General features: G+C 70.4%; 70 protein-coding genes, 1 tRNA gene and 1 riboswitch (2 of these 72 only partly in view). Of the genes, 19 read left to right on the top strand and 52 right to left on the bottom strand.

Annotated features, from left to right (window positions below):
* The 10 genes from OG251_RS15485 to OG251_RS15440 all read left to right on the top strand — a co-directional run.
* Positions 1 to 1,297 carry the 3' portion of a tetratricopeptide repeat protein gene (locus tag OG251_RS15485; RefSeq protein WP_326677730.1) on the top strand. 1,139 nt of this gene lie to the left of the window's left edge, so 1,297 of the gene's 2,436 nt are visible here — the last part of the coding sequence; its start codon lies off the left edge, out of view; its stop codon occupies positions 1,295 to 1,297.
* A complete protein-coding gene (locus tag OG251_RS15480) occupies positions 1,294 to 2,802 on the top strand; it encodes a cytochrome P450 family protein (protein WP_326677729.1) in 1,509 nt (502 codons plus the stop codon). The genes OG251_RS15485 and OG251_RS15480 overlap by 4 nt, the downstream gene beginning before the upstream one ends.
* Before the next feature lie 140 nt (positions 2,803 to 2,942).
* Positions 2,943 to 3,905, top strand: a complete 963-nt coding sequence (locus OG251_RS15475) for a transglycosylase family protein (protein WP_326677728.1) — start codon at positions 2,943 to 2,945, stop codon at positions 3,903 to 3,905.
* Between the two features lie 289 nt (positions 3,906 to 4,194).
* Positions 4,195 to 4,375: riboswitch (cyclic di-AMP (ydaO/yuaA leader) on the top strand.
* Positions 4,376 to 4,378: 3 nt separating this feature from the next.
* Entirely contained in the window at positions 4,379 to 5,110 is a 732-nt protein-coding gene (locus OG251_RS15470) for a transglycosylase family protein (protein WP_326677727.1), read from the top strand.
* Positions 5,111 to 5,428: 318 nt separating this feature from the next.
* Entirely contained in the window at positions 5,429 to 6,709 is a 1,281-nt protein-coding gene (gene eno / locus OG251_RS15465) for a phosphopyruvate hydratase (protein WP_266805980.1), read from the top strand.
* A 125-nt stretch (positions 6,710 to 6,834) separates the two neighbouring features.
* On the top strand, positions 6,835 to 7,305 hold the full coding sequence (locus OG251_RS15460; RefSeq protein ID WP_326677726.1) for an FtsB family cell division protein: 471 nt from the start codon (positions 6,835 to 6,837) through the stop codon (positions 7,303 to 7,305).
* A gap of 107 nt (positions 7,306 to 7,412) precedes the next feature.
* Positions 7,413 to 7,970 carry a DUF501 domain-containing protein gene (locus OG251_RS15455; RefSeq protein ID WP_326677725.1) on the top strand — a complete coding sequence of 186 codons (558 nt, stop codon included), beginning with the start codon at positions 7,413 to 7,415 and terminating at the stop codon, positions 7,968 to 7,970.
* The gene (locus tag OG251_RS15450; protein WP_326677724.1) at positions 7,967 to 8,920 is read left to right on the top strand and encodes a Ppx/GppA phosphatase family protein; all 954 of its coding nucleotides are present in this window, start codon (positions 7,967 to 7,969) and stop codon (positions 8,918 to 8,920) included. Before OG251_RS15455 ends, OG251_RS15450 begins: the two co-directional genes overlap by 4 nt.
* 449 nt (positions 8,921 to 9,369) lie before the next feature.
* Entirely contained in the window at positions 9,370 to 10,761 is a 1,392-nt protein-coding gene (locus OG251_RS15445; RefSeq protein ID WP_326677723.1) for an NAD(P)/FAD-dependent oxidoreductase, read from the top strand.
* Positions 10,762 to 11,219: 458 nt separating this feature from the next.
* The gene (locus OG251_RS15440; protein ID WP_326677722.1) at positions 11,220 to 12,524 is read left to right on the top strand and encodes a cyclopropane-fatty-acyl-phospholipid synthase family protein; all 1,305 of its coding nucleotides are present in this window, start codon (positions 11,220 to 11,222) and stop codon (positions 12,522 to 12,524) included.
* 96 nt (positions 12,525 to 12,620) lie between these two features.
* On the opposite strand, the gene OG251_RS15435 is transcribed toward OG251_RS15440, so the two are convergent.
* Both OG251_RS15435 and OG251_RS15430 read right to left on the bottom strand, forming a co-directional pair.
* Positions 12,621 to 15,149, bottom strand: coding sequence for an ABC transporter permease (locus OG251_RS15435; protein ID WP_326677721.1), 2,529 nt, complete (start codon positions 15,147 to 15,149; stop codon positions 12,621 to 12,623).
* 55 nt (positions 15,150 to 15,204) lie between these two features.
* Positions 15,205 to 15,975 carry an ABC transporter ATP-binding protein gene (locus OG251_RS15430; RefSeq protein ID WP_326677720.1) on the bottom strand — a complete coding sequence of 257 codons (771 nt, stop codon included), beginning with the start codon at positions 15,973 to 15,975 and terminating at the stop codon, positions 15,205 to 15,207.
* 501 nt (positions 15,976 to 16,476) lie between these two features.
* Here OG251_RS15430 and OG251_RS15425 point away from each other — a divergent pair.
* Both OG251_RS15425 and OG251_RS15420 read left to right on the top strand, forming a co-directional pair.
* Positions 16,477 to 16,559, top strand: a tRNA-Leu gene (locus tag OG251_RS15425).
* A gap of 101 nt (positions 16,560 to 16,660) precedes the next feature.
* On the top strand, positions 16,661 to 17,917 hold the full coding sequence (locus tag OG251_RS15420) for a tyrosine-type recombinase/integrase (protein WP_326677719.1): 1,257 nt from the start codon (positions 16,661 to 16,663) through the stop codon (positions 17,915 to 17,917).
* Here the strand turns inward: OG251_RS15420 and OG251_RS15415 are convergent, their stop codons facing one another.
* Together OG251_RS15415 and OG251_RS15410 are read right to left on the bottom strand one after the other, a co-directional pair.
* Positions 17,918 to 18,070, bottom strand: coding sequence for a hypothetical protein (locus OG251_RS15415; RefSeq protein WP_326677718.1), 153 nt, complete (start codon positions 18,068 to 18,070; stop codon positions 17,918 to 17,920).
* A 125-nt stretch (positions 18,071 to 18,195) separates the two neighbouring features.
* Positions 18,196 to 18,384, bottom strand: a complete 189-nt coding sequence (locus OG251_RS15410; RefSeq protein ID WP_326677717.1) for a hypothetical protein — start codon at positions 18,382 to 18,384, stop codon at positions 18,196 to 18,198.
* A gap of 154 nt (positions 18,385 to 18,538) precedes the next feature.
* Here OG251_RS15410 and OG251_RS15405 point away from each other — a divergent pair, with 154 nt between their 5' ends.
* Both OG251_RS15405 and OG251_RS15400 read left to right on the top strand, forming a co-directional pair.
* On the top strand, positions 18,539 to 19,489 hold the full coding sequence (locus OG251_RS15405) for a helix-turn-helix transcriptional regulator (protein ID WP_326677716.1): 951 nt from the start codon (positions 18,539 to 18,541) through the stop codon (positions 19,487 to 19,489).
* A 307-nt stretch (positions 19,490 to 19,796) separates the two neighbouring features.
* Complete coding sequence (locus OG251_RS15400; protein ID WP_326677715.1) at positions 19,797 to 20,036, top strand: helix-turn-helix domain-containing protein; 240 nt, start codon at positions 19,797 to 19,799, stop codon at positions 20,034 to 20,036.
* 137 nt (positions 20,037 to 20,173) lie between these two features.
* Here OG251_RS15400 and OG251_RS15395 read toward each other — a convergent pair whose 3' ends face one another.
* Both OG251_RS15395 and OG251_RS15390 read right to left on the bottom strand, forming a co-directional pair.
* Positions 20,174 to 20,467, bottom strand: a complete 294-nt coding sequence (locus OG251_RS15395; RefSeq protein WP_326677714.1) for a hypothetical protein — start codon at positions 20,465 to 20,467, stop codon at positions 20,174 to 20,176.
* A 315-nt stretch (positions 20,468 to 20,782) separates the two neighbouring features.
* Positions 20,783 to 21,037: a hypothetical protein gene (locus OG251_RS15390; protein WP_326677713.1), complete on the bottom strand. Its 255-nt coding sequence runs from the start codon at positions 21,035 to 21,037 to the stop codon at positions 20,783 to 20,785.
* A gap of 190 nt (positions 21,038 to 21,227) precedes the next feature.
* Between OG251_RS15390 and OG251_RS15385 the strand changes: the two genes are divergently transcribed.
* Positions 21,228 to 22,463 carry a helix-turn-helix domain-containing protein gene (locus OG251_RS15385; RefSeq protein WP_326677712.1) on the top strand — a complete coding sequence of 412 codons (1,236 nt, stop codon included), beginning with the start codon at positions 21,228 to 21,230 and terminating at the stop codon, positions 22,461 to 22,463.
* On the opposite strand, the gene OG251_RS15380 is transcribed toward OG251_RS15385, so the two are convergent.
* Positions 22,444 to 23,106: an HAD family hydrolase gene (locus tag OG251_RS15380; protein WP_326677711.1), complete on the bottom strand. Its 663-nt coding sequence runs from the start codon at positions 23,104 to 23,106 to the stop codon at positions 22,444 to 22,446. The genes OG251_RS15385 and OG251_RS15380 overlap by 20 nt on opposite strands.
* A gap of 94 nt (positions 23,107 to 23,200) precedes the next feature.
* Here OG251_RS15380 and OG251_RS15375 point away from each other — a divergent pair, with 94 nt between their 5' ends.
* Entirely contained in the window at positions 23,201 to 23,410 is a 210-nt protein-coding gene (locus OG251_RS15375) for a hypothetical protein (RefSeq protein WP_326677710.1), read from the top strand.
* 57 nt (positions 23,411 to 23,467) lie between these two features.
* On the opposite strand, the gene OG251_RS15370 is transcribed toward OG251_RS15375, so the two are convergent.
* Positions 23,468 to 23,785, bottom strand: a complete 318-nt coding sequence (locus OG251_RS15370; protein ID WP_442818336.1) for a hypothetical protein — start codon at positions 23,783 to 23,785, stop codon at positions 23,468 to 23,470.
* Between the two features lie 15 nt (positions 23,786 to 23,800).
* On the opposite strand from OG251_RS15370, the gene OG251_RS15365 reads away from it, so the two are divergent.
* Positions 23,801 to 24,109 (top strand): tetratricopeptide repeat protein, encoded by a 309-nt coding sequence (locus OG251_RS15365; RefSeq protein WP_326677709.1) that lies wholly within the window; start codon positions 23,801 to 23,803, stop codon positions 24,107 to 24,109.
* On the opposite strand, the gene cutA is transcribed toward OG251_RS15365, so the two are convergent.
* From cutA to OG251_RS15215, 30 genes are all read right to left on the bottom strand, one after another.
* The gene (gene cutA / locus OG251_RS15360) at positions 24,106 to 24,426 is read right to left on the bottom strand and encodes a divalent-cation tolerance protein CutA (RefSeq protein ID WP_326677708.1); all 321 of its coding nucleotides are present in this window, start codon (positions 24,424 to 24,426) and stop codon (positions 24,106 to 24,108) included. The genes OG251_RS15365 and cutA overlap by 4 nt on opposite strands.
* Positions 24,427 to 25,470: 1,044 nt before the next feature.
* Positions 25,471 to 25,764: a hypothetical protein gene (locus tag OG251_RS15355; protein ID WP_326677707.1), complete on the bottom strand. Its 294-nt coding sequence runs from the start codon at positions 25,762 to 25,764 to the stop codon at positions 25,471 to 25,473.
* Between the two features lie 19 nt (positions 25,765 to 25,783).
* The gene (locus OG251_RS15350) at positions 25,784 to 26,017 is read right to left on the bottom strand and encodes a hypothetical protein (protein ID WP_326677706.1); all 234 of its coding nucleotides are present in this window, start codon (positions 26,015 to 26,017) and stop codon (positions 25,784 to 25,786) included.
* Positions 26,018 to 26,050: 33 nt separating this feature from the next.
* Positions 26,051 to 26,932, bottom strand: coding sequence for a peptidoglycan-binding protein (locus OG251_RS15345; RefSeq protein WP_326677705.1), 882 nt, complete (start codon positions 26,930 to 26,932; stop codon positions 26,051 to 26,053).
* 93 nt (positions 26,933 to 27,025) lie between these two features.
* Positions 27,026 to 27,253: a hypothetical protein gene (locus OG251_RS15340; RefSeq protein WP_326677704.1), complete on the bottom strand. Its 228-nt coding sequence runs from the start codon at positions 27,251 to 27,253 to the stop codon at positions 27,026 to 27,028.
* Between the two features lie 93 nt (positions 27,254 to 27,346).
* Entirely contained in the window at positions 27,347 to 27,595 is a 249-nt protein-coding gene (locus OG251_RS15335; RefSeq protein ID WP_326677703.1) for a hypothetical protein, read from the bottom strand.
* A 13-nt stretch (positions 27,596 to 27,608) separates the two neighbouring features.
* Complete coding sequence (locus tag OG251_RS15330) at positions 27,609 to 28,049, bottom strand: hypothetical protein (protein WP_326677702.1); 441 nt, start codon at positions 28,047 to 28,049, stop codon at positions 27,609 to 27,611.
* 12 nt (positions 28,050 to 28,061) lie between these two features.
* Positions 28,062 to 30,794, bottom strand: coding sequence for a hypothetical protein (locus tag OG251_RS15325; protein WP_326677701.1), 2,733 nt, complete (start codon positions 30,792 to 30,794; stop codon positions 28,062 to 28,064).
* Positions 30,791 to 33,574: a phage tail protein gene (locus tag OG251_RS15320; protein WP_326677700.1), complete on the bottom strand. Its 2,784-nt coding sequence runs from the start codon at positions 33,572 to 33,574 to the stop codon at positions 30,791 to 30,793. Before OG251_RS15320 ends, OG251_RS15325 begins: the two co-directional genes overlap by 4 nt.
* A 154-nt stretch (positions 33,575 to 33,728) precedes the next feature.
* Entirely contained in the window at positions 33,729 to 34,139 is a 411-nt protein-coding gene (locus OG251_RS15315; protein WP_326677699.1) for a hypothetical protein, read from the bottom strand.
* A 9-nt stretch (positions 34,140 to 34,148) separates the two neighbouring features.
* A complete protein-coding gene (locus OG251_RS15310; RefSeq protein WP_326677698.1) occupies positions 34,149 to 34,658 on the bottom strand; it encodes a hypothetical protein in 510 nt (169 codons plus the stop codon).
* Positions 34,658 to 35,059: a hypothetical protein gene (locus OG251_RS15305; RefSeq protein WP_326681274.1), complete on the bottom strand. Its 402-nt coding sequence runs from the start codon at positions 35,057 to 35,059 to the stop codon at positions 34,658 to 34,660. Before OG251_RS15305 ends, OG251_RS15310 begins: the two co-directional genes overlap by 1 nt.
* 13 nt (positions 35,060 to 35,072) lie before the next feature.
* The gene (locus tag OG251_RS15300; protein ID WP_326677697.1) at positions 35,073 to 35,807 is read right to left on the bottom strand and encodes a hypothetical protein; all 735 of its coding nucleotides are present in this window, start codon (positions 35,805 to 35,807) and stop codon (positions 35,073 to 35,075) included.
* A gap of 3 nt (positions 35,808 to 35,810) precedes the next feature.
* Positions 35,811 to 36,254 (bottom strand): hypothetical protein, encoded by a 444-nt coding sequence (locus tag OG251_RS15295; protein WP_326677696.1) that lies wholly within the window; start codon positions 36,252 to 36,254, stop codon positions 35,811 to 35,813.
* 11 nt (positions 36,255 to 36,265) lie between these two features.
* Entirely contained in the window at positions 36,266 to 36,859 is a 594-nt protein-coding gene (locus tag OG251_RS15290) for a phage gp6-like head-tail connector protein (protein ID WP_326677695.1), read from the bottom strand.
* Positions 36,860 to 36,863: 4 nt separating this feature from the next.
* Positions 36,864 to 37,205, bottom strand: coding sequence for a hypothetical protein (locus OG251_RS15285; RefSeq protein WP_326677694.1), 342 nt, complete (start codon positions 37,203 to 37,205; stop codon positions 36,864 to 36,866).
* A 13-nt stretch (positions 37,206 to 37,218) separates the two neighbouring features.
* Positions 37,219 to 37,605 (bottom strand): hypothetical protein, encoded by a 387-nt coding sequence (locus tag OG251_RS15280; protein WP_326677693.1) that lies wholly within the window; start codon positions 37,603 to 37,605, stop codon positions 37,219 to 37,221.
* A gap of 79 nt (positions 37,606 to 37,684) precedes the next feature.
* Entirely contained in the window at positions 37,685 to 39,106 is a 1,422-nt protein-coding gene (locus tag OG251_RS15275) for a phage major capsid protein (RefSeq protein WP_326677692.1), read from the bottom strand.
* 138 nt (positions 39,107 to 39,244) lie between these two features.
* The gene (locus tag OG251_RS15270; protein WP_326677691.1) at positions 39,245 to 40,075 is read right to left on the bottom strand and encodes an HK97 family phage prohead protease; all 831 of its coding nucleotides are present in this window, start codon (positions 40,073 to 40,075) and stop codon (positions 39,245 to 39,247) included.
* Positions 40,072 to 41,253, bottom strand: a complete 1,182-nt coding sequence (locus OG251_RS15265) for a phage portal protein (protein ID WP_326677690.1) — start codon at positions 41,251 to 41,253, stop codon at positions 40,072 to 40,074. Before OG251_RS15265 ends, OG251_RS15270 begins: the two co-directional genes overlap by 4 nt.
* The gene (locus OG251_RS15260) at positions 41,250 to 41,441 is read right to left on the bottom strand and encodes a hypothetical protein (RefSeq protein WP_326677689.1); all 192 of its coding nucleotides are present in this window, start codon (positions 41,439 to 41,441) and stop codon (positions 41,250 to 41,252) included. The genes OG251_RS15265 and OG251_RS15260 overlap by 4 nt, the downstream gene beginning before the upstream one ends.
* Positions 41,442 to 41,455: 14 nt before the next feature.
* Positions 41,456 to 43,030 carry a terminase gene (locus tag OG251_RS15255; protein WP_326677688.1) on the bottom strand — a complete coding sequence of 525 codons (1,575 nt, stop codon included), beginning with the start codon at positions 43,028 to 43,030 and terminating at the stop codon, positions 41,456 to 41,458.
* Positions 42,987 to 43,562 carry a helix-turn-helix domain-containing protein gene (locus tag OG251_RS15250; protein ID WP_326677687.1) on the bottom strand — a complete coding sequence of 192 codons (576 nt, stop codon included), beginning with the start codon at positions 43,560 to 43,562 and terminating at the stop codon, positions 42,987 to 42,989. The genes OG251_RS15255 and OG251_RS15250 overlap by 44 nt, the downstream gene beginning before the upstream one ends.
* 167 nt (positions 43,563 to 43,729) lie before the next feature.
* Positions 43,730 to 44,134, bottom strand: a complete 405-nt coding sequence (locus tag OG251_RS15245) for a hypothetical protein (protein ID WP_326677686.1) — start codon at positions 44,132 to 44,134, stop codon at positions 43,730 to 43,732.
* Positions 44,135 to 44,163: 29 nt separating this feature from the next.
* Positions 44,164 to 44,643, bottom strand: coding sequence for a DUF6221 family protein (locus OG251_RS15240; RefSeq protein WP_326677685.1), 480 nt, complete (start codon positions 44,641 to 44,643; stop codon positions 44,164 to 44,166).
* A complete protein-coding gene (locus tag OG251_RS15235; protein WP_326677684.1) occupies positions 44,643 to 44,801 on the bottom strand; it encodes a hypothetical protein in 159 nt (52 codons plus the stop codon). The genes OG251_RS15240 and OG251_RS15235 overlap by 1 nt, the downstream gene beginning before the upstream one ends.
* Positions 44,802 to 44,820: 19 nt before the next feature.
* On the bottom strand, positions 44,821 to 45,105 hold the full coding sequence (locus OG251_RS15230) for an HNH endonuclease (protein WP_326677683.1): 285 nt from the start codon (positions 45,103 to 45,105) through the stop codon (positions 44,821 to 44,823).
* 1 nt (position 45,106) lies between these two features.
* Entirely contained in the window at positions 45,107 to 45,322 is a 216-nt protein-coding gene (locus OG251_RS15225) for a hypothetical protein (RefSeq protein ID WP_326677682.1), read from the bottom strand.
* The gene (locus OG251_RS15220) at positions 45,319 to 45,867 is read right to left on the bottom strand and encodes a hypothetical protein (RefSeq protein ID WP_326677681.1); all 549 of its coding nucleotides are present in this window, start codon (positions 45,865 to 45,867) and stop codon (positions 45,319 to 45,321) included. The genes OG251_RS15225 and OG251_RS15220 overlap by 4 nt, the downstream gene beginning before the upstream one ends.
* Positions 45,864 to 46,139: a MerR family transcriptional regulator gene (locus tag OG251_RS15215; RefSeq protein ID WP_326677680.1), complete on the bottom strand. Its 276-nt coding sequence runs from the start codon at positions 46,137 to 46,139 to the stop codon at positions 45,864 to 45,866. The genes OG251_RS15220 and OG251_RS15215 overlap by 4 nt, the downstream gene beginning before the upstream one ends.
* A 214-nt stretch (positions 46,140 to 46,353) precedes the next feature.
* On the opposite strand from OG251_RS15215, the gene OG251_RS15210 reads away from it, so the two are divergent.
* On the top strand, positions 46,354 to 46,890 hold the full coding sequence (locus tag OG251_RS15210; protein WP_326677679.1) for a PH domain-containing protein: 537 nt from the start codon (positions 46,354 to 46,356) through the stop codon (positions 46,888 to 46,890).
* Positions 46,891 to 46,972: 82 nt separating this feature from the next.
* Here OG251_RS15210 and OG251_RS15205 read toward each other — a convergent pair whose 3' ends face one another.
* The 5 genes from OG251_RS15205 to OG251_RS15185 form a co-directional block, all read right to left on the bottom strand.
* On the bottom strand, positions 46,973 to 47,458 hold the full coding sequence (locus OG251_RS15205; RefSeq protein WP_326677678.1) for a hypothetical protein: 486 nt from the start codon (positions 47,456 to 47,458) through the stop codon (positions 46,973 to 46,975).
* Positions 47,455 to 47,667: a hypothetical protein gene (locus OG251_RS15200; RefSeq protein ID WP_326677677.1), complete on the bottom strand. Its 213-nt coding sequence runs from the start codon at positions 47,665 to 47,667 to the stop codon at positions 47,455 to 47,457. Before OG251_RS15200 ends, OG251_RS15205 begins: the two co-directional genes overlap by 4 nt.
* A gap of 80 nt (positions 47,668 to 47,747) precedes the next feature.
* A complete protein-coding gene (locus tag OG251_RS15195) occupies positions 47,748 to 49,010 on the bottom strand; it encodes a DUF2637 domain-containing protein (protein ID WP_326677676.1) in 1,263 nt (420 codons plus the stop codon).
* A 55-nt stretch (positions 49,011 to 49,065) separates the two neighbouring features.
* The gene (locus OG251_RS15190) at positions 49,066 to 49,230 is read right to left on the bottom strand and encodes a hypothetical protein (RefSeq protein WP_326677675.1); all 165 of its coding nucleotides are present in this window, start codon (positions 49,228 to 49,230) and stop codon (positions 49,066 to 49,068) included.
* Complete coding sequence (locus OG251_RS15185) at positions 49,230 to 49,577, bottom strand: hypothetical protein (RefSeq protein WP_326677674.1); 348 nt, start codon at positions 49,575 to 49,577, stop codon at positions 49,230 to 49,232. Before OG251_RS15185 ends, OG251_RS15190 begins: the two co-directional genes overlap by 1 nt.
* 177 nt (positions 49,578 to 49,754) lie before the next feature.
* On the opposite strand from OG251_RS15185, the gene OG251_RS15180 reads away from it, so the two are divergent.
* Positions 49,755 to 49,973, top strand: a complete 219-nt coding sequence (locus OG251_RS15180) for a hypothetical protein (protein ID WP_326677673.1) — start codon at positions 49,755 to 49,757, stop codon at positions 49,971 to 49,973.
* Positions 49,974 to 50,046: 73 nt separating this feature from the next.
* On the opposite strand, the gene OG251_RS15175 is transcribed toward OG251_RS15180, so the two are convergent.
* The 9 genes from OG251_RS15175 to OG251_RS15140 form a co-directional block, all read right to left on the bottom strand.
* A complete protein-coding gene (locus tag OG251_RS15175; protein WP_326677672.1) occupies positions 50,047 to 50,760 on the bottom strand; it encodes a DNA-methyltransferase in 714 nt (237 codons plus the stop codon).
* Positions 50,761 to 50,890: 130 nt separating this feature from the next.
* Positions 50,891 to 51,634 (bottom strand): hypothetical protein, encoded by a 744-nt coding sequence (locus OG251_RS15170; RefSeq protein WP_326677671.1) that lies wholly within the window; start codon positions 51,632 to 51,634, stop codon positions 50,891 to 50,893.
* Positions 51,635 to 51,660: 26 nt separating this feature from the next.
* On the bottom strand, positions 51,661 to 51,825 hold the full coding sequence (locus OG251_RS44985; protein ID WP_442818422.1) for a DUF6011 domain-containing protein: 165 nt from the start codon (positions 51,823 to 51,825) through the stop codon (positions 51,661 to 51,663).
* A 16-nt stretch (positions 51,826 to 51,841) separates the two neighbouring features.
* Entirely contained in the window at positions 51,842 to 52,192 is a 351-nt protein-coding gene (locus OG251_RS15165) for a hypothetical protein (protein WP_326677670.1), read from the bottom strand.
* Between the two features lie 101 nt (positions 52,193 to 52,293).
* Positions 52,294 to 52,419 (bottom strand): hypothetical protein, encoded by a 126-nt coding sequence (locus tag OG251_RS15160; protein ID WP_326677669.1) that lies wholly within the window; start codon positions 52,417 to 52,419, stop codon positions 52,294 to 52,296.
* Positions 52,416 to 52,820 (bottom strand): hypothetical protein, encoded by a 405-nt coding sequence (locus OG251_RS15155; RefSeq protein ID WP_326677668.1) that lies wholly within the window; start codon positions 52,818 to 52,820, stop codon positions 52,416 to 52,418. Before OG251_RS15155 ends, OG251_RS15160 begins: the two co-directional genes overlap by 4 nt.
* Positions 52,817 to 53,074, bottom strand: a complete 258-nt coding sequence (locus OG251_RS15150; protein WP_326677667.1) for a hypothetical protein — start codon at positions 53,072 to 53,074, stop codon at positions 52,817 to 52,819. Before OG251_RS15150 ends, OG251_RS15155 begins: the two co-directional genes overlap by 4 nt.
* Positions 53,062 to 53,376: a hypothetical protein gene (locus OG251_RS15145; RefSeq protein ID WP_326677666.1), complete on the bottom strand. Its 315-nt coding sequence runs from the start codon at positions 53,374 to 53,376 to the stop codon at positions 53,062 to 53,064. The genes OG251_RS15150 and OG251_RS15145 overlap by 13 nt, the downstream gene beginning before the upstream one ends.
* Positions 53,373 to 53,380 carry the end of a hypothetical protein gene (locus tag OG251_RS15140; RefSeq protein WP_326677665.1) on the bottom strand. It continues 1,384 nt past the right edge of the window, so only the last 8 of its 1,392 coding nucleotides appear in the window; its start codon lies beyond the right edge, outside the window — the gene reads right to left on this strand; the stop codon is at positions 53,373 to 53,375. Before OG251_RS15140 ends, OG251_RS15145 begins: the two co-directional genes overlap by 4 nt.

Genomic DNA, 53,380 nt, shown 5'->3' with positions numbered 1-53,380 from the left:
GGCCATCGGCCCGGAGCTCGCGGACCAGTGGCGTCGCGCCGGCCGCCGGGCCGGCGCCCACCCGCGCGGGCACCTGCTGGTGCGCGCCGCGATCGACCTGGCGCGCTGCGGGGCCCGGGGCGAGCTGGCGCTCGATGTGCTGCGCGCGGCGCACCGGATGTACGGGCCCGATGACGTCCGGGCCGAGCAGGAGAGCTTCGAGGACGCCCTCGCCTGGGCGACCGGCATCCAGCACGGGGTGAGCGGAATGCTCGTACCGGGCCGGGGCGAGAACACCTGGCGGGCGTACGGCTCCCTGGTCGCGGACGCGGAGGACCAGGCTCCGGGCTTCACCTCTCCCGTGCCGCTGGGGATGTGGCTGCTCGCGCTGGAAGCGGTACGGGGCGTCGCCCGGTTCCGGGCCGCTGTCTACGAGCGGGCCCACGCGGTGCTGGAGCGCAGGGCGGCCGGCGACCCGGACGTCCTGATGACACTCGGCCGCATCGACCGGGAGTTCGGCGACGAGCCGGCCGCGGAGCGCTGGTTCCGCAGGGCGGCGGACGCGGGCAGTGCCGAGGCGGCCGGTGCGGTGGGGAAACTGCTCGCGGCCCGGGGCGACGGGGCGGCGGCGATTCCCTATCTGGAGATGGCGGCGCGGGCGGGCGACGTCGAGGCGCAGGGCACGCTCGGCGCCGCCCTGGCCGAGCGTTCGCTGCACTGGCTGACACGGGCGGCGGAGGCGGGCGACGGTGCGTCCGCGAACCGGCTGGGCGACCTGTCGGCGGGGGTCGGGGACAACCACGAGGCGCGCCGCTGGTACGTCAAGGCCGTGGAGATGGGGCACGAGGAGGCCGCGGGGAGCCTGGGCAGCCTGTTCCACGAGTGGAACGAACTGGAGGTGGCGGAGCACTGGTACCGCAGGGCCCTGGCCCACACGACCAGCGGGACCGTGTACTTCCGGGCGGCGAACAACCTCGCCCTGGTCCTGCGGGAACGGGACCCCGACGACCCCGAGATCGAATCGCTCTACCGGGCGGCTGCCGAAGCGGGCGGCACCAGCGCGGCCACCAACCTCGCCAACGACCTGCGTGACCGGGGTGATACCGAGGAGGCGCGGCGCTGGTTCGAGGTGGGGCACGCGCGGGGCAGCTACTACGCCGCCGCCGCGCTGGCGGTCATGCTGTGGGACCAGGGGGAAGAGGCCGAGGCCGAGGAGTGGTTCCGCAAGTCGGCCGAGGCCGGGCACCACGAGGCCGAGGACATCCTCGCCGAGCTGGCACGGAACCGTCCGGGCGCGCCGGATAACGTCGAGGGGTGAACGCCAGCCCCGCCGAGCCCCCCGCCGACGCCCCTTCCTCTTCTCCTTCCCCAGCCCCTTCCTCCGCGCCCGCCCCAGCCGACGCCCCTTCCTCCGCTTCCGAGCCCGCGCCCGCCGACGCCCGTCCCCGCGCCTCCGCGCCCGCCGACGCCCCCGTCTGCCCGCACGCCTCCGCCGCCTCCGCCGACGCGCCCGCGCAGACCGGCGCGGCTCCCGCTCCCGCCCCGCCCCCCGCCCCCGAACTCTTCACCTGGGAGTTCGCCACCGACCCGTACCCCGCCTACGCATGGCTCCGCGAGCACAGCCCCGTACACCGGACGACGCTGCCCAGCGGGGTCGACGCCTGGCTCGTGACGCGGTACGCGGACGCCAAGCAGGCCCTCGCCGACTCCCGGCTCTCCAAGAACCCGGCGCACCACGCCGGGCCGGCGCACGCCAAGGGGAAGACGGGTATCCCTGGGGAGCGCAAGGCGGAGCTGATGACACATCTGCTGAACATCGACCCGCCGGACCACACCCGGCTGCGCCGGCTCGTCTCCAAGGCGTTCACCCCGCGCCGGGTCGCGGAGTTCGCGCCGCGCGTGCAGGAGCTGACGGATCGCCTCATCGACGACTTCATCGAGGAGGGGAAGGCGGACCTCATCCACGACTTCGCCTTCCCGCTCCCCATCTACGCCATCTGCGATCTGCTGGGGGTCCCGCGCGAGGACCAGGACGACTTCCGGGACTGGGCGGGCATGATGATCCGCCATGGCGGCGGCCCGCGTGGCGGGGTCGCCCGGTCGGTCAAGAAGATGCGCGGCTATCTCGCGGAGCTGATCCACCGGAAGCGGGAGGGCCTGGGGGACGAGGGGGACGGCGACGATCTGATCTCGGGGCTGATCCGGGCCAGTGACCACGGCGAGCACCTCACCGAGAATGAGGCCGCGGCGATGGCCTTCATCCTTCTCTTCGCCGGATTCGAGACCACGGTCAACCTCATCGGCAACGGCACGTACGCCCTGCTGCGCCACCCCGAACAGCGCGCACTCCTTGAGCGTTCGCTCGACGCGGGGGAGAGCGGCCTGCTGGCCACCGGCATCGAGGAACTGCTGCGGTACGACGGACCGGTGGAGCTGGCCACCTGGCGCTACGCCACCGAGGCGCTGACGCTCGGCGGACAGGAGGTCGCCGAGGGCGACCCCGTGCTCGTCGTGCTCGCCGCGGCCGACCGGGACCCGGAACGGTTCGAGGACCCGGACCGTCTCGACCTCGCACGGAGTGACAATCAGCACCTCGGATACGGGCACGGCGTCCACTACTGCCTGGGAGCACCGCTCGCCAGGCTGGAGGGGCAGGCCGCTCTCGCTACGCTGCTGAGACGCCTTCCGGAGCTGCGACTTGCGGGAGAACCCACCGATTTGCGGTGGCGTGGCGGGCTCATCATGCGGGGATTGCGCACGCTCCCCGTGGAGTTCGAGCCGGGGCGGCGACTGGGCGAAGGTGACGCTGCGTCAACTCTGTGACTTTCACGTGATCTCCGCTGCATCGACTTGTGACACACGTTCGAGTCCCGCTAGGTTCACCGTTCGACGCATCAGTCGGGCGTCGGATGACTCGTCAACCACTCAGTACCCACTCGTCAGTCGCACGGAAGGCAAACCCCATGGGCTCCGCGAACGGCAGACACCGTCGCCCTCGCCAGGCACCCGCCATCGTCGTCGCCGCGGGCGTGACGGGATCGGCCATCGCGATTCCGCTGCTCGGCGCGACCGGCGCACACGCCGCCGACGCCTCGACCTGGGACCGGGTCGCGGAGTGCGAGAGCGGCGGCATGTGGAGTGCCGACCTCGGCAACGGTTTCTACGGCGGGCTCCAGTTCTCGCAGGACACCTGGTCGGCGTACGGCGGCACGGCGTTCGCGCCCCGGGCCGACCTCGCCAGTCGTTCGCAGCAGATCTCCGTCGCGGAGAAGGTCCTGGACGACCAGGGCCCGAAGGCGTGGCCCAGCTGTGCGGTGATCTCCGGACTCGCGGTGGACGGTGCCCTGCCGGGCGTCGACCCGGGCGGCACGCCGTCCGCCGACCCCTCGGACGCGGCGACCCCGCCGGCCGACGGCGGTGCGGACGATGGCAAGGAAGGCGCGGCGGGCGACACGCCCGGCGAGGCCGCCGACCCCTCGACCACCCCTTCCACCCCGGACGGGACCCCTTCCCCGACGAAGCCCAAGGGTTCCGCGAAGCCCGAGGACTCCTCGGCACCCGAGGACTCCGCGGCGCCTGACGCCTCGAAGGACACCGACCGCAGTGGTGGCAAGCACCGGGGCACACCCGCTCCCGAGGGGAGCCGGGCGGCGGACGGTGACGACGGGCGCGAGTCCGGCCGGCACGCCTCCCGCGGCGACGGCGAGGGGCGCGACGGCGGGGCGGAGCGGGCCGACGGCGACTACACCGTCCGGCCGGGCGACAGTCTCTGGGCGATTGCTGACGCACAGAAACTCTCCGGCGGATGGACCGCGCTGTACGAGGCGAACAAGGACGCACTCGGCTCGGACCCGGACCTGATCCTGCCCGGCCAGAACCTGGATCTGGACCTCGGCAAGCACTCCGAGGACGCCGCTGCCAACTGATCGCATGCGGAAAACACCCCGAAAACCGGGGTAGTTCAGGGGCCTATGTCCACTTATGCGTAAGTGAGACATGGGTCTCTTTGCTTCAACTGGCGTGTCTCGTCCGCCGGATCCGTCCGCATTGCCCCCGACCTGCGGAAACGTCACTTCAGTGAGGTCAAGTAAGGGGCGATTGACCGGTATGTCCATCTTTGAATGTAGGGGTTGCCTGTGTTTACGGTCGGAACCGCTCGCACCGCGGGCCCCGTCGACCGTCACGCCGAATCCTGCCGTCGGTCGAAGGGAACAGACGCGTAAAGCGCCGTAGGCAGGAGCGGGGGACCCAGGTAAGTGCCGGGCCCGGTCGTCTCGTCCCGTACGAGAGTGATCAGGACCGGCTTGGGGTGAAGTCGCGTGCTAGGACGTGCGACCGGGCAACTCACTTGGCCCGAACCCGACAGCTCACCTCGTAGGCGTCGGTGAGGAGAAGTTCCATGCTGCTTCACAGCAAGGGCAAGCACCGCCGCCCGTCCAAGGTCGTCCGTGTCGCCACGCTCGCCGGTGTCGCCGGTGCCGCTGTCGCCGTCCCGCTGATGGGTGCGACCGGCGCCTCCGCCGCCTCCGTCTCCACGTGGGACGCCGTCGCCCAGTGCGAGTCCGGTGGCAACTGGTCCATCAACACCGGCAACGGCTACTACGGCGGTCTGCAGTTCTCGCAGTCCAGCTGGGCCGCCGCCGGCGGTACGCAGTACGCCGCCCGTGCCGACCTGGCCTCCAAGTCCCAGCAGATCGCCACCGCCGAGAAGCTTCTCGACATGCAGGGTCCCGGCGCCTGGGCCTGTGCCGGTGCCGGCAACCTGAGCAACGACGGTGTGGACCCGGGCGTCGACACCGGCTCCGGCCAGAGCGAGGCCAAGCAGCAGCAGGCCCAGCCGAAGCAGCAGGCTCAGCCGAAGCAGCAGGAGCGCAAGGCCGAGCAGCCCGCCTCGCGCAGCGAGCAGCGCACCGCCCCGAAGGCCGAGACCCCGAAGACCGTCACGACCCCGACCGGCCAGAAGGTCGCCAAGGGTGACGGCGAGTACAAGGTGAAGTCCGGCGACACCCTGAGCAAGATCGCTCACAAGGAAGGCGTCAAGGGCGGCTGGCAGAAGGTGTTCAAGCTCAACGGCGACATCGTCAAGGACGCCGACCTGATCTTCCCGGGTCAGCAGCTCCACCTGAAGTAGTCCGGCACACGGCTTCTCCTCCCCTGAGGCGGGTGTCCGGCGGCATCCTCCTCGGCCGGTTCCCCGGCCCGGCGCACTCTCCCCCGTGCGCGCCGGGCCGGGGTTCTTGCGCGGTGGCCCGGGCCGCAATCGTTCAACCCTTGTAGTTACCAGTCAGTAAATTTCTGGACCTTCGTCCTGTATTGCACGGCCTTGGGTCCTTTTTCGTCCCAGGAGACGGGCGGTCGGCCGCCCGATCGGGCCGGGCCGGTTAGGCTCGTGTCGCAAGGCCGTAGTGACCCTGCACCACCAGCGTCATATCCCAGAAGGAGATGCCTCGTGCCGTCCATCGACGTCGTCGTAGCCAGGGAAATCCTCGACTCCCGGGGAAACCCCACGGTCGAGGTCGAGGTTGGCCTCGACGACGGCAGCACGGGACGTGCTGCTGTTCCGTCCGGCGCCTCCACCGGTGCGTTCGAGGCCATTGAGCTTCGCGACGGAGACCCCAACCGCTACCAGGGCAAGGGCGTCGAGAAGGCGGTCCTCGCCGTCATCGAGCAGATCGGCCCGGAGCTCGTCGGTTACGACGCCACCGAGCAGCGCCTCATCGACCAGGCGATGTTCGACCTGGACGCCACCGAGAACAAGGCGTCGCTCGGCGCCAACGCCATCCTCGGCGTCTCGCTGGCCGTCGCCCACGCCGCGTCCGAGGCGTCCGACCTGCCGCTCTTCCGCTACCTCGGCGGCCCGAACGCGCACCTGCTGCCCGTTCCGATGATGAACATCCTGAACGGCGGCTCGCACGCCGACTCCAACGTGGACATCCAGGAGTTCATGATCGCCCCGATCGGCGCGGAGTCCTTCTCCGAGGCCCTGCGCTGGGGCGCGGAGATCTACCACACGCTGAAGAAGGTCCTGAAGACCAAGGGCCTGTCCACCGGACTCGGCGACGAGGGCGGCTTCGCCCCGAACCTGGAGTCCAACCGCGCCGCCCTGGACCTCATCGTCGAGGCCATCAAGGAGGCCGGTTACGTCCCCGGCCGCGACATCGGGCTCGCGCTCGACGTCGCCGCGTCGGAGTTCTACAAGGACGGCAAGTACGAGTTCGAGGGCAAGTCCCGCTCGGCCGCCGAGATGACCGAGTACTACGAGGAGCTCGTCTCCGCGTACCCGCTGGTCTCCATCGAGGACCCGCTGTACGAGGACGACTGGGCCGGCTGGAAGGTCATCACCGACAAGCTCGGCGCCAAGGTGCAGATCGTCGGCGACGACCTCTTCGTCACCAACCCGGAGCGCCTGGCCCGCGGCATCGAGGAGGGCTCCGCGAACGCCCTGCTCGTCAAGGTCAACCAGATCGGTTCGCTGACCGAGACCCTGGACGCCGTCGAGCTGGCCCAGCGCAACGGCTTCAAGTGCATGATGTCGCACCGTTCCGGTGAGACCGAGGACGTCACCATCGCCGACCTCGCCGTCGCCGTGAACTGCGGTCAGATCAAGACCGGCGCCCCGGCCCGCTCGGACCGTGTCGCCAAGTACAACCAGCTGCTGCGCATCGAGGAGATCCTCGACGACGCCGCGGTGTACGCGGGCCGCTCGGCGTTCCCGCGCTTCAAGGGCTGACACCCCGGCACCCGGGGGCCGGTCACCGGCCCTTCGGGGGTTCGAGGCACCAGCCTCCGTCCGTCCCCGCACTCGGTCCCGTACCGTGTGCGGGGACGGACGTGCGTAATGGGGAGGCGGGAGACATGGCCGGGAAGGACCGCGACCGGTTCTCCACCGCGACCAGGCTGCGACTGCTCGGCGAGCAGACCGCGGCCCGCGTCTACCGGTCCCAGAACCGCCGCCAGGCGCACCGCTCCCGGCTCACCGGCCGGGCCGCGTTCCTGGCCCTGATCGTCTGCTCCCTGGTGGTCGCGCTCGCGTACCCCATGCGGCAGTACGTCTCCCAGCGCGACGAGATCGCCGATCAGGAGCGGCTGTCCCAGGAGGCGGGCCGGCGGACCGAGGAACTGCGCGACGAGAAGGCGCGGCTCCAGGACGACGCGTACATCAGGCGACTGGCCCGGGAGCACCTCCATTACGTACTCCCCGGCGAGACCGGCTACACGGTGGCCGATCCCGACGCGGCCGAGGACCGCCGCGGAGAGCCGGGCGCGGCGGACCGCCCCTGGCACTCGAACCTCTGGGACGGCGTGGACACCGCCGACCGCGACTGACCCGTCTCCGGGCCGCGGTTTCCGAGCGGCGGCTTCGAGCGGCACCCTTGAGCAGCACCTTTTGAGCAGCATCTTTCGAGCAAACGTCGAGCAGAACCTAGGCAGGCATGGAAACGCCCCCTCCGCAGACCGAGTCCACCACGCCCACCGACGCGGACATCGCCGCGTTCGAGCAGCAGCTCGGCCGCCCGCCGCGCGGGCTGCGGGCCATCGCGCACCGTTGCCCGTGCGGCAATCCGGACGTGGTCGAGACGCAGCCCCGTCTGGAGGACGGCACGCCGTTCCCGACGACGTACTACCTGACCTGTCCGCGTGCGGCGTCGGCGATCGGGACGCTGGAGGCCAATGGGGTCATGAAGGAGATGACCGAGCGGCTCCGGTCCGACCCCGAGCTGGCCGCGGCCTACCGCGGGGCGCACGAGGACTACCTCGCCCGCCGTGACGCCATCGAGGTCCTGGAGGGCTTCCCGAGCGCGGGAGGCATGCCGGACCGGGTGAAGTGCCTGCACGTCCTGGTCGGTCACTCCCTGGCCGCGGGCCCCGGAGTGAACCCGCTCGGCGACGAGGCGATCGCGATGCTGCCCGAGTGGTGGGCGAAGGGCCCGTGCGTCACGCCGTGCGAGGCGCCCTCCAGCGCGCCGGCCGACGAGGGGGCGGGCCGGTGACCCGGGTCGCCGCCATCGACTGCGGGACCAACTCCATCCGGCTGCTCGTCGCCGACGCGGACCCCGCCACCGGCGAGATCGTCGAGCTCGACCGGCGGATGCAGATCGTCCGGCTCGGCCAGGGCGTCGACCGGACCGGCCGGCTCGCCCCCGAGGCGCTGGAGCGCACCTTCGCCGCCTGCCGCGAGTACGCGGCGGTGATCGAGGAGCTCGGCGCCGAACGCGTCCGCTTCGTCGCCACGTCCGCCTCCCGTGACGCCGAGAACAGCGGCGAGTTCGTCCGCGGCGTCCTGGACATCCTCGGCGTCGAGCCGGAGGTGATCAGCGGCGACCAGGAGGCCGAACTCTCCTTCCTCGGCGCCACCAAGGAACTGGCCGGCGGCGACCACCTCGCCAAGCCCTACCTCGTGGTCGACATCGGCGGCGGCTCCACCGAGTTCGTCGTCGGCGACGACGAGGTCCGTGCCGCCCGGTCCGTGGACATCGGCTGCGTACGGATGACGGAGCGCCATCTCGTACGCGACGGAGTCGTCGTCGACCCGCCCACCCACGGCGCGGTCACCGCGATCCGTGCGGACATCGACGCCGCGCTGGACCTCGCGCAGGAGACCGTCCCGATCGGTGAGGCCGCCACCCTCGTCGGCCTGGCCGGCACGGTCACCACGGTGGCCGCGATCGCGCTGGGGCTCACGGAGTACGACCCGGCGGCCATCCACCACTCCCGGATCTCCTTCGAGCAGGTCCAGGAGATCACCGGACGCCTGCTCTCCTCGACGCACGAGGAGCGCGCCGCGATCCCCGCGATGCACCCCGGCCGGGTCGACGTGATCACCTCCGGAGCGCTCGTCCTGCTCGCCGTGATGAAGCGGACCGGGGCTCAGGAGGTCGTCGTCAGCGAACACGACATCCTGGACGGCATCGCCTGGTCGGCGGCGTCGCACGCCGGCTGACACCACCTGTGCGCGGCCCGCGCTCACCGAGGGCTCAAACGCACCGTCGCCTGCACCTTTGAGCCGTCGACAGGCCCCCGCGGGCGGTCCGGAGGGCCCCTTCGGGGGCGCGCCGCGACGAAGTTCGTGAACTTCTTCACAAGGAATTCGGCCCCGTTGGGCGCAGTTCGGCGCCCAAGGGGCCGTGCGGGTCGCGCGGCGGGGCTCGCGGAGGGGGTGGGGGCGTGTTCCGGGCGTGTTGCGCGCGGATGAATCCGGGGGGTGGTTTGCCCGGCATCAAGGGCCAAGGGCCAGCTCACAAGCGGTGAACAACGTTCGCCACCGCCTGGTGGTTCCCCCGCGACATCATGACCTGGGTCACGTGGGCGGCGAAGTGTAGCAGAGGTGGCCCGATACCTTGTGAAGGGGCTCACGAGCACCCCCTCGGAGGGGGGTGGATACTCGATGGCATGAGCACCACGGAGCGTCCCAGGATCCTCGTTGTAGGCGGTGGGTACGTAGGCCTGTACGCAGCTCGACGCATTCTCAAGAAGATGCGCTACGGAGAGGCGACCGTCACGGTCGTCGACCCGCGCTCGTACATGACGTACCAGCCCTTCCTCCCCGAAGCTGCTGCCGGCAGCATCTCGCCTCGGCATGTCGTCGTCCCGCTGCGACGCGTGCTGCCCAAGGCCGAGGTCCTCACCGGCCGAGTCACGACCATTGACCAGGACCGCAAGGTCGCCACGGTCGCGCCGCTCGTCGGCGAGGCCTACGAGCTGCCCTTCGACTACCTCGTCATCGCGATGGGCGCGGTCTCGCGCACCTTCCCGATCCCCGGCCTCGCCGAGCAGGGCATCGGCATGAAGGGCATCGAGGAGTCCATCGGCCTGCGCAACCACGTCCTGGAGCAGCTGGACAAGGCTGACTCGACGACCGACGACGAGGTGCGCCGCAGGGCGCTCACGTTCGTCTTCGTGGGTGGCGGTTTCGCCGGCGCGGAGACCATCGGCGAGGTCGAGGACATGGCCCGCGACGCGTCGAAGTACTACACGAACGTGAAGCGCGAGGACATGCGCTTCATCCTCGTCGACGCCGCCGACAAGATCCTTCCCGAGGTCGGCCCGAAGCTGGGCGCCTACGGCAAGGAGCACCTTGAGGGCCGCGGCGTGGAGATCTACCTCTCCACCTCCATGGACTCCTGCGTCGACGGTCGCGTCGTGCTGAAGAACGGCCTTGAGGTCGACTCCAACACCATCGTGTGGACCGCCGGTGTGAAGCCGAACCCGGCGCTCGCGCGCTTCGGTCTGCCGCTCGGCCCGCGTGGCCACGTGGACACCTCCGAGAAGCTCCAGGTGCAGGGCACCGACTACATCTGGGCCGCGGGCGACAACGCCCAGGTTCCGGACCTGGTCGGCCGCAAGGCCGGCAACCCGAACGCCTGGTGCCCGCCCAACGCCCAGCACGCGCTGCGTCAGGCCAAGGTCCTCGGCGACAACGTCATCTCCGGTATGCGGGGCTTCCCGCAGAAGGAGTACAGCCACGCCAACAAGGGTGCGGTCGCCGGTCTCGGGCTGCACAAGGGCGTCGCGATGATCGTCATGGGCAAGGTGAAGATCAAGCTCAAGGGCCGTCTCGCCTGGTACATGCACCGCGGCTACCACGGCATGGCGATGCCGACCTGGAACCGTAAGATCCGGATCTTCGCCGACTGGACCCTGGCGATGTTCCTCAAGCGCGAGGTCGTCTCGCTCGGCGCCATGGAGACGCCGCGCGAGGAGTTCTACGAGGCCGCCAAGCCGGCTCCGGCTCCGGCCGCCGTGACCCAGGACGCCAAGGGCGAGAAGGCCAAGGCTTCCTAGCTCCGCCGGTTCCGGCCCGCCGGAACCTCCTGTACGACGCCCGAAGGGGCCGTCCGCCATCCGTGGTGCGGACGGCCCCTTCGGCGTATCCGCGCCCTCCGGTCCACCGGCGCGTTCTGGCGCCGTGCGCTCCCCGGCGCGACCGCGCGCTCCCGGCCCGTGTGCTCCCGGGGCGTGACCGTGCGCCCCGGCCCCGTGCGCTCCCGGCCCATCTCCGTGTGCCCCGGCCCCGTGCGCTCCCGGCCGTGCGGTCCTCGGCGGCGGTGGCCCGGAATCCCGGTGATACATGCCGGATACATGCGCTTTGCCGATCCATTGCCATGTAGCGGGATGGCATGCGGTCCGGAGACAGTTGACGCAGGTGTCCCGTCGCGGCGCCGAGGTGTCGTGGCGGGGTTATGGGCATGGTTATGCGAATTTTGGCATATTTGGGAAACACCACCACGGAGGTGTGCGCCATGGCAGACGCCGCATCGCGGCTGACCGCTCTCGCCGAAGAGTTGCTGGGAAAGCCCCTACCGGTCCGTATCCGGGCCTGGGACGGCAGCGAATCCGGACCGCCGGGTGCCCCCACCCTCGTGATCCGCCACCGCCGCGCCCTGCGCCGCCTGCTCTGGAAGCCGGGCGAACTGGGCCTGGCCCGTGCCTGGGTGGCCGGAGAGATCGATGTCGAAGGAAATCTGTACGAGGCCCTGGACCACCTCGCCGGGCTCCTCTGGGAACGCGGGTCCGACGAGAAGGACTCCGTACACCCGCTCCGCGACCCCGGGGTCAGGGCCTTCGCGCGGGGTCTCGTCGAACTGGCCGGCCCCTGGCCCCCGCCGGCCCCGCCGGCCGAGGAGGTCCGCCGCCGCACCGGCGCCATGCACACCAAGCGGCGCGACAAGAAGGCCATCAGCCACCACTACGACGTGGGCAACGATTTCTACGAACTGGTCCTCGGCCCCTCCATGGTCTACTCCTGCGCCTACTGGGAGGACGGCGGGAGCCTGGAGGACGCCCAGCGCGACAAGCTCGACCTGGTCTGCCGCAAGCTCGCGCTGAAGGAGGGCGACCGGCTTCTGGACGTCGGCTGCGGCTGGGGCTCCATGGCCATCCACGCGGCCCGTGAGTACGGCGCCCGCGTCACCGGAGTGACCCTCTCCATCGAACAGGCCGCCTACGCCAGGAAGCGCATCGCGGAGGAGGGCCTGACCGACCGGATCGAGATCCGGGTCCAGGACTACCGGGACGTCAGGGACGGCCCGTACGACGCCATCTCGTCGATCGGGATGGCCGAACACGTCGGCTCGGTCCGCTACCGCGAATACGCCGACGACCTCTACGCGCTCCTCAAGCCCGGCGGCCGGCTCCTCAACCACCAGATCGCCCGCCGACCCGAGAGGGACGAGGACGCCTACCGCATCGACGAGTTCATCGACGCGTACGTCTTCCCCGACGGCGAACTCGCCCCGGTGGGCCGGACCGTGGGCACCCTCGAAGAGGCCGGGTTCGAGGTCCGCGACGTCGAGGCCATCCGTGAGCACTACGCGCTCACCCTGCGCCGCTGGGTGGCCAACCTGGAGCAGCACTGGCAACAGGCGGTACGGGCCACCTCGCCCGGCCGGGCCAGGGTCTGGCGGCTGTACATGGCCGCCTCCGCGCTCTCCTTCGAGCACAACAAGATCGGGGTCAACCAGATCCTCGTGGTGCGCCCGACGGAGGGCGGCGGCGCCCGTATGCCGTTGCGCGCCCGCGCCTGGACGGCTTCGGCGACCGGCTGAGGCCCACGTACGGGACGTAAAAAAGGGGGGAGGGGCCGGTGACCGCGTGCGGCGGTCACCGGGCCCTCCCCTTGCCCCTCGGGCCCCCGGCGCGGGCTATTCGGTCTTGATCGCCGTCAGCATGTTCAGCTTCGCGGCGCTGCGGGCCGGCCACAGCGAGGCCAGCACGCCCACCAGCCCGGCGAGCACGAGGAAGAGCGCGAGGCGGTCCCACGGGATGACCAGGGCGTAGTCCGGGATCTCGGCGGCCAGGGTCTGACCGATCGCCCAGCCCAGGAACGTTCCGAGCACGACACCGATCACCGCGCCGAAGACCGAGATGACCACGGCCTCCAGGCGGATCATGCGCTTGACCCGGCGCTTGTCGAGGCCGATCGCCCGCAGCATGCCGATCTCCTGCTGACGCTCGAACACCGACATCGCCAGCGTGTTGATGACACCCAGCACCGCGATGATCAGGGCCATCGCCAGCAGTCCGTACATGATGTTCAGCGCGATGTTGACCATGCCGCCGAACATGTCCCGGATGTCCGCCCGGTCCTTGATGCTCATCGCCGGGTTGTCACCCAGCGCGTCCACCACGGACTTCTCGTTGGCCGCGGTGGCGCCGCCGTCCATCTTGAGCCAGATCTCGCGGATGTCCGCCTGCGGGGTGTGCGCGTTGACGATGTCCTTCGGCAGCAGGAAGGGCGAGAGGAAGTCGTTCTCCTCGTAGAGGGCGCCGATCTTCAGCTTCCCCTTCTTCTCGTCCTCGAACTTCACCGGGAGGGTGTCGCCGGTCTTCCAGCCGTTCGACTTCGCGGTCTTGCTGCCGACCGCGACCTCGCCGTCGTTCAGCGATCCCAGCGAGCCGGAGACCGTCTCCAGCGAGAAGACCTTCTCCACATCGCCGGGGGTCACTCCGGAGGCCGAGTGGTAGTCCTCGCCGACCCACAGGGAGAAGGACTGCTGCGGGGAGATCGCGGAGACCCCGTCGGCCTTCTCCAGGGCGCTGAGCGCCGACTGGTCCAGCATGCCGCCGCTGGCCATCGAGACCATGTAGTCGGCCTTGATGTTGTCCGTCGTCATCCGGTCGACCGCCTGGCCGAGGGTGACGCCGAGCACCGAGATCCCGGTGACGAGGGTCAGCCCGATCGCCAGGGCGGAGGCCGTGGCTCCGGTACGCCGCGGGTTACGGACCGCGTTCTGCGCGGCCAGCTTGCCGGAGACGCCGAACAGCTTCATCAGCAGCGGCCGCACCAGGGCGATCACCGGCCGCGACAGCAGCGGGATGAGCACGATGACGGCGATCAGGGCGAAGAAGGCACCGGCCGCGACGGTGTAGCGGCCGTTCGTGCCGGCCGCCGAGGCGCCCGCGACGATGGCCGCCGCGCCGATCAGGCCGAGGACTCCGCCGATCGAGTTCCGTACGACCAGGGACTTGGTGGTGGCCACCGCGTGCACACTGCTCATCGCCGCCACCGGCGCGATCTTCGCGGCGCGACGGGCGGGCAGCCAGGCGGCGAGCACGGTGATCACGATGCCGACGGTGAAGGCCGCGGCGACCGCGGTGGGGGAGACGACCAGCGGGCCGGCCGGGATCTTCCCGCCGAGCAGGCTCATCGCGGAGCGCAGACCGATGGCGAGGCCGAGACCGAGCACGAAGCCGATCACCGAGGCGATCGCGCCGACCACGGCCGCTTCGAGCAGGACGGAACGCTTCACCTGGCTGCGGGAGGCGCCGACCGCCCGCATCAGGGCCAGTTCCTTGGTGCGCTGGGCCACCAGCATGGTGAAGGTGTTGGCGATCAGGAAGACACCGACGAAGAGGGCGATGCCCGCGAAGGCGAGCAGCATCCCGTTGAGGGCCCCGAGGCCGTTCTCGATCTGCTCGGCCTGCTCGTCGGCGAGTGCGGCGCCGGTCTGGGCGGAGGCGTCCTTGGGCAGCAGCGGTTCCAGGGCGGACAGCAGCTTCTGGTCCGATGTGCCGGCCGCGGCGGTCACGGTGACGTCCTGGAAGACGCCGGGCTTGAGGTAGAGCTTCTGCGCGACCGTGGTGTCGAACAGGACCAGGCTGCCGCCCGCGTTGACCGCGCCGTCCTCGGTGGTGAAGACACCGGCGAGGGTGTACTCCTTCACCGGCCCGTTGGTGGCGACCCGCACCGGGTCTCCGACGCGGTACTTGCCCTTGCTCGCGGTGTCCTTGTCCAGGGCGATGGTGCCGGCCTTCACCGGGCCGGTGCCCTCGGTGAAGGTGTACGCGGCGTCCTTGCCGTCCTTGCCGGGGGCGAAGTTGCCGCCGGTGTTGGACCAGCCGTTGCCGATGAGCTTGCCGTCCGGGTCGGCGACCCCGGCGAAGCCGGAGACCCGGCCGGTGGCGCTCGCCACGCCGTCCAGGGCCTGGATCTTCTCCAGGGTGGCGTCGTCGATGCCTTGGGTCTTCTCGTCGCGCTGGTCGGCGTAGGTGGTGATGGCGACGGCGACGTTGTCGTAGCTCTTGGCCGACTGGTTGCGGAAGGCGTTGCCGAGGGTGTCGGTGAAGACCAGGGTGCCGGAGACGAAGGCTACGCCGAGCATGACGGCGAGCACGGTCATCAGCAGCCTGGCCTTGTGCGCGAGCACATTGCGCAGGGCGGTACGGAACATGTCTGTAGTCCTGGGATGGGTTCCGGAAGGGGGACGGGGGCGGCAGCCGGTTACGTCAGCTGGTGCGGCCCTTCGCGTCGAACGCCTTCATCCGGTCGAGGACCCCGTCCGCGGTGGGGTGCATCATCTGGTCGACGATCGCACCGTCCGCGAGGAAGATCACGCGGTCCGAGTAGGAGGCGGCCACCGGGTCGTGGGTCACCATCACCACGGTCTGGCCGAGCTCGCGCACCGAGTTGCGCAGGAAGCCGAGGACCTCGGCGCCGGAGCGGGAGTCCAGGTTTCCGGTGGGCTCGTCGCCGAAGATGATGTCGGGCTGCGAGGCCAGGGCGCGGGCCACCGCGACGCGCTGCTGCTGGCCGCCGGACAGCTCGGTCGGCCGGTGCTTCAGGCGCTCCGAGAGCCCGATCATGTCGATGACCTTCTGGAGCCACGCGGCGTCGGGCTTACGGCCCGCGATGTCCATCGGCAGGGTGATGTTCTCCAGCGCGGTCAGCGTCGGCAGCAGGTTGAACGCCTGGAAGATGAAGCCGATCTTGTCCCGGCGCAACTGCGTGAGCTGCTTGTCCTTGAGGGAACCGAGCTCCGTGTCACCGATGCGGACGGAGCCGCTGCTGAAGCTGTCGAGACCGGCCACGCAGTGCATCAGCGTGGACTTGCCGGAGCCCGAGGGGCCCATGATCGCGGTGAACTCGCCCTGCGGGAAGTCCACGGTGACCCGGTCCAGGGCGACCACCTGGGTCTCACCGTGGCCGTAGACCTTCGACAGCTCCGTGGCGCGGGCAGCCACCGCGGTGGCGCGGTGAACGGTGGAGGTGGTGGTCACAGGGACGCTCCTGATTCGGGTGATGCGGGGTTCCTACGGGGACTCCTCCATCGTCACGTCGGAATCACCGCCGGACGTCAGCCCCCGTGCCCGTTCCGGTGGCCCTCTTGAGTCGCATCGACGGGGTGGGGACGTCCTCCTGGGGTATGACACCGACCCTGAGCCCGGCCCCCGGGCGGGGCCTCGGACCGGGTGCGGGGGAGCGGCCGGGCCGGGCGAGGGAGCGGGCCGGGGCGGCTGTCGGTCCCGAGGGGTGGCGCGGCCCTGGCGGAGCATGGCGCGCACCTGGCGCATTGGGCCGTACGAGTGCGGCGACTTTCCGTCATTCCCGGGCGGCGGACTTCCTGCCCGACATCCCGTGCGGGCGTGTGGTCAGCCCGCCCAGGATGTGCTGACGACCCCTCAAACGGTCAATAAAATAAGACAACATCGAGCCACTGTTCCGCTGATCGGGGGACGTGCCCGGATAGGGTCATGTGCCAAAGCGGAGCCGCGCGCCACGCCCGGATGGTGGAACGCAGACACGGCGAGCTTAAACCTCGCTGCCCCTCGGGGGCGTGCCGGTTCGAGTCCGGCTCCGGGCACAATTTCCAAACCAGCTCTGACCTGCTGATATGCGGCTGGGTGATGATGAGCCTGCCGTGTTCTGGGAACACGTGGGGAACACGAGCCCTACTATGCCGCCATGGCATCCATCGTGAAGCGCAAAAACACGGCCGGGGCCGTTACCGGCTACCAAGTCAGATGGCGCGAGGGCGGCACCCGGGGAGCGCCTGGGCAGTCGGAGACCTTCGACGACGAGACCGCGGCTGCCATCTTCCGTGACGCGGTCAACGAGGCCGGACAGCACTGGCCGCCGGGGTGGGTCAAGGGCGAGGGCTACATCACCCAGGAGCGCCAGGACGAGGACCGCTACCGCTTCCGGAACTACGCCACCCGCATCATCGCCGAGCGGACCGGCATCGAGGAGCACTACCGCAAGGCGTGCCTGGGCGAGCTGGAAAAGTGGATCTTCCCCACCTTCGGCGAGTGCGACGTGCGTAGCGTCGAGCACTTCAGCAGCGACACAATCCGCCCCTGGGTGCGCCGACTTGAGACCACGCTGGTCCGCCGGGGCGGCATGCCGGACGGCTCCCCGAAGATGAAGCCGATGAGCCCCAAGACGATCCGCAACCTGCACGGCCTGCTGTCCGGCATCCTGCGTGAGGCGGTCCGCTCCGAGCCGCCGCTGCGGAACCGCAACCCTTGCGAGCTCACACGGCTGCCGCGGTCGGACGATGACGGGGCGGAGGACGGCGAGGACATCGAGTTCCTGACGCCCCAGGAGGTGGAGGGCCTCATCTCGTGCATGAACCAGCGCCAGGACCAACTGCTGTCCGTCGTGGCGTACGGCACGGGCATGCGGTGGGGAGAGCTGACGGCGCTGGCCCCGATGTGCGTCATCACGGAGGGCGGTCACAGGCGGATTCGCGTGCGGCGGGCCTGGAAGAAGGACGGAGACGGCGGGTACTACATCGGGAAGCCCAAGACGAAAAAGAGCCGACGGACCCTGCGCATCAGTACCACGGTGGACCAGGCCCTCATCGAGCTGGGCGACGGGCTGGGCCACGACGCGCTGCTGTTCGTCGGCGACCAGGGCCAGCGGCTGCACTACAGCACCTTCCACAACCGGTGGCAGCGCGCGGTCAAGCGGGCCAAGGCGGAGGGCCTCCTACCCCCGCAGAAGAACCCAACCCCCCACGACCTCCGCCACTCGCACGCCAGCGCCCTGATCTCCGCCGGCCACGGACTCACGTACGTGCAGCGACGGCTCGGCCACGAGTCCATCACCACCACCAATGACACCTACTCGCACCTCCTGCCGGAGGCGGACGACGACGCCATGCTGACCATCGAGACCGCTCTCACGGGGCAACGGCCCCAACTGCGCAAGGTGGGCTGATCACGGGACCGGGCTGTCCTTGCCGAGTACCTCCTCGATCCGGGCCAGCGCGATCTCCACCCTGAGCGCCTCCACCTGAATGCGCAGACCTCGGCCTAGCAGAAAGAGGCCGACGAGCCCCGCGACGATGAGGAGCCCAATTACCGTGATCATGTCGTGCCTTTCCCCGTTGGTTTGGTGCAACGGCCCGGCGGGCGCCATCCTCCGCCGGGCCGCCCCGGCCCCATGCGGGGCCGGTTGTGTTTCCTCGTTCCGTCACCCCGGGTACGGGGGAACGGTCAGCCCCAGCCCGGGTCCATGAGGGCGGACTCCGGCTGAGGCTCCGCGACCTGCACGCCCCACCCTGGGTCCGCCACGACGACTGTGCGGTCCGGCTGCGCCGCGCTGACGGCGGGGGCGGCCAGAGCCGGGAGGGCTGCGAGCAGCGCTACGGCTGCCGCGCGTCTGAGCGTGCGCGTGATGGACATGTGAATTCCCTCCATGGAAACCCTTCGATTCGAACGCCCGTACGAGTGAGCGTCACTGACCGTAGGTTCGCATGGTGATCCTGTTAATGAAAGGGGTTACGGTGTGCCAGAAACGGCACGTGCGGTATCTAGTACAACTTTGAAGGGGCAACAAATGCCGGACCTGCCAGACCTCCCGCTCTCCTCGGGAGACCGAGAAACGTACCGAGCGGTCGCGTCTGACGGCGCACCCCTGGACGGTCACGACACGGCACGCCTGGTTGGCCTCGGGCTGATCGCGCCGAACCCCGACGAGCCCGGCCGTTTCCTTGCCCGTGACCCCCGGGCCGCCGCACAGCAGGTGCTGGCACAGGCCCAGGCCGCGATCACCCAGGCCGTCGCGTGCATGGCCGAAGTGTCAGCCGTGGAGGGTCTGGCTCCGGCGTACGATCAGCACCGCTGGTACTCCGGGCCTGTCAGTGAGCTGCTCCAGACGCGCGACGAGATGAACGCCCGGATACAGCAGGCACTGCGGACGGCTTCCTCGGAGATGTGGACGGCGCAGCCCGGTGCCCCCGTCGACCGCGACCCGGAGGTCCAGCGCACCGGGATGGAACGCGTCTTGGACCTGCGGAATCGCGGCGTCTTGGTCAGGTCTCTCTACAACGTGGCGGTGCGTGACCACGCAGCGACCAGCGGGCACCTGGCTGCGGCGGTGGAGGCCGGGGCTGAGGTGGCCACCCTGGAAGAAGTTTTCCCGCGGCTGGTCATCATCGACGGCGTCCACTTGTTCATCGACAACTGTGTTCTGCCCGGGGATCGGGATGCAGGGTGGCACGTCACGGACCGCGCGACCGTCGCCTGGGCGCACATGCTGTACCAGCAGCTCTGGGCGCGCGGCACTCGGTGGCAGGAGGGGGACGCGTCCAGCGGCATGCTGACCGAGCGCCAGAAGGCCATCCTGCGGGCGCTGGAGGAAGGCGAGGCGCAACACCGCGTCGGGCCGCGGCTCGGCCTGTCTGAGCGAACCGTGACGAAAGAGCTGGCAACCGCGCGGGCGGCCGTGGGGGCGCAGACGGTGTACCAGCTGATGGCCTGGTGGGGTCGTCGGCAGGCGGAGGGGTAGTCACTCCTCCGCTACCGCTGCCGCCACTTCTTCGGGGGTGGCGGCTCTCGCGTATCGGGACGGCACGGACCACTCCGGCCCCGGCGTGAGTGGCTCGAGAACCATGCCCTCAGCGTCCCTCTCGATGAGCCGGCCGACTCTGTCGGATCGCGTGTCCACCATCACTCGCTGACTGGTTCGCGCACGCCAACAGCGATCCGTGGTCACCGTGCTTCGCCTCCTGACACCGGACCTACAGCGTGCTTGATCAACGGTTTTATGGTCAACAGTAAAGACAAATGATCATGGAGCCCGCGACCGTGGGCAGGTGCACCACCAGCCGACACCACCGGAGCGTGTCCTTGCGCGCCGCCGGGCCGTCGGTGACCGCATCCGCGCGGCGCGGCTCTACGCGAACCTCACCCAAGAAGCCGTTGGGATCCGTGCCGACGTCGGCCTTGCCTCGTACAACCGCATCGAGCAAGGCCACGCCAGCCCGCGCCTGGACACCCTCATCCGCATCGCTGACGCGATCGGTGTCCCGCTCGCTGACCTCGTCCGCGAGTAGCCCGGCCGGTCACCGGAGTCCGTGCCGGTTCGGGTCGTGGCAGCCACCTTTCGTGGTGCCGCATCCGGAGCAGCCCTGCCCGCCTTCGTCGTTCGCGGTCGGGGCGGGAAGCGTCGCGCTGGTCATCGTGGTTCCGTTCAGGTGGTGTGGCAGAAGCAGGCGCAGTCGGGGCGCCGGCAGTGGTCGTGGCCGTCGGCGAGGTGGGGTTGCTGGGCGGCGCGGCAGTGGGCGCTGTGCGTGTCGCCGCGGAGCTGCTCGGCCAGGCCCAGCACGTCATCGAGCCGGGCCCCGGAAGCTGCGGCCTCGGCCAGCTCGGTGTTCGTGATCGGTTCGCCGTGCCACAGGAGGGTGACCCCGTGTTCGGGGCAGCAGGCCATGTCCTCGGTCTCGATGGGGAAGTCGTGGACGCCTCCGCGGTGGTGACACTTCACTCGTCGTCCCTCCCCGCGCCGGCTGGGGTGTTCGGCCATTCCCTGTGCTCGCTGGGAGCACGCCAGTCGTAGTGAGGACCCGTGTGGCCAGGCGGCTGGGTGCACCGGGCGAACGTGCCGGGGCGCTCCGCCCAGCAGTACCCGTACCCGATGGGCGTGTTCATCGGCGTGCTTCCCGCCAGGCGCGGCCGAGCCGTATGAACGTCCCGCAGAACGCTCCCGTACGGCAGGTGGCACACGCGAGGGTGTGCCCGAGGTACGCCAGATACGCAAGCTCCGGGGGCGGGACTGCGGTCCGCTGCTGCGTCGATGCCATCACCGGGCTGCCCTCCGTCCCGAGCACGCCAGGGCGTCGACGCATTCACGGGGGAACCAGGAGTACGCGGCACCGGTGGCGGGGGTGACGCGCTGCTCGCCGAGGTCGACACCCAGGTCGGTGCCGAGCGGCGACCGGCACCACACGCAATGCCAACCGCGCTGCTGCTGCTCGGTGAGATCGTTCACCGCCGGGAGGGGCATGGTCGCGGCCACCTCGGGGGGCACCGTCGATGGCACTACAGGCGTCGTCACGGTCAGCTCCTCGGGGGGCGGTGCCAAGTGGGTCCGCCCAGCGTCGACCCGTAACAGCGGCAATTCGAGGACTTCCAGAGGACTCTTAGGGGCCTAGATAAGGACTTTCATACCGCTGACCGGGTGAGTACTGGTCTGGTACGGGACTTGCTGTGACACTGGCCTGAGTACCCATCACGGAGGTGGCCGCGTGTCCCAAGCCGGGAGCAACACCAGACTCAAGGCAGCCCGCCTGACTGCGGGCTACCACTCGCAACAGGCCCTGGCGACCGCCCTCGGAGTCGGTGTGCGGCAGGTGAGGCGGTGGGAGTCGGAGGCGCCGCCATGGCCGCACCCGGACCTCCAGCAGGCTCTCACGCGCGTGCTCGGCCAAGACCTCGTATCGCTGGGATTCACCCCTCCCCACGGACGGGACCGCGGGCCGGACCCCGTGCGCCGGCAGCTGGTCGGGGCGACGGTCGCGGCCGTCGGCCTCGCCGCCGTACCTCTGCAATCCGCCACCGCCATGCAACCCGCTTCGGTTGCCCTCGACTTCGAGGCCGTGACGCGCTCACACCGGCGCTTGTACTGGTCGGTGGCTCCGGCCACCCTGCACCCGGCGGCCATTGCGCACGCCACTCTCGGCTGCGCGCTGCTCCCCGAGGCAGCCGGTCAGACCCGGCGCGCCGTCGCCGCCGCACTCGCGGAGACCTACCTTCTCGCCGGTCGGATCGAGTTCTTCGACCTGAGGGACCCGGACCGTGCGGCGGCCACATGGCTCCGGGCGCTCCAAGCGGCAGGCGAAGCCGACGACCCACTCCTCGGAGCCGCCGTGCTCGGCCACACTGCCTTCATCCCCGGCTGGTCCGGCGACCGGGAAGCAGCAACCGAGAGGCTCGTCGCAGCCCGCACCTACGCCCGGCGAGGACCTGCACCCGCGCTGCTCATGGCGTGGCTGGACGCTGTCGAGGCCGAATGCGAGACCCGGTCCGGGCGCACTCGGACCGCACTGCACCTGATCGGCCACGCCGAGGACCTCCTCGCCAGCGAGCGAGAGGAAGCCGTTCCCGAGTGGCTCGACTGGTTCTCACCCGTCCGCCTCGCCGCTTTCAAGGGCAACACGCAGCTGCTCGCCGGGCACCTGCCCCAAGCACGCACCACTCTCCTCGGAGTCCTTGAAGACTTGGCGCCGGCGGAGGAGAAGCAACGGTCGGTGATCCTCGGTGATCTGGCCGCCGTAGAGGTCGCCGCAGGTGCCCCCGAAGCGGCCTGCGAGCATGCTCTGCAAGCCCTCGACCAACTGGAGCGCACCTGGTACGCCACCGGCATGGAACGAATCCGGGACGTCCGGCGATCTCTGGCCCCGCACCAGCACAAGCCATGCGTCCGCCACCTGGACGACCGGCTGTACGGCTGGTCAACGACCGTCAGCGCACTCGCTCGTTGAACTTCGCGATCCGCTCCGGAAGTTCGGCGAGGGACTCGATACGGAACGTCGGCAGGTCCCTGGCCTCAGCGGTGTTCCACTGAATGGTGCCCCAGGGCCCGCGGCGGATGAGTGCGGTACGCATGCCTGCGGCGTCTCCCGGCCGGAGATCGTTGTCGACGCGGTCCCCCACGTAGAGGATCTCGTCTGGTTCGGCTGGGACAACGGCGGCGACGCGGACGAAGAACTCTGGGTCGGGCTTCGATGCGCCCCAGTCGTCCGAGGTGCCGATCAGGTCGACGTCGCGGGTGAAGAGGCCACGCAGGATGTTGCCGGCGCGAACGGTCTGGTTGCCTGCGATACCGAGCCACAGCCCGTCGGCCCGCAGCTGGGCAAGGGTCGGCCGGACGTCGTCGTACAGGTCGGACTCGTCGAAGTGCTCGGGCTGGCCGGCGGCGGCTCGGGCGTCACGTTGCTCGTACAGGTCGAAGCCGGGCTGGAACTCCTGGAACACGTCCCTGTAGTCACGGCCTTGCGCGATCACGGCGCCGAACATGGCAGCGAACGTATGCCGTGGAATGCCCAACCAGTCGGCCCAGGTGCCGTACTCCCTGGTCTCGTCCACCAGGCACTCACCGACGTCGAAAACGACTGCGCGAATCATGTGGCGATCGTAGAACGGGTGAAGATGGCCCTGCTGACTGGGCTGCGGCCAGGCCGGTGCGGGGTCCGGCCCGACGCGGCGTACGATCCGGCCCGTGGCGAATATCGAACTCACCGACGACCTGATCGCACTGGAGCGCGCGGCCTGGGCCGAGCAGCAGGAAGGCCGCCTCACCGTGGCAACCGCTGCCGCCGTACAGCAGGCCATTGCCGACCACGCGCAGGCCACCGGGCAGGACCGGTACAAGGTCGAGGCCGCCCTGAAGCGCCTGGTCCGGCACCCTGAGCCCCCAGCCGACGCCTGACCCCGGACGCACGAAAGAGCCCCTCCCGCACGTGGCGGGAAGGGCACGAACCATCGGCTACACGGCGCCGGAGGCAGGCTGGTACTCGACGGTCTCCTGCCCGCACGACTCTGCGAGCACGGACAGTGCCGCTACTTCCGGTGCGTCTGCGGTCAGGCTCCAGCGGAGCTTGGTCGAGACCCAATCTGCGGCGTATGTACAGCGGGCGTCGGCCAGCGGCGGCAGCCAGCTCGACGGGTCCTGGTCGCTCTTGGACCGGTTCGTCTTCGCGGTTACGGCCACCAGGCTGCGGTCGGCTCCCAAGCCGCCCGCGACGCTCTGGACGGCGCTGACGAGGGTGAGCCCCAGCCAGACTGGGCCGCATGGGTCGATCACACCGAGCTGGACATCATGACTGGCCGGTGCTGGACCGAGCTCGGGCGACCGCTCCGAGCCGTCCCGGTCCTGGCCGATGCTCTCGGCAGGTACCCCGACGACCACGCACGCGACAAGAGCCTCTACCTCTCCTGGCTCGCCGACGCCTACTTCACTGCCAGCGAGATCGAGCAGGCAGCGGAGACCGTAGACCGCGCCCTCGCCCTCGCGCACGGCATCGCGTCCACCCGGCCACGGCAGCGGATCGCCCCACTGCTCGACCGGCTACGCCCCCATGCTCAGATCGGCGTCGTCCGGGACGTACTGGAGCGGGCAACCACCTAGGACGTTACCGAGTCGCTGATCCAGTTCAGACAGCGTTGCGCGCCTGCGACGATCGGAACAGCGCATACCTCCGGGCTGTCCCACGGGTGGTGGTCCAAGAGATATGCCTCCAGCTCCGGGTACCGGTCCATCGTCGTCTTGAGCAGGAGTTGCCACTCCTCGCCCTCGCCCTGCTTGCCCAAGTGCCAGAACACGCCAGTGACCGGGCCGATGATCTGGGCGCCGGCGGCGAGCCGTTGCTGCACGGCTGGCGATGCAAGGTCAACTGCCTGCTGCCGCGTTTCGGTGGCCGTGGATACCTGCACGTAGTCAGTCATGACCGGGAGCCTAGGCCGACACTGCCCCCGGAACGCACGAAAGGCCCCCTCCGCCCGAAGGCGAAGGGGGCAACCCCGCAGTGCGGGGACCATTCCATGAAGATCGGCCCTGCGGGCGCGACGTCGGGGCCATCCCCGCGACGCAGGGAACAGGGGCGCCTCTCCATCCGCGGGTACGCGTACCGAGGGCCATCCCCGCGCGTGCGTACGGGGACCACTGGGCAACGCTGTCTTCGTTCGGGTTGTACGCGGGGCCATCCCCGCTTCTGCGGGGACCACTCTCCCACGGCCCTGTACGGGTCGGCTCGGACGGGACCATCCCCGCATCTGCGGGGACCACAGTTCCTGACCTGCTGCTTTACGCACCCAGACCACAAGAACCGCTGACCTTGATGCTTCGGATCCTACCGGCGACGGTCATACCGCCGCAGGCTCACGGGTACTTCCGGCGGCTGGGATCCAGCGCGGCCGACGACGGTGACGTACTCGGGGCAGGCGGCGCCCCGTCACGGCGACACACCAGCGCATCCGGATCAGAAAGCGGCGGCTGAAGGCTGTACCCGGCTGGGCAGGTCTGCCCGTCGCGGCCGTCCGCTCCGGCCTTGCCAGGTTCGCCAGCGGCGCCAGGCGGTCCACCTGGCCCGGTATCGCCCTTGGGCCCGGCTGGGCCGGTCACTGTCTGGCCGTCGGCGCCGGGGGCGCCGGTCGGGCCTGCCGATCCGGGAGAGCCGACACCGTCGTCCCCTGGTCGCCCGGTTGGTCCGGTCGGACCCACCGGCCCAGGTGGACCCGGCCGACCTGCCGGCCCCGTAGGCCCGGCCGCCCCTTCGCCAGGCTCACCGCGGCTGCCGGGCGGCCCTGCGATAGGTGATGCTCCGAGCCGCTCGACCTGCTGTGCCAGCTGGTCCCTGGCACGGTTCGCGTCCCGCAGGTCCGAGGCGAGGTCCTGCACGGTGAGGATCGCTGCACCGGCGAGCACAGCGCCGAGCAGGGTCAGTACGTTGCCGAGCCAGGGGCGGGCCCGGTCCGAGTGTCGCCGCCGCATTACGCTCCCGCCCCCTTCACAGTCATCGCGAGGTAGGGCAGCAGGGCAACCATCACGGTGATGACGGTGCCGATCATCCAGCGGCGCGTCGCGGTCAGCCGGTCGGCGTCCTTCTCCCGGTGCGTTTCCAACGCGGTGACACGGGTGTCCAGTTGCGTCTTCTCGATCGTGTAGACGTCGCGCGGGACGACGGCGTCGAGGCGTCCGTTCAGGGCTCCCATGTCCTCGCGCATGTCGTCGCGCAACGACTGGATGAGCCGCCCGAGTTCGCCGTTCGACGGCTCATCAGCCATAGGTCGTGCTCCGTTCAGGTCAGAGACTCAGGGCCGGTGTCGCCGGGTCCTTCGCCGCGGGCAGCGTGGACGCGGTGCCCTTCCGGCCGAGGCGCCCAGCCACCCACGACTTCGCGGAGGCGAGGACCAGGGCGGCCGGGGCCGCCCACCAGATCGGTATGTCGGCCAGCTCGGCAATGGCCACCCCGAGGGCGGCCTGCGCCCCGGTCCAGGCCGCGCGCTCGCCGAGGTCGAACAACAGCTGCTTCTTCAAGGGGTTCTCCTAGGTTGGGATGCTGGAGGGGTGTCAGACGTTGGGGACCTTGAGCCGGTCCCACGAGGCTTTGCCGGGGATGCCGTCGGCGCCGGCGCCGGAGTAGCCGAGCTTGCGCTGCCACGCGGCGTAGGACTTCTTGTCGGCGTCCGACCAGGCCGGTCCGGGACCGACCGTGTAACGGCCGCAGCCCTCCGCGACCAGCCGCTTGCCCATCGCGGTGATGATCGCGCTGCGCCTGCCTGCCTGGAAGAAAACGGCACCGGGGAACGGCTCGTACCTCGGCTTCGCGGTCGGCTTCGGCTTGGCCGGCGGAGGCTTCGGCGCATCGAGGCGCGCGCCGATCCGGGCGCGCATCGAGTCCATCTCGAAGCCGCGCGGGTCGACCTTGCCCGGCTGCCACTCCTTGTGCCCGATGACCGAGCGCTGTGACCAGTGGTGCGCCCGGCAGATTGCGGCGGACACCTTCTCGATCGCCAGCAGCTGGGCGGCGGGCCACGGGTCTTTGCCGTCGCCGAGGTTCTCGCACTCGAAGCCGTAGAAGTGCCGGTTGCCGTCGGTGCTGGCCTCGTTGTCGGAGGGCAGGGGTCTCTCGGCGATGACCGCCTGGAGGACGTCGTCGTCGCCGAGGCCCGCGTGGTTGGTGCGGCCGTGGCCGACCAGGTGCACGCGGCCGTCCTTGGCGATGACGCCGTGGCACAGCGGGCCCGGCAGGGCGCTGTGTCCGGCGCGGCAGAGCTCCACGGTGTGGGCGGTGCCCCGGGTGACGGTGTGGTGGATCATCACCCCGTTCACCGGTCCCCACGGCCCCTTGTGGTTGCGGTTGTGCGTACGCCAGTTGCCGACCTGGACGACGGTAAGACCTTCGTCCCTGAGCGCCTTGAGCAGCCGGTCGGCGGTGAGCGGTGTGGCCATGCGCAGGTCTCCAGACATGCGGAAAGCCCCGGCCGATGGCGCGGGGCTGGCAGGGGAGGCGCCCCCGCACGGCTTGTGCGGGGGCGCCGCTGGTCAGGCGCTGGTGACGTCCTGCGCGGTGATGGTCGCCGGTACCTGGAGCGCGGGAAGCGCCCCGCGTATACCGGCGATGGCGCCCTCCAGCAGGGCCTGCCGGTCAGCCGGACTCAGGTCGCCGTACGTCGGCTGACCGGGCTCGATGCTGATCGTGATCACAGCCTTGTGCTTGTCCGGGTCCGAGCCCGAGTAGGGGCGCAGGTCGGCGCTGACGGGAATGGACATGGTGATCTCCTTGTGGATTGCCTCGCCGGGATGGTGAGGAAACGAGAGGCGCCCCGGCCGCTGGCACGGGGCAGGCGTTGGCTTGGTGGGTAGCTACGGGGCGGGCCAGGTGCCGTCCGGTACGACGCACTTGTAGGTACGTGTGGCGCTGATGGAGGGGTCGGAGGGGTACTCCTCGCGGATACGGGCCAGAAGCAGGTCCACCGCTGCTTCGATGGCCGATCCGAGGAAGTCCATGTCCGCGCCGCCCAGCTCGAAGGGCAGGATCACCTGGACGGGAGTTTCGACGCTGCCGGACACGATCTGGTAGTTGATGCTGGTGGTGCCTGCGGGCACGGGCATGAGGTCCTCCAGGTCAGACGGGTTCGGTGATGGTGACGGCGAGCCGCGAGTAGGCAAAGAAACTCCCTGTCCCGCCAGCCCCGTTGATGACGCCTTCCATATTGAAGACGTGGTTGCCGGCGGCTGCGAGCGTGCCGCTCCAGAGCATGGCGACGGTGTCCCGGTCCAGGGTGTCCATCGCGTGGACGGCAAGACCGGACTGGGAGGAGCCGTTCACCGTGAGGCGGCCCACCATCAGGTTCGTGAGGTGGGCCGTGGTCACGTTGCAGTCGAACACCCCGGTCGCCGACCACGTGGCACCGGGCACCGTGGTCGGCACCGTCAGGGTGCATCCGGGGATGAGCTGGTACGTGGTGGTGGCGATGAGCGGACCGGTGGCCTCGGCGAGGTAGGCCCGTGGCTGCATCCGGTTGAGCTGGCCTTCTGTGATGATCTGGCCTGCGTAGATCGGCATCGGTTCCTCTTCCTAGAGTGCCGCGCGCATCGGGGCGGCCAGGCGCACACGAGTACCCGAGGCGTGAGGCTTGGTGATGCCGTTCACGCTGCGGACCACGGTGAATGTCTGGGACAGCGCTGTACCGAAGCAGGAGGTCACGCGCATGACCTCACCTCCGACGGTGATGTTGAACGGGAACATCGCGCTGAAGGCGGCCGAGTCGATCCACCGGTTCAGGCCCGTGCCGGTGACCACGTTGGCGGTGGTGGTGGTCGCGGTCATCGGCCCGTTGAGGGTGGTCCCGTCCGTGTCGGCCCGGCCCAGAACCGTGTCCCCCACGACCCCCACCGTCCACGGGCCGGCCGGTACGCAGTTCATCGTGATCGTCCAGCCGTGCTGGTCGAGGACCTCGGTGTATCCGCGGGCGTGCTGGTCGATCAGCCCTGGTGCCACCCACGCCGGCGGATTCGAGATCGTCAGCCGGTCCCCGATGTCCATGGCGAGGACCGCGGGGATCAGATGCGGCGCGGCATGCAGCCAGACACTGATGGTGGGATAGCGGGCCTCGTCCCAGGTCCCCAGGTGCATGCGCCAGTTCGCGATCCTCTGCGGTTGGTCGTCGCTGTACAGGGACAGCGTCTCGGACGTGTCGTACGGGCCTATCCCGGCCGGCGGCGGCTGCACGGACAGCGGCCCGGACTCCAGCACCGCGCGGGCCGACGAACCCCCGCTGCGAGTGATCGTGATGTCGTTTCTGGTCTGCTGATCGTCTTCCGTCGGCTCCAGCGGCGGCGGCACCTCACCCTCCGCCAGGTAGTCCAAGGGCAGGACGATGCGCTGGTTGTACAGCGAGGCCCGGTCCCGGTAGATGAGGCCCAGCCGGTCACGGTCCTCGTAGAGGATCCCGCCGTCGGTGGCCGCCGCTTCCTCCAGCAGATTCAGCAGAGTGTCCTGACGCTGCGGGCCCAGCCGCTCCGAGTTCGCGGCGGTGTCCCCGTCGATCCATCGGAGACTGACTTGCTTGGCCTCTTCGTTCGCGAGGCGCCGCATCCGGGCGAGGACCGTATCCCCGGAGAAGCCATGGTCCGCGCCTGTGTACGCGGCCGTCACCGCGGCGGGAAGGACAGCGATGTGCCCCACGCGCAAGTTCGTCACGAAGAAGGAGAAGTCCGTCTCGATCTGAGTGACGGCCCCCGTGGTCCCGCTGTACGTGCCTCCGATGCCCCCGGCTGCCCCGCCGATGTTGTACCAGTCGAGGCGCCACGTGACCGTGCCGCCGGTCGCGGACAGCCGGAAGTACAGCCGCTGCCACCCTTCATAGACATCGGCGCCGATCCCGACGGGCTGGTCCACGGTCAGGTCGCCCGCCGAGTTGTACCCCTGGATGCGGGCGACGCCCACGCTCTGGATGATGCGCCACCTGCGTACCGTGCCCGTCGCCCGCCAGGACAGGAAATCGCCGTCCGTCGACGGCGCACCGTCCACCGCGTACACCATGTGGACCGACCACTCGGTGGGTGTCACCGCCGGTACCGGCACCTTGCCGACCATCCGGCCCCCAGCAGCGACGGTGGGCAGGGCCCCGGATCCGGCGAGCGTGTCATCCTGCCCGAACCGCCACCCGGTCGTCGTCAGCGGGGCGACACCGTCGATCGGGCTGTACGCCTGCGTGGACCCGTCCTCGTCCTCGCACGGCCAGTACGCCAGTGGGGAGAACGCCGGGATCCTGCGGCGCAGGGTGGAGTCCAACGCCTTCTGGCCCTGGCTCATGCGTCGGGTGATCCCGGCCGCCTCGACCGGCACCCAGACGTCAGCGCCGGAGACATCCCACCGGGACGGCCACGCGCTGATCTCACCCGTGAACCGGTACTGCCGGTTCGTGACGGCCGCCGCTCCGGCCAGAGCCCATAGGCGGCCCGCGCTGTCCGTCCACCCGGTGGTCCCAGGGGCCAGAGGCCGGACGTCGAGGGACGCCACGATGGTGCCGCCGATTCCCGACCGGACCTCTGCCCGATGCACCCTCCCACTCAGCGGTGGAACTCCCGTGGCCGCGATCGGCGCCACCTCCAGCGGGGCGCTACCGGCGAAAATACTGGTTGCCGGAGTGCTCGTCAGAGGCGCCCCGATCACCGTCCACGGGCCGGCCATACTCGTCGCCCAGTACAGCGTCGCCGTGAACCCGGACGACCCGTTGTCGACATCCAGGGTCGCCCTGACAGCCGCACGGCGGGGCAGAGCAGGAAGAACCGCCGACGCGAACAACGACGCCGAACCGGCCGTCGACCAGTTCAGGAAAAGCACACCATCTGTCACCCGCAACAGGTACGACCGCTGGTTCGTCCCACTGATCCATTTCCCGATCAGGGCCTGACTGCCGGCCGCCTCCCAGTCGGCCGTCGCCTCCACCCGAATGTCGATGTCCCCCGTGATGTCGAGGGCCGCGACGTCCGGGGTCCGGGCGTATGCCGTGGTCGTGCCGTCCAGGGCGAGATACGACTCCGGGCCCGCGACCGATATCCGAATGGGGCTGTTGCGGCCGATGAGTCCGTAGTACGGACTCAGCGGGTTCCTCGGGCTGTACTTCCCGGACCGGTTGTTGAGGGTGAGGGAGCAGGTGGAGGGCTCCGAGCTGGACGCCTCGTCGGCGGACCCGCGGGTGATGGTGATCGGGGTGCGGGTGTAGACGTCCGTGGTGATGTCCGTCCACACCACGCCGATCATCAGCTCAATCCGCACGTCGAGCGGAGTCTGCGGGAACGTCATGCGGTCTGCTCCTTCCCGTAGCCGAACGCGCGCTGCACGCTGCCGCGTCCGTCCTTGCGGACGATCCCGCGAATCCAGCGCTTGCCCTCCTCTGGGCCGACGAACTCGATGCGCACGACCTGGGCGCCGCCAGCTGTCAGGAGCGGGGCGGCGGGGCGGGCCACCATCGGTCCGCCGGCCCCGGAGGGTGGTGGCGGTTTCACGCTGTCTGCCATGGCCTTGTCCAGCGGGGCCTGGCCGTCGGCCATGCCCACCATGATTCCGGCGGGGACCATGGCCCCGACCTGGTCCGCCATCAGTTGGCTCGGACTCTTGATCTTGAGGGACTTCTTGATGGCCTTCGTCATCGCCGTGGCAATGGTGGCCATCTGCTTCTCGATGGCCTTCTGCTGGGACTTGAGCCCCTTCACCAGGCCCTGGGCTGCCTGGATCCCGGCCCCGTACATCGCCGTGCCCGCCGTGGACCCGGCGGCGGTGGCCGCGCCGACGAGCTGGGCCTGGGTGGCGTTGATCTGGCTGATCTGACCCGCTGACGCGGTCGCCAGGGCAGCAGCGGCACCGGAGCCCTGTTCCGCCCCGGCCTGCGCGATCTGCGCGATCAGGTCGGACCTGATGCCCTTCGTGCGGAGCTTGGCCAGCTGGGCGGCGAACTGCTTGGCCTGCTGCATCTTCGCGGTCAGGGTCGCGAGGATGGACTGGGCGCTCACCGCGCCACCGGTCGCGCTGGCGGTGATGTTGGCGCTGTCCAGTACGCCCTTCCGTACGTCCGCGGCGAGTTTGTCGCGTGCCTTGATCTGGTCGCCGAGGGCTTTCGTCGCGGTCTTGATCCGGGCCGCGAGCTTGACTTCCTGGGTGGCGAGCCCGATCAGCTTCTTGGACCCGGCGCTGATCTTGCCGAGTGCGGTGGACCGGGCCTTGCCAGGGGCGAGGCTGCTGCGGACGATGTCCGCGAGTTTCGTTGAGGCCGCCTTGACCTGCTTGGTGCTGCCGGTCATGCCGACGACGAGCCCCTGTGCGATCCACCGGCCCTGGGCGGTGGTCACCTTGGAAGGGCTGGCGATCCCGAGGGCCTTCGCGATCGGGCCGGGAATCGCGCTCTTCGCGAACCCGATGAGCTTGGAGCGGATCCAGCCGCCCATGGCCTGGATGCCGTTCCAGAGACCTTGCACCACGGCCTGCCCCTTGGAGTAGAGCAGGTTCCCCAGCCCTGACACCGCTCCGTTGATGCGGCCCGGGAGCTTGGCCATGAAGTTGACGAGGCCGGTCACGATGGCGACGGCGCCGGACTTGATGCGGTCCCAGTGCCTCAGGAAGATGCTGGCGATGTTCCACTTGACGATGAAGTTGAGGATCGCCGAGGCGATGGCCTTGATCTTTCCCCAGATCCAGTCCCAGACCGCGGCCGTGACCGACTTGATGCGGTCCCAGTTCGCCACGATGAGGACGACGAGGCCGATCACGATGGCGATGACCCAGCCGATGGGACCCATCGCGATCAGCCACTGAGCGGCCATCACGACCGCCCACGCCACCGCCCGTGCCGCCATCATCGTGAACTGGATTGCGGCGGTGATCCCGGCCCTGACGACGGCGGCGATCCAGGTGCCGATCGAGACGAGGGCGCTGCCGACCCAGGCCGCCGAGGTGGTGGCCGCAGACACGACGGCAGCCCCGGCAATCCGCACGTAGACCATCAGGCCGACCGCCATCATGCGGGTCCATCCGGCAATCGCCCGGTAGGTCGCCGACGTCTGCACGTTCGTCGCCACTGTCGCGATCCCCGTGTACACGGAGTAGGCCAGCATGCCTGCTTTGACGGTCAGGAGGACCACGGCGAGTGCGGTGAGTACGGGGGTCGGAGTCGCGTTGACGATGCGGGCCAGACCGTTGGCGAGCATCGCCGTGGTGCCGAGCAGCGGCGACAGGGCTGACAGCAGGTTCACCGCGGCACTGCCGACGAGCGCCAGGGTGTCGGCGCCGGTCGACGCCGTGTCCAGGAACTTCGCGAAACCTGCGCTGTCCTTGAGCCCCGTGCCCCACGCTGCGAAACCGGCCGACATGTCGGCCAGGCCGCCCGTCATCCCGTCCGACACCGGAAGGAACGCGGACAGCAGACCGGCGAATCCGACACCGAGGTTCTTCACCGTGGCCAGGAAGTCCGTCAGCGCCGGGCCGGACGCGGCGGCCATCCCGTCGGCCCACTCCTTGAACCCCGCGGACTTCACGCCTACGGACACCTTGGCGAGGAACTGGCCGATCGCGCCGGCCGCCGACTGGACGAAGGGCGTCAGTACGGGGAGGAGGTCCCGCAGGATCTCGATTCCCTGCGTGAACACCGGCATCGTCGATGCGGACATCTCATCCGACCAGGCCGCGTACTCCGTCTTCAGGCCGATGAACGCGGCGGCCGAGTCGCGGGTGGCCGGGGTCATGCCCTCCAGCGACGCCAGGTATGCCTTCTGCGCGGCCAGGGCCTGCTCGCCGCCCACGGCTGCCGCGTCCTGGGCCGCGTCGTACAGGGTCCATGCCTCGGTGACCGACTCCACCTGGGGCCCGGCCGCCGTGGTGAACGCTTTGACCGCCAGTCCGGCCGCCGCGGCGCCGGCGGCGAGACCGGCGGCGGCGGTGACCGTCGCGGCGAGACCGGGAAGTGCGACACCGGCGCCCGCCAGCTTCGCCACCGCGCCTCCCACCTGCCCGAACTTTGCCCGCAGGGCTTCCAGTTCACGGCTTGCCCGGTCGCGCGCCACCAGGTTGAACACGAGAGAGGTGTCAGCCACGGGGCACCTCCTCTGTGTTCAGTTGGTCATGCGTCTTCGACGGCCTTCTCGTACTGGTCCAGCCAGTCCAGGGCCGCGTCGGTCTGCTCCACGGTCATCAGCTCCCACTCCCACGGCCTGATCTTCAGGAGGTGGGCGGCGTTGCCGAGTTGCGTCAGCCTGCGATCGGCAGCTGGACTTTTCCCGTGGCCTCGATGTCGTCGTAGGCGTCGGCCGCGTCCCGGTCGATCTGCTGCAGGGCCATCGCCAGCTCGTCGCCGTGCAGGGAGCCGAGGATGCTCTCGCGCATGGTCGCGTACTCCTGCCGGGAGTACTCCAGCGTCAGCTCGTCCCACCCGAAGTCGACGTCCTCGAACCGGGTCTTGGGGTGGTCGCGCCGCAGGTAGGTGAACAGCAGCGCGCGGCGGCAGAGGCTGTTGCCCTGGAGGACGTCCTGGGTGAACTGGGCGAAGTGCCTGCCGGTGCGGCGCTCGATGTCCTCCCTCTCCACGGACATGAGCTTCTTGGGTTCGTAGCGCCAGCGGGTCGGCTCGGACTCGCCCTCGCGGTGCAGGACCAGGAACATGGGTTTCTCCTATCGGCCGCGCGCCGCCAGGCGCCGGGCCATGTCTTCCATCGCTTCATGGACCGCGGCCATGTAGGCCGCGGAGTCGTTCTGAAAGGGCTCGTCGAACCACAGCCGCTTGCCCGTCTGGGTGCGCCACGGTTCGCGGCCGTAGGTGAGGGTCCGCCACCCGCCGGACCTCCGGTTCGTGCGCTTCGGAGCGTTCGCGAAGCCGCGCAGCCCTGGCGTCTTGAACGCCTTCACACGGGCGCCGGTCCACCTGCCGCCGAGCTTGACCTCGGGCCGGATCTTCTTGGCGATCCCGGCCCGCAGCCCCGCGCCCATGCCGGTGCCTGCTGAGGGCATAGCCATGATTCCCGACTTGGCCAGGGCCGCGCCGGGCCTCAGCGCGTCACGCATGTTCTTCGCGAGGTCCTTGCGCAGCGCCTTGCCGTCCTCCTCGCGGCGGATAGCCCGGACGAGAGAGTCCAAGCCTTCGGCGGTGACCTGGAGGTCGAACGGGGGGCCGCCGGCGGCCATCAGGCGACCGCGCGGACCACGGCCCCCGACGTCGGGTAGCCGACCGACACGGACGCCTCGTCACCCACGGACCCCTCGATGGGGTTCCACCCGTTGACCAGGATGCTGCCCGTCCACTCCGGATTGGAGGCCCCCTTGGGGGCGCTGTCCAGGCGGACCACGAAAGGAACCACCGTCCCGAGCAGGGGCCACATGATCGAGTCGATCTTCGTTGCGGCCACGTCCTGGAGCAGCTCCAAGTTCAACTCCCCCGACTTGAGGCCGCCGATCACCTCTTTCCACCCGAGGGAGGCGTAGGTGGTGATGTCTTTGTCCTCGACCTCGACCGTCACCTCCGCTTTGCGTGCGTAGCTGCTGAGGTCGTTTCCGCTGATGCTGACGAAGGCCGCCAGCAGAACCATCTTTGCCACGAGGTCACCTGATTCCGAGAGAGACAGCGAACATGAAGCTGGGCGTCGTCCCGGTGATGTCCCAGGCGACGCGGTAATGGGTGTCCGTGATGGCCAGCCCGTCAGTGCGGGCGATCTGCCCGCCGGGGGCGGTGGCCGCGGCGAACGCGGCGCGGGTGACGGGGGTGCCGAATCCGACGCTGTCGTCCGACTCGATGCGGGCCGTGATCGACGGGGTGGTTCCGGCGGCGGACAGAACGTGGAGTGCGGCGTACAGCCGTTTCCCCGCGGGCACCGTGCCTAGGTTGAGCGCCGTCCCTGCGCCGGTCGCGGCGCGGGCGATGCCGGGCGGATGGGCGATCTGCCCCCGCACCAGCGGCCAGGAGCTCTTGACGGTGCCCGACCACGGGGCGACCTCGCCGACGGCGTCGCCCACCTTGTAGTCGGTGCGCAGCCCGTACACGAGGTAGGCCAGGGCGCCCACGACGGAGTCGGTGGGGCAGACCGTGTAGGGGCCGGTGCCGCCGAGCTCGGACCAGCTGGCGTCGTCGACCTTCGACGGGTCGCCCGCTTCCCACTGCCCTTCACCGGCGATCTCGGCTGATCCGAGCCCGCCGATCACTTCCTTCCAGCCCTGGCTGCGGTAGTTGGTGACGTCTTTGTCTTCGATCTCGCTGCTGAGTTCGACCTTGTTGCTGGCACCGCTGAGGTCGGCGCCGGGGGCGAACAGTCGGGTGTCCAGGAGCACGAACTTGGGCACGGGTCAGTCCCCCTTTCCGATGATCTTGAGGATGAGTTCGGCGCCGATGTACTGGGCGCCCTGGTGCTCGTACCAGCGGTAGCCCTGGACCCGCATCACCTGCAGGTCGTCGGCCGCACCGCCGAGCGCGGCATGCCCGGGTCCGCCGCGGGCGGCCTCGATCGCCTGCTTGAGGGAGGCCGGGCCGGACCCGGAGAGCAGACCGTCCAGGATCCGTTGGGCTGCCTCGTCGTCGGCCAGGCCGACGAGGACGCGGCATGTGAGCTCGGCGGAGTCGAGGCCGCGGCGCATCGTCCGGTCGAACTCCACGCTGTACTCGCCGGTGAAGAAGTGGGGTTCGGTCACCGCGTCCGGGGTGTATCCGGTGCAGGTGAGCTTGGCGGCGACGGGCAGCACCACGGCGGAGGCGGCCTCGGCGACCGCCGCGCGTACGGCGGACATCTGCATGGGTGGTGCTCCTATCCGAAGCCGGGCAGCACGTACTGCTCGATGAGGTTCCAGACGTCCGGGTCGCGGCGAGACAGCCGGACGACGCCCCACTCGGCGGACCCGGTCACGCCCTCCGGGCTGTCCTTGCGGCGTTGGAGCCGGTTGGCCTGGATGAGCGTGGCCTGCTCGATGTCATCCGGGATGGCCGGCCACCCGAACCGCGTGGTGACCCGGGCCTGGCGCGACGTCCAGCAGTCACCGACGAGCAGCAGCCCGGTCACAGGACGTCCGTCGAGGAGCGCGTTCTCCGGGATCGTCTCCACCCTGCCCGCAGCGAGCGGCGACCAGGACGTGCCCGAGCCGACCTCCACCACCAGGCCGTCGGTACTCCCGATGTCGTCGACCAGGAGGACCTCCCCGTCGTCCTCGGGCACGGTGCGCCCGGCCGTCCGATAGGTGCGGGCAACCGGGACCGGGTCCAGCCAGAACCGGCGCCCGGTGCTCTTGTCGATGGACCGGCTGGCCGAGGCCAACGCCCGCTGCAGCAGATCGTCCCGGGGATCGGAGTCCTGCGTCTTGAGCATGAGACGAAGCGTCGCGATCGACGCGTAGTCCTCGGCCACGCCGCTACTCCTTCGCGGCGGTGCGGCGCGCGGCCCCGGTCTTCTTCGTAGTCGTCGGGGGCGTGGCCGCCGCGGTGTCGTCGGCGGCCGCGGTCCCGGCCTCGGAGGGCGGGGCGCTGTCGTCGCCGGCGGTCGTGCTGGTTCCGGGGTTCTGGTCGGCGGTCTGCTGGGCGGGGTCGGCCGGGGTGCGGTCCTGCGGGCCGTCGTCCTGGTCTGGCTCGGCGGTGACCCCGAGGCGGCGCAGCTGGTCGTCGACCTGTTCCACTCGGTCGTCCTTGCCCTGGGCCACGTATGCGGCGCGCTCGCGCCGCAGCGCGGCCACCATGTTCTTTTCTCGTGTGCTCACCGGTGCTGTCCTCTCAGAAGATGACGATGTCGGCGGTGTTGGTCACCGCGGTGTTCGCGCTGTAGGTCACGCGCAGGTAGCGCCAGGGGTGCCCGGGGCGCAGGATCCGGTGGGCGGTGCCGGCCGCGGTGATGTCGAACGGTGCGACGCTCGGCGCTTCAGGAGTGGCGAGGTCGGCGTAGGCGGCCGGCCACCACGTCGAACCGTCGGCGCTGCCCTCGATCTGGTACGTGCAGGTCGGGGTCTCGCCCACCGTGGTGGTGATGGTGAGCAGCGCCGGGCGGTCGGTCGTCGCGCCGCGGTCCACGGTGTGCGTCGATATGCCGTTGCCTACCTGAGCCTCGGAGAGGCGGGCGCTGTTGGGGTAGCGGTCTCCGCCGAACGCGGTCTGTACGGCCATGCTGTGCCTCCTCGGGGCAGCCCGAGCAGGCAGGCCCGCGCGCCGGAGTCGTGGCGTGCGGGCCTGCCTGCTGCGGGGATCAGAAGGTGGGCGCGGCCAGCCCGGTGCCGCCGATCTTCTGCATGCCGTTCGCGTACCGGCCGAAGGTGTAGGCGTAGTACTTGTAGGCGACCAGCAGCACACCGAGGGACGCGGCCTTGGCCTGTTCGGCGCGGATGAACAGCGGGGCCTCGCCGTCCTCCCACAGGTGGCACTCGTCCTGCGGGACCACGAACATCTCGTCCTCGTTCGTGCCGGCCCCCAGGTTCGTCGCGATGTTGTTGTCGACGACGACCTCGAGTCCGCACGGCAGCACACCGCGCGGCCCCGACGCGTACGACGACTGCGCGTTGGCCGTACCGGCCGCCTGCACCGGCAAGTTGCTCCAGTTGATCATCGGCCAGACCGATGACATCTGAGACGACAGCCAGTACCAGCGGCGCGAGCTCATCACCGCGTGGGACGGGCGGCCCATCGCAAGGAGCGCCGCCTCCACCCCGGCGGCCGCGCCGAGGATCTTCGGGTAGAGCTCGGCGCCGGTCGGGGTGGCGTCGGTGTACGACGTCGCCTGTGCGATGGCGGACAGTCCGGTCGTGGCCTCGTTGATGAGCGTGTTGTCGAGGACGGTGTTGACCCGGTTGAACAGGTCTTGCAGGGTGACGTCCTCGATGCCGGTTCCGCGGTCGATCGCCTGGCGGCTGACGGTCTGCTGTCCGGCCGCTGTTTTGATCGGGACCGTGAGCAGCGTGTCGTCCATGTCGGTCTCGGACACGTTGGCGTTCTCGGAGGCCTGGTTGTCTGCGGACGACCCAGTCGTGATCCGGGAGATGTTCACGGACATGCCGTCGGCGGGCAGCTGGTGCGGGTTGCAGATGTCCGCGAACGGCCTCAGGTTCGCGGTCTTCGGCGCGTACAGGTCGGTGAGGTACTGAGGCACGGTCAGCCCGGAGAACGCGCCCGTGCCGGTCGCGCGCTGCAGGTACTCGGCCCGCTCGACACGCTCCTCCTGCATGTGCCGGGAGAGACGGGAGGACGCCTCCACGTCCTGGTAGAGGTACTGACGGGAGACGTCCATCAGGAAGCCCTTGCCATTGGGGTCCTGGTCCTTGCGGTAGGTGCGCTCCTCCTGGCCGACGCGGGCGACCTGGTCATAGGAGGGGCGTCGGGCCTCGGTCGGCGTCTGCTTCTTCGCCTCGGCCTGCCGCTCCATCTCTTCGGTCTTGATCTTGTTGGCGTTGGCCAGCTTGTTCTCGATGCCGGTCACGTCGTTGCGGGACTGGTCGCGGGCGGCGAACAGCTCGCCGACCCGCTCGTCCTCCTCCGTGGTGAGCGAGGAGCGGCCGTCCTGCGAGGCCTTGTCCAGGATGAGCTTGATCTCGGCGCCGCACTTCTTGCTGCGCTTGAGCGCGGCCTCGCGCTCGACCTCGATCGAGGCGATCAGGTCGTCGATGGTTCCAGGCATGGTGGTGCCCTTCCGGTAGATCGGGTGGTGGTGGGTGCGGCGCGACCATCGGTCCGGGCGATCTGCCGGGCACGGTGCGGTCCCGCCTCCGGGCGATCTGCCGGAGAGCGTGCCGTCGGTGTGGTTCAGAGGGGCCGGTCAGCCCTCGTCGGCATCGACCAGGAGCTGAGTGCGCAGCATCGTGATGGATCGGCCCTGCTGCGCGGGCGGTGCCGCCGGGGCCGGCGCGGGGGCCGGAGTGGGGGCCGGAGTGGGAAGGGCCGGGGGTGCTCCGATATCGGTCCGCTGTGTGAGGCGGGCGAGCGCCTCGCGGGCCATGAGCGGCGGCAGGTTCGGGATTGATGCGAGAAAGTCCCCGGCCCGGGCGCTGACGCTGGTGTGCGGGTTGGCCCCGTACGTCACGGGGCCAACGTCGCCGCGGTCCAGGTCGAAGGCGTTGATGCGGTACTCGGTGTAGTCCGGGGACCACTGGCCCGAGGTGATTCGGAACATGAACGACTGCTCGCGTACGTCGTCGTCCTCGAGGGCCTGGACGAGCAGCTGCACGTCCGCCCGCTTCGGGTTCAGCCACGCCCGCTGCCCGAGGCCGGAGTCGTCCGCCCACAGCTGCAGGCGCTGGTTCCGCGTACCCGCCATGGGGGTGCCCGAGTGATTGAAGCGGAACACCACCTCGGGGTCGGCGGCCAGCGTGGCGTCGGCCGCACCGTGGGAGACGACCTCGGTGTACGGCCCGTAGAAGTCGTACATCTCGTAGCCCTGCTCGAAGGCGCTGGCATAGCCGGAGACCTCGAACCACTCCTGCTCGTCGCGTAGCACTTTCTTCGCACGGAGCGAGGAGCGGAAGCGGACCTCGGGGGACTCGGGCCGGTCGCGGGGCAGCATGGTGGACGGTGCTCCGGACGCGCCGGTGTCGGCTGCGGCGGACCGCGCGGCGGCGGCCTGCGCGCGCAGGGCGGTCATCGTGCTCATGGGGTCGCTCCTGGGGTCGCGGGTACGGGGGGCGCTGTCGGGGTGGGGCTGGTGCCCTTGCCGAACAGCCGGTCGAACTCGGCGAGCTGAGACTCGGTGAACGGGGCGCGCTCCTCCAGCTCGCGGGCCTCTGACGGGGCGAGCTGGCGGGACTCGATCTGGGTTCGGAGCATTGCGGCGCGGGCCGTCGGGTCCATGCGCAGCAGTGCATCCGAGTTGAGCTTCACGAAGCGGGGGCGGCTGGTCAGCCTGGACAGGGCGTTCTCCCGGCGGATGATCGCCGGGCCCAGGTGCATGATGAGCAGCTGCAGGTTCCGCTGGGTGATCGAGGCGTAGGTGACGGAGCTGCCGGACATGGCGGCGTCGATCACGTCGCCGGGGACGTCGAAGAACCGGGCCACGTCGCTGATGCCGTACCGCTTGCCCTCGATCCAGTCCTGCCCGGCGGCCTCGGCCTGGATCATCTTGTATTCCCAGTCCTGCCCGGTGACGAACAGATCCTGGTTCGCCGTCGCGGCCTTGAACCGGCGCTTCGTCTCGTCGGCCTCGCCCGGGGCGATGGTCTTCGCGGTGTTCTTCAAGTGGGCTGAGGGGACAGCGCCGTTGGAGAACCAGTCCAGCGCGAACTGCTGGATGGACAGGTACTCGCCGATGGACCAGGCGGCGAACGCCACCGGGCTGAGGCCGACGTGCAGCCCGCTCATCGTGTACTGCTTCTCGTGCCAGATCTTCGCCGGGTCGAAGTCCTCGGAGCCGATGCGGTACTTGTACAGCTCCCCCTTTCTCACCTTGACCGTGACCTCGGCGATCGGCACCAGCTCGATCCGCGCGGGGTACCCGAGGCCGTCGACAGCCGTGATGATCCCGACCGAGTTGCCGGAGCGGTCCAGGTCGAACTGGCTGGAGTAAAGCCACTCGACGATGTCGACGCGTTCCCCGCCCGGGTTGATCAGCACCGGCGGTTTCGGGACCTCCACCTGGATGCCGTTGACCCTGCGGTACAGGTCCACCGGCATGGTGCTGATCAAGTTGGCGCGCAGGCGCAGGCACGCCCAAACCGCCGAGTTGCGCAGCGCGGTGTCCGGGGTGACGCTCACCCCGCCTGCCCGCTGTACAGGGCGGGACGGGATCAGCTGGTCGGCGCTCTGCGTCGCGCCCCTGCGGGAGAACAGGCTCACGCCTCACCACCGCCGCTCTTGCGGGCGGCGGCGGTCTGGCGGGCGGCGTACGCCGAACCGGCCAGGACGACCGCACCGCCGGCGGCGAGCGAGGCCCAGCCGATCAGCGGGTGCAGGCCCGCGGCCGCGCCGGCGGCGATGAGCACCAGGCCCAGCATGTCGAGCCAGGTCGTCATCTGCTCGCGCACCACAGCCCCCCTTCTCAGTAGATCGAATCGAGGACGTCGTAGTCGTCCAGGACTGCCGGCCCCTTGGCGAGCAGCGCCCACCGGGCCCAGGTCACCGCAGCGAACGGGGCGGCGTCGGTGAGGCTGTTGGTGCGGTCGATGGTCCAGGCGTCTCCGACCCGTCGGGAGCGGGCGCCGTTGACCGACGCGGTCAGCGGCGTCTGATCCAGGTGCCGGGCCGTGTTCTGGTTCATTGCGTCGGCGATCTGCCCGCATGCCTCCGAGGTGTCTCCGGCGCGCAGGACGACGAGGTGTCCGCGGTGCGGCTTGTCCTTGTCCTTGGGCACCTTGATGCCTGCGGTCTGCAGGTCGTCGATCAGCGACGCGGCCGGGGACCCGGACCCGGCCACCGCGACGACGAGCGGGTTCCACAGCCCGGCCAGGCGCGTGATCGCGGGGACCACCCAGGCGGTTCCGGCCCGGCGGTCCAGGACCTCCAGGTGCACCAGGCCGTCGGCGCGTACCGACGCCATGCCGATGGACGCGTACGCCCGGTCCTGCGACACGTCGATGCTGAACGCCATGTCCGCGCTCGCCTGCGACGCGGTGTCCGTCAGCCCGGCCCACATCTTCTTGGGCACGTTCGGGTCGACGGGCGGCGCCGCCTTGCGGGTGCGGTTCAGGTACGCCCGGTCGAAGGCGCCGGGATCGGCCGCCATCTTCTCGAGCTCGGCGGCGATGATGTCCTCGCTCACCGTGTAGCCGAGCGCGGGCAGGCAGGCCCGCCACGTCGCCGGATCCGCCCGGTCCATCTCCTCTGGAGCGAACCACTCGAAGTACGCGGTACGCGGCTGCAGCCCCTCGGACCACAACGCCTCGATCAGAGCGCGGCCGGTCTTCCTCTTCCCGTTCAGCCACACCGACCGCTCCGTCCCGCCGGCTGACGCCCACCACAACTGCGCCTTGAGACGAGTCAGCATCGCCGGGCTGAAAGCCTGCTCGAGGCGGTCGTCCTCGGCGGCGAACGCCTCGTCGATCACGCCCAGGTCCAGGGCCGGGCCGTGGCCCGCCTTCTCGGTGTTCGCCGTGATCCCGAGCCGTGACCGGGTCCGCTTCCAGATGATCGCTTCGCTGCCGTTGGCCTTACGGGAGCTGATCCGCTTGCCGAGGGGGGACGCCTCGATCGTGGCGAGGAACTCGTCCTCCCACCGGGTCCGCGCCATGATCCGGTTCTGTGCGGCGTAGACGATGTTCTGCCGCTGACCGGCCGCCATGCGGTGGACCATCAGCCCGAGGATCTGCTGCGTCTTGCCCTGCTGCCTCGGGACCGACAGCCCGACCTCCCGGTGGGCGAACACCCCGGTGGCCGGGTCGATCTCCAGCGCGACGTCCAGGACGTAGCGCTGCCACGGCATCGGCGGGAACCCGAGCTTCTCCATCACGCGCCACGCGGCCGGGCCGAGCGAGTCGCGCTCCGGACGCCGCGGCGTGCCCCAACGGGGCGGACAGGTCAGCCCGTACAGGTCAAGGCACTGCTGGGCGAACTCCGGCGGCGGCGCCCACGTCTCAGATTCCTCCGAGGTCGCCGAGGTCGTCATCGTCGTCGTCATCCACGGCACGCCCCTCCACCAGCGCCGCCACCGTGGCCCGGAGCTCCCGCGCCAGGTTGGGGAGGATCTTCGCGTCGTTCGGTACGTACACCGACGCGCCGCACTCGTCGCAGGGGACGGGGTGGTGGCCGTCCATCTGGCGGGCCAGGCGGTGGGCGACGGCGGCGTGCGTCGGCTCCATCCCGATCAAGTCGCCCAGGTTGTCGATGTCGTCGGACAGGGCGACCTCCACCGGGCCGGGTTCGTTGCGTCGCCGTCGCCGGGGCGCGGCGGTCTCGTCGGCGTCCGCTGCCGGCAGCAGCGCGGCGGGGCTCATGCTGAGCACAGCGGCCAGGGCGACGAGGTCGTCCACGTCGATGCGGCGGGTGCCGGACTCGATCCGGCTCACGATCGGCTGGGACATCGGCCGGCCCGCCTGGGTGAGCCGCTCGGCGAGCTCGCGCTGCTCCCAGCCGCGGGCCTCGCGCTCGGCGGCGACCGTACGGGCCGTGTGCTCTCCGGCCGCGCCAGGTTGGAATGACCGGGTTGCCACGGTGCGCCCCCGTTCGCGGCCGCGTCGCAGGAACCGCATATGCCCTGGTCAGCCCGGGGAGAGAAAAATAAAAGCTGGGCGCGGGGCTGGGGAGGACCCGATTCCTAAAAATCCCGGCCGCTCCGAGCCGAAGCCCAGCTGATCAGGTTGGGTTCAGCCTGCTCGGATCACTGCGGCGGGAAGTAGCGCGAGGCCCAGCGCACCAGGTCCGCGTAGGCCTGCTCCGGCAGCACCTGGACCGGCTCGCTCACGATGGTCGCCTGGTCGATGACCGTGTGCCCGTCGTCGTGCTGCAGTTTGGGCAAGGGGTGCAGGTCGGCGGCCGTCGGGTCGGAGTCGGCGGGCGGTGTCCAGCCCAGCGCGGTGAGCAGCTCGGCGGTACGCGCTGGCAGGTACACCTGCGTCTGCCCGTCGTGCTGGACCTCCTCAAGGACCAGGCCCAGCTCGAGGTGCGTGCCGGTGCGCACGTCCCCGGTGAGGGTGAGGCGCTGCACGCAGCTGCTGATGTCCTGCCCGTCCAGACGGATGGTGCCCTGGGTCCCGGACATGGCGATGCTGGCGTGGCGCTCCATGGGGGTGCCTCCTCGTAGGGGGGTGGGGGTCAGGGCCGCCAGTCCGGGCGGTAGTCGGGGTGGTCGGCGTACGGCAGGGCGTCGTCAAGCACGTCGGGGCACGGCCACTCAACGACCTCTTGACCGTGCTCGATCGTGCGGTTCGGCGTGCAGGATGTGCACACGTAGAAGCCGAACGACGTGGCGCTACCGTTCACGTCCAGCAGGGTCAGGCGGCGCCGCTCCGGTACGTGGCGGGTGAGGCGCCGCCGCTTGGCCTCGACCTCGCGCAGGACGCGGGCCGGATCGTGGCGGGCGATGTGCTGGGCCACCCCTGCGTCGTCGGCTGCGTGCGGTGTCAGTTCGGTGACGCCCTCTTCGGCGTGGTCCACGATGACCCAGCGGCCGTCGTACTGGGCGCGGTGGTGCGCGGTCCAGTGGGCGCTGTCCCACTCGTCCCATGTGGCCGCGCGGGCCGCCTGCTCGTCTTCGTCAAGCCGAGCGCGGAGGAACTGCAGGAGGTCGTCCATCAGCTGGCCTCCTGCTCTGCCTGGAGCCGGGTGACCGTCTCCCTGAGCCGTTGCCTGGACATCTCGATGACCTTCTTCTCCAGCCAGCGCGTGTGGCTCCTGCTCTGACTGCGGGCGTAGATGGCGTCGTTGCGGCGTTGGCGCTCGGCATCGTCCATGGGGTCATCCTCTCGCGGGTCAGGGTCCGGCGTACCAGTCGCGTGAGGTGAGCAGGCGGGGCGCGATGGTGGTGCTGCCCTTCTCGCCGTTGCAGTTGCGTCCGCAGGTGGGGCACCGGTTGACGCCGTGTGCGGGTGCCCAGTTGTCCTGGTCGCGGGGGTCGGCTCCGGCGGCGACGGGGGTGACGTGGTCGACGACGTCGGCGGCGGGGTGGCCGCAGATGTGGCAGATGTCGGAGGTGGTGAGGAAGGCGGCGCGGGCCTTGCGGTAGTCGTAGGCGGTGAGGTCCTCGCGGCCGGCCACGTCAGTCGGTGCCTGCGAGGCGGGGGTTGGCGTGCTGGTCGGTGAGGCTTTCGTTGCGCGGCTGCTGGGCGGTCCCGGTGCGCATGACGACCAGGCCGCCGCTCATGACGAGGGTGCTGGCGGCGTCCTTGACCAGGTCGTCCACCAGCTCGGGGGCGAGACCTCCTTCCAGGAGCTCCCTGCGGTATGCGATGACCTTCTGAGCGGTGGTGGTCACTGGCGGTCCTTCCTGGTGCTGGCGTAGATGTAGGGCCCGGCAACTCCGGCGCTGTGGTGGTCGGCTGCTGCGAGGGCGGCGGTGAGGCGGTGGCGTGGCGACAGGTCGAGGCTGGCGGTGGCGTGGAGGGCGCCGAGCGCGAGTTCGTCTCCGCAGCCGACGGCGGCGTAGTCGTCGGCTGGTTCGCCTACCTGGTAGTCGCTGTGGATGGTGAACAGGCGACCGGCGACGCCGACGAGGAAGTCACCGGCCTGTTCCTGCTCGCTGTCTCTGCGGGCCCAGCCGCCGTCCTTGAGGCAGGTGCGCAGGGCGTCAGTCCAGGTGGTGACCATGAACCGGTCGAGGTCGCCGGTGGGGTGTGGCGGCTCGAAGGCGAAGCGGAGCAGCTGGCCCATGCGGAAGCTGGTGGTGAAGCCGAGGACGTACGGACCGTTGCGGAACACTTTGGGGTCGCGGCGGACAGTGAGCTGTAGGCCGGAGATGCCGGCGGAGTCAGCGCCGAGGTGGACGCGGCCCTTGTGGACGAGCCCAACGATCACGGTCACGCGATGTTCTCCCCGTCGGTAGTGGTGGGGGCCGGTGCTGCGACGTGGCGTAGGGCGCGCTTCCGGGTGACCAGTTCGGCGGCGGCGACGTCGGCGAGGCGGTAGGTGCGTGATCGGTTGTCGGCGGCGAGGCCAGTGGCGGTGAGGTGCCCGCGGTGGACCCAGGAGCGGATCGTGGTGGGGGTGATGTGGGCTGCTCCGGCGCTGAGGGCCTGCCGGGCGCGGTTGGCGTGCTCGGCGGCCTGGGCGGCGGTGAGGTGTTCGATGTCCACGGCACGTCCCTTCGTCCGGGCGTACGAAAGCCCCTGCCGGTGATGGTCAGGGGCTGGTGGCACACGTGTGGTGGTGACAGCAGTGTTGCGCTACTTCCCGATCTTGTCCAGCGGCGTTGTTGTGGCCCGGGATTGGGGGTGGGATTCCGGGAGCAGGCGGGACGAGTGTTGCGCTGTCGGTACGATCCGCTCACAACTGGGAGGGGATGAGGAAATGGCGTCATTCAACGTACGTCCGGACATCGACGCGGCGGCGGAGAAGCTGAGTTCGACGTTCGGTTCGAAGCGGGAGATTCAGCGGCTGCCCGAGGTCCTGTGGGAGGGCGAGACGGTGGAGATGCTCGCCACGGGCATCTACGGGAAGGGCAACGGGTTGCTGGCGATGACCAGCATGCGGCTGATCTTCCTGAAGCACGGGGTGATGAGTCAGCAGGTGGAGGACTTCCCGTACAGCAAGATCAGCTCGGTGCAGTGGTCGGGCGGGATGCTGTCCGGCTCGCTGAGCGTATTCACCTCGGGCAACAAGGCCGAGATCAAGCAGATCCCGAAGGCTGACGGGAAGGCCCTCGCCGACCGGCTGCGGTCCCACATCGCCGCCGGGGCCGCGCCCGCGGCAGCCCCGGTGCCAGCGGCAGGGGCGCAGCAGGATGTCGGGAGTCGGCTCGCGACGCTGGACCAGCTGCGCGCGGCTGGGGCGATCACGGACGTGGAGTACCAGGACCGGCGTACTCAGATCCTCAACAGCATCTGAACACCGGCGTGGCGACGCCCCCGCCGGTACGGGCCGGCGGGGGCATCTGGCCGGGCGCTGCCCGGTGTGCCGGGCCAGTCTGTCAGGCGTAGGCGGACAGGGCCCGGGCCAGCTCCTCGTCCACGCCGTCCTTGTCCAGGACGGCCTGGAGGACCGGGGTGATGGTCTGCGCGGGCGGCCGCGCCGTCCCGGCGATGGGCAGCCGGTCGGCCACCGGCGCGTCGTCCAGGAGGAGCTGCACGGCGCGGACGATGTCGTCAGGGCCGGGGGTCAGGGTGCCCTTGATGAGGTCGAGGACGTAGTCGCGGGAGCCGCCAGACCCCTGCGGCCCCCATTCCCAGCCGCCCTCGGCGTGGTTCCAGGACAGGACAAGGCCGTGGGTCCACCCGGCTGCGCGGGCGCGGTCCTCGTCGAGGGTGATCACGACCTCCATCATCATGACCTCGCCGTTGTCGCAGTCGTACGCGGTCCAGGACTCTGCGGCGTCGAGAAGGCCTTCGGCTTCCAGGGCGGCCATGACGGCTTGGGCGTAGGGGTCGTGGGGCAGGGTGGTCGGTGTCCTGGTCATGATTTCTCCTCGTCGTCGGGTGCGAAGTTGCCGATGTCTGCGTCGAGGTAGACGCCTCCGCCGTACCGGCCACTCGGCTCGGTGATCGTGAACTCGCGGCGGAGCGCCTCGACGACGGCGGCCGTGGTGGCTTCGTCGGCGGTGATACGGATACGGGCGATGCCGGGCAGCGTCTGCCGGGCGGGTCGGTCCGTACGGCGGGGTGTCATCCCGTCATGGTCCCTTCTGGGGCTGGCCGGTGGAGGCGGATCCGCGATGATCCGCGTCGGACCGATGGGCTTGCGTGTGGTCACGGGTGGGCTCCGGATGCGGCTGCGGATGCGGTCGCCAACGGCTGCGCGGTGTCGGCTGCGGCTGCGCGGATGCGGGCTTCGGCTGCGGCGAGGATGCGGGGGGCGCGGCGCTGGCCGATGCCGAGCTCCCGCTGCAGTCGTCGCCCGGACAGGCGGCCGGTGGCGGCGAGTTTCACGGCCCGCTCGATCAGTGCCTCGTCCGAGGGGCGTACGGATGCGGGCCGGATCGGCTGCGGCTGCGCAGTCGCGGTGACCTCGGGCAAGGGTGGCTGCATGGGGGCGAGGTCCAGCACCAGCGAGGGTGGCGGTGCCCAGGCGAGTACCTGCTCCGTCCAGCGCTCCGGGTCCACGGCTGCGGGTGCAGCCGCAGCCGGTTGTGCAGCCGCGGGGGCGGGTTCGGTGAGCTGCGGGCGGACGCTCTGACGGCAGACGACGGGAAGAAGCCGGGCCCCGGTGGGTACGGCGTTGGGCGGGGGCGGTGCTGCCGGAAGGGCGAGCGCAGCCGCGGCCAGGGCCAGGGCCAGGGCTACGGCTACGGCTTCGGTCTCGTCGAAGTCGGCTTCGGCTTCGGGTGGCTGCACCGGCGCAGCCGCCGGAACGGCTTCGGTTGCGGGCAGGGGCCGGCCGTAGCGGGCGAGGCGCAGCTGCAGCCTGTCCTCGACCGGAGCGTTCCACCGCCACAGCCACCCGTGATCGGCCCGCAGCCGCGCCCGGTAAGCGAGCCGCTGCTGCTCCAGGCGGATCACCTGGTCGTAACTGCGGAGCTCCCACAGCTTCATCCGCCGCCACAGCCGGAACGTCGGGATGGGCGAGAGGAGCCAGCGGGTGAGGCGGACACCGTCCATGTGCTTGTCTGCGGTGATGTCGGCGATCCGGCCGACGGCGTTGCGCGCGGCCTCGACCACGACGACGAACAGGACCGGGATCACGGCGTGCATGGCAGTGCCGACCGGGTCGGGCCAGGCGGCCGCGCCGTTGAACGCGATGGTCGCCGCGGTGAGGAGCCACGCAGTGTGGCGCAGCAGCGGGTACGGCATGCGGAGCCAGGCGAGGAGGAGGTCCAGGGCGAGCAGCACGACGATGCCGATGTCGATGCCGACCGGGAAGGCCATGGCGAAGTCGCCGAAGCGCTTCTGTTCGGCGAGCTGGCGTACGGCGGTGTAGGAGCCGGCGAAGCCGATCGCGGCGATCAGGACGGCTCCGGCGGCGACGGTACCGGCGAGGCGGCGCTGCGCGGTGGTGAGTTGGGGGCGGGGCACGGAGGTCTCCCGAGGGGGAGGCCGGGCGCACGGTGGCGCCCGGCCGGGCGGATCATCAGCGGGCGGAAGCGCCGGCGTTGCCCTGGGTGCGGGCGTTGCCGAGATCAGTGCGGGTCTCCGGGGTGGAGGGGCGGCGGCCCTGGCGGGCGGCGGCCTGACCGGCCGTGTAGGCGCGGGCGGCGGCCGCCGGGCTGATCCCCGGGATCTTCTCGGCTGCCATCAGGCGCGGGCCTTGGTACTGAGGCGCATGCCGTAATCGGCGCGGGTGATCGGTGCGGTGGTCTCCGGGCCGTCGATGTGGGGCATGTGGCGCAGGAGGAGGCGGGTGGCGGCGGTGGCGCGCGGGGTGCCGAAGCCGTGGAGGTCGGCGGCGGCGCGGCCTGCGTACGCGAGGCGGGTGACCTCCCGCATCAGGAGCGTCGGGTTGACCTCGCGCAGGGCGCGGCCGATGCCGTCCATCAGGGCGCGGGTCTCGGCGGTCATCGCGGTCCGGGCACGCTGCAGCGCCTCGTCGGCTTCGTTGGGCGGCGCTGTCAGTGTGGCGGTGGCGCGGCTACGATCGCGCATGGTCGTCCTCCTGGTGAGTCAGGCGGGTGGCTGGCCCCGGCCGGAGCGGCTACTCCGGCCGGGGCTGTTGCGTTGACGAGTGCGACCGTAGCGAGAAGTGTGGACAATGTCCACACTTCTTGGAGAGGATGACCCATGCCCGAACCTCCCAAGGGGCCAGAGCAGGAGAAGGGGACCATGACCATCCCGAAACTGGCCGAACGCGTCGGCCGCAGCCGCACCCTCATTCACCGGCTGGCGACCACCCCGGCCGAGGGGTGGCCCGCCCCGGTCTTCCGCGCGGGCAGCAGCCGCCCCGAGTACGACGTCGAATGGTTCGACGCCTATTGGGCCGAGCGGCAGCAGGGCATGACTCAGGGCAGGCGCAACGACCTCACGCCCCCCGGCAGCGAGTGACCCAGACGCGGCTGTGCCCCCTGCTCATGGGAGTTGAGCAGGGGGCACAGTGCTGTACGGAAGCGTATGGCGGTCAGGCTGCGGCGAGGCGGTCCCGGGCGGCCGCGGCATAGGCGGGGGCCTGCTCGATGCCGACGAACCGGCGGCCCGCGGCGAGTGCGGCGGCGCCGGTCGTGCCGGACCCGGTGAACGGGTCCAGGATCAGGCCGCCGACGGGGGCGATCTGGACCAGCTGCCTCATGATCGATTCCGGTTTCTGAGTGATGTGGACGCGGACCTTGCCCCGGGGCTGGGAGCCCTCGAGCCAGCCGGGAAGGTAGATCGTCGGGGCGTGGCGGAGCGGGTCACCGCGGCTGCCCCACAGGACGTACTCGCACTCGCGGCGAAACCCGTTCGGCGTCGGGCGGCTGATCGGCTTTCGCCACGGAATGATCCCGCGCCAGGTGTAGCCGCCGGCCTGCAGCGCGTCGCTGGTCGCCGGGAGCTGCGCCCAGTCGGTGAACACCAGGAGGCTGCCGCCGGGTCTGGTGCGGGTGTACGAGGCGGCGAGGATCTGGCCGAGCCAGTAGGTGTACCCGCGCTGGTCGCGGGTGTCGCCGTCGAAGTCGGGGAGGGAGTGCTGGGCGTCGCCGTTGACGTACTTGTCGCGGGCGCCCTGGGCGCGCCGCTCGGCGTTGGTGCGGCCGCCGCTGTTGTACGGCGGGTCGCAGATCACCGCGTCGACCGGTTCAGTCAGCGTCGGCAGGATGGTGAGGGCGTCGCCCTCGTGGATGGTCCAGGTGCTCACGGTCGCTCCTGATCAGGTTGACGGCAGGTTCCCCCGATCATGATCCGAACAGGTGTTCTATGTCCTTACGGTTCACCGCATGCTGCTGCGCCCCGCCCCAGGTCGTGGACGGGGCGCAGCGGCATGCGGGTCAGGCAGCCTCCTTGCGGAGCGGGACGGCCATGCGGAGGGCGAGGGCGGCGAGCTGGGGCATGACGGTGGCGCGGTGGGCGTCGTACTGCTCGGGGGTGAGCCGGGCCGGGCACAGGGTGCAGCTGATGTGGAGCTGGTCCTCGTGTTCCACCAGCGACCAGCCGGCGCACTTCGGGCACGGCGCGTTCTTGGCCCGGACGACCGGCTTGGTGTGGTTGAGCCGACGAAGCCGGTGGACCAGGCCCTCAAGTTCGTTGTGGAAGTGGGCAGCGTAGGGGCGGGTGGCGACGTAGGGGAGGTAGCGCTCGTGCCACGTGCGCCATGCGGTCAGACCGGTGCCGGTGCGCGGCCACGCGGTCGCTGCCCGGGACTGCAGGATCTGGACGGTGCCGTGCTCGTCGCGGTGGACGGCGGGGACGTCGCACGCGATGTAGTGGGCCCACCCGGTGAGGAAGGCGCCGACGGGCACGCCACCGGTCTGGTCGCCGTGCGGGTCGTACACGACGTGGGCGTGGCCGGGGCCGATCAGGTCCAGGACCTCGAGGCGTACGGGGAGCGGGGCGTGGGCGCGGCCGACGCCGCCGCGGCGGGCGGGCCCGTTCTCCGGCTGCAGCATCGTGCGGAGCAGCGTCACCTGGTGAGGGAGCTCCCGGAGCCACACGAGGGCAGTGTGCTGGCAGGCCGGGCACAGGTAGTGGTCGGCGGGGGCGTGGCCGTGGCAGACCTCGCACGTGGTGTCCATGGTCGTACTCCGATGGTGCGGTGGGATCAGAGATAGGGGCCGGTAGGGACGTCGGCGACGGGGCGCAGCAGGTCCGCGGGCAGGGTCCAGGAGGCCGGCCGAGGCCGGGGCGCGGCGCGGGTCTTGCGTTCGCAGACCGGGCCGGTGCCGCGCCGTCGGGACGCGGCGTCGGTCAGGGGCCGGCCGCACACGGTGCAGCGCCGAACATCAGGCACCGTTGCCCCCCGTCGGCTCGCCGTCGCCCGGCCACCAGCGGTCCCCCAGCCCGTCGGCGTGGCTGCCGGAGTGGCCGGGGCGCAGGACGCACTCGGTGCGCTGCGCGTGCTCACTGAACGGCGGCTTCTGGTGTCCGCAGTGCTCGGCCGGGCCGTCGTCCGGCCACTCGATACGTGCACCGGGGTATCCGGCCTGGAGGAGGTCAACGGTGCGGGCGGTGCTGCCGAGCCCCCACACCGGGTCGTCCATGACGAACGCCCGGCCATTGGGGAGCTCGGCGCCGTCGAGGGCCGGGCCGTGGGGCAGGTGAAGGCGGAACCCGCGGGCGAATGGTGTGGTCATGGTGTCGGGGTCTCCTCGGTGACGGGCCGGAGCCGGCGCACGGTGCGGCCGGTGGTGCGGGGGCGGTAGGTGTGGCCGGGGCAGCGGTCCGGGCCGGTGCTTTACCCGGCCCGCTCGGCGACGGCGTACGCCTCGGTCTTGTCGGTGGTGCCGGTCGGCAGGTACATCCCGCAGGTGCCGTACGGACCGTGCGAGACGTCGCAGCGGATGACCAGGGCGAGGCTCACCGCTGCTGCGCCCGGGCGCGGGGCGGGAGTTCGGTGTCGATCCACCACCAGCGCGTCCCGTGCTCGTCCGCGTGGCTGCCGAGGTGGCCGGGGCGCAGCACGCACTCGCTGTACTGGCCCGGGTGGAGCCAGGTGAAGACCTCCGGCGGCTGGGCACCGCAGTGCTCGGCAGGAACGGCCCGGGGCTCGGCGCGCAGGGCCTCGAGCTCGCGGCGCTGCTCGTCCTGGTGGTGTTCGGCGGTGCGCCGGATCCGCCGGCACCCGAGGAGGAGTTCGGCGGTGAGGGCCAGGCCGAGAACTGCACCGGGCCAGGCGTGGTCCAGCAGCTGGGCCAGGCCGGTGACGAGCGCGGCCAGGGCGAGGAGGGACAGGGCGGTGTACCGGAGGCGGGCGGAGATCACGGCGTCCTCTTTTCGGTGATCAGCTGAGACGGCGGCAGGGGGTTCGCGGCGCGGTCGGGGAGGGTGGAGCGGGTGCCGACCCGCCAGCCCGCCAGCGCCTCGATGAGCTCCTGGACGTGGTCGGTGGCGTCCGGGTCCGGCTGCCCGGCCCCGGCCGGGGCGCGGGTCCCGGCGTACGTACCGTCGGGCCACTCCTCCCGGCCGGCCTCGGCGCGCTCCAGAGCCGCGGTTTCCTCGGCCGTCAGCGCTGCCACGGGACCGGCCTCACGCTCGTCGTGGACCGTTGAGCAGTACGGCTGCTGCGCCGGGGCGGCGGTGCCGTGCACGTGGCGTGGTGCGGCATCGCCCGCCACTCACCGGGGCGGACGTCGGGGCGGGCCGCCGTGATGCTGCGGACGTACAGCAGCCCGTCGGCGCCCTGAGTGACCGCGAGGTTCCCCTCGTCGGTCGGCTCGGCGTCGACCGGCTGCCGCTTTCCGTGGGCGGTGGTGAGGGCCCAGCAGATCGGGGCGCGACAGCTGCGGCAGGTGGCGATGTGGTGGCTGGCGGGCTTCATGCCG

Origin of the sequence: Streptomyces sp. NBC_01237 (assembly GCF_035917275.1) — a bacterium.
In the GTDB taxonomy this organism is placed as follows: domain Bacteria; phylum Actinomycetota; class Actinomycetes; order Streptomycetales; family Streptomycetaceae; genus Streptomyces.
Note: the sequence above shows the minus strand (reverse complement) of the source record. Positions and strands in the feature narration are given on the sequence as shown.

What these genes read in the sequence shown, in the direction of transcription:
- OG251_RS15475 (WP_326677728.1), top strand. Translation starts at nt 2,943, where the DNA reads ATGGGCTCCGCGAACGGCAGACACCGTCGCCCTCGCCAGGCACCCGCC.
- OG251_RS15470 (WP_326677727.1), top strand. Translation starts at nt 4,379, where the DNA reads ATGCTGCTTCACAGCAAGGGCAAGCACCGCCGCCCGTCCAAGGTCGTC.
- OG251_RS15460 (WP_326677726.1), top strand. Translation starts at nt 6,835, where the DNA reads ATGGCCGGGAAGGACCGCGACCGGTTCTCCACCGCGACCAGGCTGCGA.
- OG251_RS15455 (WP_326677725.1), top strand. Translation starts at nt 7,413, where the DNA reads ATGGAAACGCCCCCTCCGCAGACCGAGTCCACCACGCCCACCGACGCG.
- OG251_RS15445 (WP_326677723.1), top strand. Translation starts at nt 9,370, where the DNA reads ATGAGCACCACGGAGCGTCCCAGGATCCTCGTTGTAGGCGGTGGGTAC.
- OG251_RS15440 (WP_326677722.1), top strand. Translation starts at nt 11,220, where the DNA reads ATGGCAGACGCCGCATCGCGGCTGACCGCTCTCGCCGAAGAGTTGCTG.
- OG251_RS15435 (WP_326677721.1), bottom strand. Translation starts at nt 15,149, where the DNA reads ATGTTCCGTACCGCCCTGCGCAATGTGCTCGCGCACAAGGCCAGGCTG.
- OG251_RS15420 (WP_326677719.1), top strand. Translation starts at nt 16,661, where the DNA reads ATGGCATCCATCGTGAAGCGCAAAAACACGGCCGGGGCCGTTACCGGC.
- OG251_RS15415 (WP_326677718.1), bottom strand. Translation starts at nt 18,070, where the DNA reads ATGATCACGGTAATTGGGCTCCTCATCGTCGCGGGGCTCGTCGGCCTC.
- OG251_RS15410 (WP_326677717.1), bottom strand. Translation starts at nt 18,384, where the DNA reads ATGTCCATCACGCGCACGCTCAGACGCGCGGCAGCCGTAGCGCTGCTC.
- OG251_RS15405 (WP_326677716.1), top strand. Translation starts at nt 18,539, where the DNA reads ATGCCGGACCTGCCAGACCTCCCGCTCTCCTCGGGAGACCGAGAAACG.
- OG251_RS15380 (WP_326677711.1), bottom strand. Translation starts at nt 23,106, where the DNA reads ATGATTCGCGCAGTCGTTTTCGACGTCGGTGAGTGCCTGGTGGACGAG.
- OG251_RS15365 (WP_326677709.1), top strand. Translation starts at nt 23,801, where the DNA reads ATGACTGGCCGGTGCTGGACCGAGCTCGGGCGACCGCTCCGAGCCGTC.
- cutA (WP_326677708.1), bottom strand. Translation starts at nt 24,426, where the DNA reads ATGACTGACTACGTGCAGGTATCCACGGCCACCGAAACGCGGCAGCAG.
- OG251_RS15355 (WP_326677707.1), bottom strand. Translation starts at nt 25,764, where the DNA reads ATGGCTGATGAGCCGTCGAACGGCGAACTCGGGCGGCTCATCCAGTCG.
- OG251_RS15345 (WP_326677705.1), bottom strand. Translation starts at nt 26,932, where the DNA reads ATGGCCACACCGCTCACCGCCGACCGGCTGCTCAAGGCGCTCAGGGAC.
- OG251_RS15340 (WP_326677704.1), bottom strand. Translation starts at nt 27,253, where the DNA reads ATGTCCATTCCCGTCAGCGCCGACCTGCGCCCCTACTCGGGCTCGGAC.
- OG251_RS15335 (WP_326677703.1), bottom strand. Translation starts at nt 27,595, where the DNA reads ATGCCCGTGCCCGCAGGCACCACCAGCATCAACTACCAGATCGTGTCC.
- OG251_RS15330 (WP_326677702.1), bottom strand. Translation starts at nt 28,049, where the DNA reads ATGCCGATCTACGCAGGCCAGATCATCACAGAAGGCCAGCTCAACCGG.
- OG251_RS15325 (WP_326677701.1), bottom strand. Translation starts at nt 30,794, where the DNA reads ATGACGTTCCCGCAGACTCCGCTCGACGTGCGGATTGAGCTGATGATC.
- OG251_RS15315 (WP_326677699.1), bottom strand. Translation starts at nt 34,139, where the DNA reads ATGTTCCTGGTCCTGCACCGCGAGGGCGAGTCCGAGCCGACCCGCTGG.
- OG251_RS15310 (WP_326677698.1), bottom strand. Translation starts at nt 34,658, where the DNA reads ATGGCCGCCGGCGGCCCCCCGTTCGACCTCCAGGTCACCGCCGAAGGC.
- OG251_RS15305 (WP_326681274.1), bottom strand. Translation starts at nt 35,059, where the DNA reads ATGGTTCTGCTGGCGGCCTTCGTCAGCATCAGCGGAAACGACCTCAGC.
- OG251_RS15295 (WP_326677696.1), bottom strand. Translation starts at nt 36,254, where the DNA reads ATGCAGATGTCCGCCGTACGCGCGGCGGTCGCCGAGGCCGCCTCCGCC.
- OG251_RS15280 (WP_326677693.1), bottom strand. Translation starts at nt 37,605, where the DNA reads ATGGCCGTACAGACCGCGTTCGGCGGAGACCGCTACCCCAACAGCGCC.
- OG251_RS15275 (WP_326677692.1), bottom strand. Translation starts at nt 39,106, where the DNA reads ATGCCTGGAACCATCGACGACCTGATCGCCTCGATCGAGGTCGAGCGC.
- OG251_RS15270 (WP_326677691.1), bottom strand. Translation starts at nt 40,075, where the DNA reads ATGAGCACGATGACCGCCCTGCGCGCGCAGGCCGCCGCCGCGCGGTCC.
- OG251_RS15255 (WP_326677688.1), bottom strand. Translation starts at nt 43,030, where the DNA reads ATGACGACGACGATGACGACCTCGGCGACCTCGGAGGAATCTGAGACG.
- OG251_RS15245 (WP_326677686.1), bottom strand. Translation starts at nt 44,134, where the DNA reads ATGGAGCGCCACGCCAGCATCGCCATGTCCGGGACCCAGGGCACCATC.
- OG251_RS15240 (WP_326677685.1), bottom strand. Translation starts at nt 44,643, where the DNA reads ATGGACGACCTCCTGCAGTTCCTCCGCGCTCGGCTTGACGAAGACGAG.
- OG251_RS15235 (WP_326677684.1), bottom strand. Translation starts at nt 44,801, where the DNA reads ATGGACGATGCCGAGCGCCAACGCCGCAACGACGCCATCTACGCCCGC.
- OG251_RS15210 (WP_326677679.1), top strand. Translation starts at nt 46,354, where the DNA reads ATGGCGTCATTCAACGTACGTCCGGACATCGACGCGGCGGCGGAGAAG.
- OG251_RS15205 (WP_326677678.1), bottom strand. Translation starts at nt 47,458, where the DNA reads ATGACCAGGACACCGACCACCCTGCCCCACGACCCCTACGCCCAAGCC.
- OG251_RS15200 (WP_326677677.1), bottom strand. Translation starts at nt 47,667, where the DNA reads ATGACACCCCGCCGTACGGACCGACCCGCCCGGCAGACGCTGCCCGGC.
- OG251_RS15190 (WP_326677675.1), bottom strand. Translation starts at nt 49,230, where the DNA reads ATGGCAGCCGAGAAGATCCCGGGGATCAGCCCGGCGGCCGCCGCCCGC.
- OG251_RS15185 (WP_326677674.1), bottom strand. Translation starts at nt 49,577, where the DNA reads ATGCGCGATCGTAGCCGCGCCACCGCCACACTGACAGCGCCGCCCAAC.
- OG251_RS15180 (WP_326677673.1), top strand. Translation starts at nt 49,755, where the DNA reads ATGACCATCCCGAAACTGGCCGAACGCGTCGGCCGCAGCCGCACCCTC.
- OG251_RS15170 (WP_326677671.1), bottom strand. Translation starts at nt 51,634, where the DNA reads ATGGACACCACGTGCGAGGTCTGCCACGGCCACGCCCCCGCCGACCAC.
- OG251_RS15165 (WP_326677670.1), bottom strand. Translation starts at nt 52,192, where the DNA reads ATGACCACACCATTCGCCCGCGGGTTCCGCCTTCACCTGCCCCACGGC.
- OG251_RS15145 (WP_326677666.1), bottom strand. Translation starts at nt 53,376, where the DNA reads ATGAAGCCCGCCAGCCACCACATCGCCACCTGCCGCAGCTGTCGCGCC.